This is a genomic window from Streptomyces caatingaensis, assembly GCF_001187435.1.
In the GTDB taxonomy this organism is placed as follows: Bacteria; Actinomycetota; Actinomycetes; order Streptomycetales; family Streptomycetaceae; genus Streptomyces; species Streptomyces caatingaensis.
In genome coordinates this window covers 57,089-114,069 of sequence record NZ_LFXA01000018.1, presented here as the reverse complement: position 1 = coordinate 114,069, position 56,981 = coordinate 57,089, and the positions used below count along the sequence as shown (strand labels likewise).

Here is a 56,981-nt window from a genome sequence, read left to right as displayed (position 1 = left end):
ACACCGACTTCGGCATCTCGGTGCTGGTCACCTCGCACCTGCTCGGCGAGCTGGAACGCACCTGCGACCACGTCGTGGTGATCGACGGCGGCAAGCTGCTGCGGTCCTCCGCCACCAGCGACTTCACCCGGGCCACCGGTTCCCTGGCCGTCGAGGTCACCGACACCGACGCCCACCCGGACGGGACGGCCGCGCTGCGGGCGGCGCTGTCCTCCGCCGGTCTCACGGTCCAGCCGGCCTCGGGCGACGGGCGGTTCGCCCCCGGCGGCGCCGGGCCGGTGCTCCTCGTCGACGTCGCCGGGGACGGGACGTACGACGTGGTGCGGGACGCGGTCGCCGGGCTGGGCCTGGGCCTGGTGCGCATGGAGCCGCGCCGCCACCGCATCGCCGAGGTCTTCCGCGCACCCGGCACCCCGGAGCACAACAGCGCGCAGAAATGGGGCAGTTCCGATGCCGACTGAGACGACCGCCGCGCCCGCGCAGGGCGTGATCCACAACATCGGCTACCGCGACTACGCGGGGCCCCGCCTGGGGCGGGGGTACGCCCGCCGCGCGCTGTACTCGCAGAGCCTGCGCGGCGCCTACGGACTGGGCCGCTCGGCCCGGTCCAAGGTGCTGCCGATGACGCTGTTCGCCGTGATGTGCGTGCCCGCCGCGATCGTCGTCGCCGTCGCCGTCACCACGAAGATGGACCGACTGCCCCTGGAGTACACGCGGTACGCGATCCTGCTCCAGGCCGTCATCGGCCTCTTCCTGGCCGCCCAGGCGCCTCAGTCGGTCTCCCGGGACCTGCGCTTCCGGACGGTTCCGCTCTACTTCTCGCGGCCGATCGAGCGGGTCGACTACGTGGTGGCCAAGTTCGCCGCGCTGGCCTCGGCGCTGTTCGTCCTCACGGCCGCACCCCTGCTGATCCTCTACGCCGGCGCCCTGCTGGCCAAGATGGGCTTCGCCGCCCAGACGAAAGCCTTCGCCCAAGGACTGATCTCCGTGGCTCTGCTGTCCCTCTTCTTCGCCGGCATCGGCCTGGTGGTCGCCGCCCTGACACCGCGCCGCGGGTTCGGGGTCGCCGCCGTCATCGCGGTGCTGACCATCTCCTACGGTGCCGTCAGTACGGTCCAGGGCATAGCCCTCGCCCGTGACAACACCGATGTCATCGCCTGGCTCGGCCTGTTCTCGCCGATCACCCTGATCGACGGGGTCCAGACGGCCTTCCTCTCCGCCACCTCCGCCTTCCCCGGCGGCCACGGGCCGGGCACGGGGGCCGGGGCGGTCTACCTCCTGGTCGTCCTCGGCGCCGTCGCCGCCTCCTACGGCCTGCTGATGGCGCGCTACCGAAAGGCCGGGCTGTGACCGAGATCCGTATCGACCGCGTCTCCCGCTGGTTCGGCAACGTCGTCGCCGTCAACGACGTCTCCATGGCCATCGGCCCCGGAGTCACCGGGCTGCTCGGCCCCAACGGCGCCGGGAAGTCCACCCTCATCAACATGATGGGCGGCTTCCTGGCCCCGTCCAGCGGCACGGTCACCCTCGACTCCACGACGATCTGGGGCAACCAGGAGATCTACCGGCACATCGGCATCGTCCCCGAGCGCGAGGCGATGTACGACTTCCTCACCGGCCTGGAGTTCGTGCGGGCCAACGCCGAGCTGCACGGGCTCCCCGCCTCCGCGGCCCGGCGCGCCCTGGCCACCGTCGAGATGGAGTACGCCCAGGACCGCCGGATCTCCACCTACAGCAAGGGCATGCGGCAGCGGGTCAAGATGGCCTCCGCCCTCGTGCACGACCCCTCGGTCCTCCTGCTCGACGAGCCGTTCAACGGGATGGACCCCCGCCAGCGCATGCAACTGATGGATCTTCTGCGGCAGATGGGATCCGAGGGCCGCACCGTGCTCTTCTCCTCCCACATCCTGGAGGAGGTGGAGCAGCTCGCCGCCCACATCGAGGTGGTGGTGGCCGGGCGGCACGCCGCCTCCGGCGACTTCCGCAGAATCCGCCGGCTGATGACCGACCGCCCGCACCGCTACCTGGTCCGCTCCAGCGACGACCGGGCCCTGGCCGCGGCCCTGATCGCCGACCCGTCGACGGCGGGCATCGAGGTGGACGTCGCAGAGGGCGCCCTGCGCGTCCAGGCGGTGGACTTCGGCCGTTTCACCGCCCTGTTGCCGGCCGTGGCGCGGGCCCACGGCATCCGGCTCCTGACGGTCTCGCCCTCCGACGAGTCCCTGGAATCGGTCTTCTCCTACCTCGTCGCGGCCTGAACGGAGGCGCCGGATCCCATGTCCCGCCAGCTCACGAAGCGCATCTACCACCCGACGGTCGCCCGGCTGACCCGCCGGGGGCTCCTCGGCCGCCGCCGCGCGGCCGTCCTCTTCGCGCTCCCGGCCCTGCTCCTGCTCATCGCGGCGGCCATCCGCCTGCTGACCGGCCCGGACGACGAGACGGCCACCAACGTCCTGGGCGGGTTCGCGCTCGCCACGATGGTCCCGCTGATCGGTGTCATCGCCGGAACGGGGGCGATGGGCCCCGAGATCGACGACGGCTCGGTCGTCTACCTGCTCGCCAAGCCGGTCCCCCGGCCGACGATCGTCCTCACCAAACTGATCGTCGCCACCGGCGTCACCGTCGCCTTCTCCGCCGTCCCCACCCTGCTGGCCGGGCTGCTGCTCAACGGCAACAGCCAGCGGATAGCCGTCGCCTACGCGGTCGCGGCGACGGCCGCCTCCGTCGCCTACAGCGCGCTCTTCCTGCTGCTCGGGACGGTCACCCGGCACGCGGTGGTCGCGGGTCTGGTCTACGCCCTGGTCTGGGAGTCCCTCTTCGGCAGCCTGATACCCGGGGCCCGGACGCTCAGCGTGCAGCAGTGGGCGCTGTCGCTCGCCGAGCGGATCGGGGCGCCCGGCGCGATCTCCTCGGACGTCGGACTGCCGCTGGGGGTGGGCCTGTTGGCGGCCGTCACGGTGGTGGCCGCCTGGTACGCCGGGGAGCGGCTGCGCAAGCTGACGCTCGCGGGGGAGGAGTGATCCGCGTCCGCGGGCCCGAACGGCCGGCGGCCTCCTCCCCCGTACGGCGGCGGGGCGGGCGGGCTCAGACCTTGCGGTCGCGGCCCGCGCCGAGCCCCAGGAACACCAGGGCCACACAGGCCACCAGGAGGATCCCGATCGGGAAGTGCCAGCCGTGGGTGGCCTGGTGGACGGCACCGACGGCGAACGGGCCGACCGAGGCCAGGAGGTAGCCCCAGGTCTGGGCCATACCGGAGAGACGGGCGGCCGTGTGCGCATCCCTGGTGCGCAGCACCATCAGGGTCAGCGCGAGCCCCAGCGTGCCGCCCTGGGCGACGCCCATCATGGTGGCCCACACCCAGGCCCCGGCGACGGGGGCGAGCAGCAGTCCGGTGGTGCCGGAGGCCAGGAGGGCGACGACCCCGACGGCCAGCAGCCGCTGGTCGCGCATGCGGCCCGCGAGCATCGGCACGACGAACGAACCGGCCATCTGCACCAGCGTGTAGAAGGCGTAGACGAGTCCCGCGGCGCCCTTGGCCATGCCGTTGTCCGTGAAGACCGTCGGCATCCAGGCGATGCACACATAGGCGACGAGCGACTGCGTGCCCATCAGCAGGGTGACCTGCCAGGCGAGCCCGGAGCGCAGGAGGTCGGGGCCGTCCGCCGCGGGCTGCCGGGGCGCCGGGGCCGCGGGATGGCGGCGTCCGCGCCGGGCGAGCAGCGCCTGCGGGATCCACACCACCACCGCCACGGCGGCGAGCAGCGACCAGGAGGCGAGCGAGCCCCGCCAGCCGCCGAGGGCCTTCTCCAGCGGCACGGCACAGGCGGCCGAGACGGTGGCGCCGAGGATCATGGCGGTCGAGTAGAGGGCCGTCATGCTCGCCGCCCGCTCCGGGAAGTCGCGCTTGATCAGCCCCGGCATCAGGACGTTGAGCAGGGCGATCGCGGTGCCGACCAGGGCGCCGCCGACGAAGAGCGTGACCACCGGCGGGGCGACGCGCAGCAGGATGCCGCCGCAGAGCAGGACGAGCGCGGAGCACAGCACGGTCTCGGTCCCCAGCCGGCGGGCGAGTCGCGGGGCGACGATCGAGCCGAGGCCCATGAAGACCAGCGGAATCGTGGTCACCAGGCTGCTCGCGGTCGAGTCGAGGCCGAAGTGGTCGTTGATCTCCCCGACGAGCGGGGAGACGCCGGAGAGCGCGGCCCGCATGTTGAGCGAGGCGAGGACGATGCCCGCGAGGACCAGCGCCGGGTGGGCGCGCAGGGCGCGGGCGGCCGCGGGGGCCGGTGCGGCCGAGGAGGGCTCCTCCGCGGCCGGGAGGGGAACATCGGTTATTTCGGATATGGGGGGTGTCTCGGGCCTCGTTTCCGACATGCGGGTGCCTTTCCGGTGGTGCGTTTCCCGTGGCGTGCGGGTGGGGCTGTACGGGGTCCGTGCGGGGTCCGTACGGGGGTGGTCAGTGCTCGGCGAGGAGCGACTCGACGGCCTGCTTGGGGCGTTCGAGGAGCGCCCGGGCGGCCCGGGCGGCCGCGTCGGGGTCGCCGGAGGCGATGGCCTCCATGACGGCGTGGTGGTCGCCGTGGATGATGCGCGGCATGTCCCGGTCACCGAGTGCGGTGAGCAGGGCCTCGCGCACGGAGCTGCTGAACCAGCCGTAGGTCGCGGTCAGGGCCGTGTTGTGGGCGGCCTCCACGACGGCCTTGTGGAACTCGATGTCGTGATCGGCGTACAGCTCCAGGTTCCCGGAGTCCGGCTGGCCCTCGGCGTCCTCCAGGGCGGTCTGCGCGTCGAGGGCGTCGCGCATCCGTCGCAGGTCGGCCGGTTCGTGGCGGGTGGCGGCGAGCCGGGCGGCCTCCGCCTCCAGCGCGATCCGCAGTTCCAGGACGTCGCGGACGCCGGCGCGCTGCACGCCGCGCATGATCTCGGCCGGGTCCGCGGTCGAGACGACGAAGGTGCCCTCGCCCTGGCGGGAGCGCAGCATGCCGGCGTGGACGAGGACGCGGACGGCCTCGCGGACGGTGTTGCGACCGACCTGGAGCTGTTCCGCGAGGGCGTGCTCGGTGGGGATGCGCTCGCCCACGGGCCACTCGCCCGCGGCGACCTGGGTGCGGAGCTGGTCGACGACGGTGTCCACGAGGGACTGGCGTCCTGCGGCTCGCAGTGCCATGGGCTGCGCCTCCTGCGGTCATGGGTGCCCGGTTGCCCAGTCATCCTACAACTGCGCGCCCGCGGTGCCGGGCGGGCCGGACCGGCCCACCCGGCCCGCGACCCTACAGACCGACCCCGCTCAGCTCCCGCCGCGACGTGATCCCCAGCTTGGGGTAGACGTTCGACAGGTGGTAGCCCGCCGTCCGCGGGCTGATGAACAGGCGCGCGCCGATGTCGCGGTTGCTGAGGCCCTGCGCGGCCAGCGTCGCGACCTGCAGTTCCTGCGGAGTGAGCTGGTCCAGAGGCCCGGCCGCCGCGCCGGAGGCGACCAGGCTCTCGCCGCCGGCGCGCAGCTCCGCGCGGGCCCGCTCGGCCCACGGCCCGGCCCCGAGCCGTTCGAAGGTCTCCAGCGCCGACCGCAGCCGGGCCCGCGCGTCCCCGGTGCGCCGCATCCGCCGCAGGTGCTCGCCGTGCAGCAGCTCGGTGCGGGCCCGCTCGAAGGCCGAGCCGGCGCCCTCGTGGTGGCGGCGGACCGCCCGGTCGTACAGGGCGTCCGCGGCCTCCGGGTCACGGGTGAGCAGGGCCCGGCAGCGCAGGGCGACGGCCTCGGCCCAGGGCCTGCGGCTGTGGGCCGAGATGTGCTGCTCGTACCAGTCCAGCGCGGAGTGCCCCGGCTCCGGCCGGCCGTGCCGGACGGCCGCCTCGACGAGGTCGGGGAGGGCGCCGATGACCCCCTGTCGGTCGGGTGCGGCGACGACGGCCGTGAGCCGGTCGAGCGCCGCCCCGTACCGCCCGAGCCCCAGGTCGAGGAGGCTGAGCGCCCCGGCGGCGTGCACGGTGCCGGGGGCGACGCCCCGCGCCAGCGCCTCGGCGGTCAGCTCGCGGCAGCCCTCCTCGTCGCCCCGGACCGCGGCCAGCTGGGCGAGCACGGTGGCCAGGTGGACGCGGACCCGCGCCTGGCCGGTGTCGTCGGCGGTGCGCATCCCGTCGGTCGCGGTGGCCAGGGCCTCGCGGTGCAGGCCGAGCAGCAGCTGGGTGCGGGCGAGCAGCATCTGGACCAGGCCCAGGACGCCGACGGCGCCCCGCTCCCGGCACCGGCGCTCCAGCGACGCGGCCAGATCCCGGGCGGCGGCCAGGTCGCCGTGGAAGAGGTGCCACCACCCCAGCTGCACGGCCTCGCGCACGTCGCCCGCCGACTCCCCGGCGGCGCCGATGAGTTCGCGGACGGCACGGGCCGCGTCGGCCGGGGCGGCCCCGTCGCACCGGTGCTGGCCGGCCGCGAGCCGGGCGAGCGCGGCGACGCGGTCCGCCTCGGGCAGCCCCGCCGCGGCGGCCCGGTCGGCCGTCGCGTCGAGCGCGTCCTGGTCCCCGGCGTGCCAGGCGGCGTGCGCGGCGCGCAGCAGCACCGGGCCCGCGGTGTGGGGGGCGGGCCCGGCGAGCAGCCGTCCGGCCGCCTCGGAGAGCAGGGCGTACGCGTCGCGCGAGCGCCCCTGATCGTCTGCGGCCTCGGCGCGGACCAGCACGGCCGCGGCGTGCGCGGCCGGGTCGGCCTGCCCGTCCACCAGGTCCGCGGCCCGCGCCGCCAGCTCCTCGGCGTGCTCCAGCCGCCCCGCGTCGGCGGCGGCGCGGGCGGCCGCGGTCAGCCGGCGGGCGCGTCCCGCGGCGTCGGGGGTCAGCGCGGCCGCGCGCTCGTACGCCACGGCGACGGCGCTCGAACTGCCGCGTGCGCGGGCGCGTTCGGCGCTCTCCTCCAGCAGCCGCGCGGCGGTGGCGTCGGGGCCGGTCGCGGCGGCGGTGAGGTGCCAGGCCCGCTGGTCGGCCCCGTCCGGCCGACCGTCGAGGGCCTGGGCCAGGGCGCGGTGCGCGGCGAGCCGACGGCTCACGGTCCCGTCCTGGTAGACGGCGGTCCGCACCAGGGGGTGCCGGAAGACGAGCCTTCCGTCGGAGAGGCGCAACAGCCGGGCCCGCTCGGCGGGTTCGAGGTCGTCGAGTCCCGCGCCGAAGCGTTCCGCCGCCTCCAGGACGGTGTCCAGCCCGGCGCACCCGGCCGCGGCGGCGACCAGCAGGAGGGCCCGGGTGGGCTCGGGCAGCGCGGCGACAGTGGCCGAGAAGGCCCGCAGCAGCCGGCTGTGCGGGGGCAGCGCGGCCATGCCGTACGGGGAGGCGTACCGTTCCTCCTCCCGCTGGACCGTGGGCAGTTCGCACAGGGCCAGGGGGTTGCCCGCGGCCTCGGCGAGGATCAGGTCGCGGGCGTGGCGGGGCAGATGGGCGGCCTGCTCGTCGAGGAGCGCGGTCGCGTCCGGCAAGTCCAGGCCCCGCAGGCGCAGTTCGGGGAGGCCGGGGGCGGGGAAGGGCGACGCGTGGTCGTCGCGGGCCGCGAAGACGACGGCGACCGGCTCGGCGTTCAGCCGCCGGGCGGCGAACAGCAGCGCCTCCGCCGACTCCCGGTCGAGCCAGTGGGCGTCGTCCACCAGGCACAACAGGGGCCGTTCCTCGGCGAGTCCGTCGAGGAGGGTGAGCACGGCGAGCCCGACGAGGAAGCGGTCGCCCCCGTTCGCGGCGGAGGCCAGGCCGAACGCCGAGCGCAGCGCGCCGGCCTGGGCCTCGGGCAGGCCGTCCACGCGGTCCAGGACTCCGGCGAGCATCAGATGCAGCCCGGCGAACGGAAGTTCACCCTCCGCTTCAATGCCCGTACCGCGCAGCACCCGCATGCCCGCCTCCTCGGCGGCGCGGGCGGCGTGGTCGAGCAGGACGGACTTGCCGATGCCGGCCTCGCCGCGGAGCACGAGCGTCCCGCTGCGGCCGTCGCGGGCGGCGGCGAGGAGCTGGTCGAGCGCGGCGAGTTCACGGGTGCGTCCATGGAGCATGGACACACGGTAACCGCTGGTCAGCCCGGGTGCCGCAGCGGGCGTCAGGCCGCGTACGGGATCTTCTCGCGGGCGTCGCGCAGCGCGTGGCCCCACCACATGAGCTGGTCGAGGAGGCGCTTGGCGGCCCCGTTGACCGTGGGCCCGTCGAGCGGCGCCCCGTCCTTGTCGAACTTCTCCCAGGCCATGTGGAAGCTGATCGTCTCCCGGACGGTGACGGTGTGCAGTTCGGCGAAGACCTGGCGCAGGTGCTCGACGGCGCGCAGCCCGCCGCTGAGCCCGCCGTACGAGACGAAGCCGACCGGCTTGCCCTGCCACTGCGTGAAGTGCCAGTCGATCGCGGCCTTCAGCGAGGCCGGGTACGAGTGGTTGTACTCGGGCGTGACCACCACGAACGCGTCGGCGGCCGCCAGGCGCGGCGTGATCGCGGCGACGCCCGCGTTCGGCTCGCCGGAGAGGACGAGCGGAATGTCCACCTCCGCAAGGTCGATGACATCGACGTCGAGACCGGAGTGGACCCGGGCGCGCTCGGCGAACCAGTCGGCCACGACCGGGCCGAAACGTCCCTCGCGGGTGGAACCGACGATGACGGCGAGGCGCAGGGGCTTGGTGTTCACGGTGAGTCCTTCGTGGGAGAAGCGGTCGTGCTTGATGACGACGACGCTACGGAGCCGGCCCCCATCGGCACATCTGTCGGACGACCGGGTTCGCCGGCCGGGACGACGGGGTCGTGACCAGGTCGTCCGACAGATGTGCCGGCGGGGCCCCGGTTCCTAGCGTCGTGGCCATGAACGAGACCGCCGCTCCCCGCTCCCGCCCGGCCGCCACGCTCGGGCTCGTCCTCCTCGGGATGCTCACCCTCGCGATGTCGATGTCCGGCACCACGGTGGCCCTCCCGGAGATCGGCGCCGACCTCGGCGCCTCGGGCGCGCCCCTCCAGTGGGTGATCACCGGGTACTTCCTGACGGCCTCCAGCTTCATGCTGGTCGCCGGTTCGCTCGCCGACGCCCTCGGCCGCCGCCGCGTCTACCGCGTCGGTGCGGCGCTCTTCACCGCCGGGCTGGCGCTCAGCGCGACGGCGGACGACGTGCTGCTGCTGGACGCCGCGCGCGTCCTGGCCGGCCTCGGGGCGGCCGGGGTGATGGCGGGCGGCGGCGCGCTGCTCGGCAGCACCTTCCAAGGGGCCGCCCGCACCCGGGCGTTCGGCGCCCTGGGCACGGTCGGCGGCGTCGGGCTCGCGGCCGGGCCGACGCTGTCCGGCGCGCTGGTGGGCACACTCGGCTGGCGGGCCGCCTTCCTGGTGTTCGCGGCGGTCGGGGCCGTGCTGCTGACCGGCACGCTGCTCGTCGCCGAGTCGCGGGCCGAGGCCCGGCCGCGCCTCGACGTCGCCGGAGCGGTCACCTTCATCGTCGCCCTGGGACTGCTGATGACCGGTGTGACGCAGGGTCCGCAGAACGGCTGGTCCCACCCGCTGGTGCTGGGCGCCTTCGGCGGCGGGGCCGCGCTCCTGGTGACGTTCGGCATCCTCCAGCGCCGCTCGGCGCACCCGGTGCTCGACCTGGCCCTCGTGCGCGACCGCCGTTACCTGGCCTGGACGCTGGCCGGCCTGACGGGGGCCGTCGGCTTCGCCGGGACGCTGACGTACCTGCCGACGTACTTCCAGGGCGTCGACGGCGCCTCGTCCGGCGAGGCCGGAACGACCATGCTGCTGCTGACCGCGCCCGTCCTCCTCCTGCCGCTCGTCGGCGCGCGCCTGGTGAACCGCGGCGTGCCCGCCCGTGTCCTGATCGCCCTGGCGATGGGCCTGGTGGCGGCGGGCAACGCCTGGCTGACCGTGCTGGAGCCGGGCGCGGGTGCGGGCCTGCTGGCCGGACCGCTGCTGACGATCGGCATCGGCACCGGGCTGGCCAACGGGCTCGTGGACGGCCAGGCGATGGGCGTCGTGGCGGCCGGGCGGGAGGGCACGGCGGCCGGGTTCCTCAACACGGTGCGCGGCGGGGGACAGGCGATGATGATCGCGGCGCTGGGGGCGGGGCTGCTGAGCCTGCTCCAGGGACGCCTGGGGTCCGGCGAGCTGGCCGGCCGGGTGGCGTCCGGGCACCTCGACGGCGCGGACCACGCGTACCTCGCCGGTGAGTTCACCGGCGCCTGGCACACCGTGTCGTGGACGATCGCCGGGGTCATGGCGGTGGTCGCGGTGACGGTCGTCGTCCTGCTGCGGGCCCCGCGGGGCGGAGAGACGCCCCGCCCCCGCACCGCTCCCACCGGCTCCGCCCGGACCCGCAGCGCGGCCGCGCCGCGCTAAGTCCCCAGGCGCCGGACGGGCCGACCGGCCCGTCCGGCGCCGTCGTGCGCCCTCGGTTACCGTCGAAGCGTGGAACGCCGGTACGGGCAGGGGATCGTGCTGGTCAGGGCGCGGATCCGGGCGTGGGTCCGCACGTCCCCCGGCACGCACATCTGGCTGCTCGTCATCGGCGTCACCAGCATGGTGATCGCCGCCGCCAGCGAGGGACTGGAGACCTTCCTCCTCCACCGCACCAGCAGCAACATCCACGAACTGGCCGAGCACCCGCTCCAGTCCCTGCTCATCAGCGGGTTCTGGATCGAGAGCCCGTCCTCGTTCCTGCTCTACGCCGTGCTCTTCGAGCTGGTCCACGCCAACGTGGAGCGCTGGGCCGGCACCCCGCGCTGGCTCTTCACGGTCGGCGTGGCGCACATCGCGGCGACGCTGATCAGCCAGGAGGTGCTGCTGCTGGCCATCGAGCACCACACGGCGCCGCGGGCCATGCGGCACGTCGTCGACATAGGGGTCTCGTACGGACTGGCCGCGGCCGCCGGGCTGCTGACCTACCGGGTGCCGCGGCCCTGGCGCTGGGGCTGGCTGGCCGGGCTCGCCGCCTTCTTCGCGACGCCGCTGCTGACCGGCGCCACGTTCACCGACGTCGGGCACGCCGTCGCGGTGCTCGTGGGCCTGGCCTGCCGGCCGCTGGTGCGCGGCCGGCGGCCCTGGGACGTCAGCGCGCGGTGGCGAAGAGCCGCTCGATGACGACGGCGATGCCGTCCTCGTCGTTCGCGGCGGTGATCTCGTCGGCGACGGCCTTGAGCTCCTCGTGGGCGTTGGCCATGGCGACGCCGTGGCCGGCCCAGGCGAACATCGGGACGTCGTTGGGCATGTCGCCGAAGGCGATCGTGTCGGCGGCCCGCACCCCGAGGCGGCGCGCGGCGAGCGAGAGGCCGGTGGCCTTGCTCAGCCCGAGCGGCAGCAGTTCGACGATGCCGGCGCCCGCCATCGTCACGTCGACGAGACCGCCCGCGGCCGCGCGTGCGGCGTCCGCGAGGGCGTCGTCGTCCAGTCCGGGATGCTGGAGGTAGAGCTTGTTGAGCGGTTCGGCCCACAGCTCGTCCCGGTCCGACACCGGCACGGGCGGACGGGGGCCCTCCATGGTCCGGTAGCCGGAGGTGACCAGCAGGTCGCCGTCGAGGCCGTCGCGGGAGGCGGCCAGGTGCAGCGGGCCCGTCTCCGCCTCGATCTTGGCGACGGCGAGGGCGGCCAGCTTCCGGTCGAGCGTCACGGACGTCAGCAGCCGGTGCTCGCCCGCGTGGTAGACCTGCGCGCCCTGCCCGCACACGGCGAGGCCCCGGTAGTCCAGCGCGTCCAGTATGTGCCGCGACCACGCCACCGGACGCCCGGTGACGACGATGTGCGCGGCCCCCGCCGCCCCGGCGAGGGCCAGGGCGGCGCGGGTGCGGTCGGAGACGGTCTCGTCGGAGCGCAGCAGCGTCCCGTCGAGGTCCGTCGCGATCAGGCGGTACGGCGGCGGGGTGGCGGTCACTTGGCGGCCGGCTCCAGGACCTCGCGGCCGCCCAGGTAGGGCCGGAGCGCCTCGGGGACCCGGACGGAGCCGTCGGCCTGCTGGTGGTTCTCCAGCAGCGCGACGATGGTGCGCGGCACCGCGCACAGCGTGCCGTTGAGCGTGGCCAGCGGACGGACGTTCTTGCCGTCGCGCATGCGCACGGACAGGCGGCGGGCCTGGAACTCGTCGCAGTTGGAGGTCGAGGTCAGCTCGCGGTACTTGCCCTGGGTGGGGATCCACGCCTCGCAGTCGAACTTGCGGGAGGCGGAGGCGCCCAGGTCACCGGTGGCGGTGTCGATCACCTGGAAGGGCAGCTCCAGGCTGGTCAGCCACTGCTTCTCCCACTCCAGGAGGCGCTTGTGCTCGGCCTCGGCGTCCTCCGGCGCGACGTACGAGAACATCTCGACCTTGTCGAACTGGTGGACGCGGAAGATGCCGCGGGTGTCCTTGCCGTAGGTGCCGGCCTCGCGGCGGAAGCACGGGGAGAAACCGGCGTACCGCAGCGGGAGCTTCTCCGCGTCGATGATCTCGTCCATGTGGTACGCCGCGAGGGGCACCTCGGACGTGCCGACCAGGTAGAAGTCGTCCTTCTCCAGGTGGTAGACGTCCTGCGCGGCCTGGCCGAGGAAGCCGGTGCCCTCCATGGCGCGCGGCTTGACCAGCGCGGGGGTGAGCATCGGGGTGAAGCCGGCGGCGGTGGCCTGCGCGATGGCGGCGTTGACGAGGGCGAGCTCCAGGAGCGCGCCGACGCCCGTCAGGTAGTAGAAGCGCGAGCCGGAGACCTTGGCGCCGCGCTCGACGTCGATGGCGCCGAGCGCCTGGCCGAGCTCCAGGTGGTCCTTGGGCTCGAAGCCCTCGGCGGCGAAGTCGCGCGGGGTGCCGACGGTCTCCAGGACGACGAAGTCGTCCTCGCCGCCGCGGGGGACGTCGGGGTGGACGAGGTTGCCGATGCTCAGCAGGAGGCGCTGGGCCTCGGCGGCCGCCTCGTCCTGCTCGGCGTCGGCGGCCTTGACGGCGGCGGACAGCTCGCCCGCCTTCCTCAGCAGCTCGGCCTTCTCGTCGCCGGTGGCCTTGGGGATGAGCTTGCCGAGCGCCTTCTGCTCGGCGCGGAGCTCGTCGAAGCGGACGCCGGACGACCTGCGCCGCTCGTCGGCGGAGAGCAGCGCGTCGACCAGGTCGACGTCCTCTCCACGGGCGCGCTGGGAGGCGCGCACACGGTCGGGGTCCTCACGAAGCAGGCGAAGGTCAATCACCCCACCAGGCTACCGTTGTGTGCTGCGATCACTCGACGCGATATTCCTGTTCGGAATGGTTTGTCCCGTTCTGTAATGATCTTTTGGGTTCCCGGCGGGCCCCGGGCGGTCCTTTTCCGGGGCGGTGGAAAAACCCCGGCGGGGTCACCGCGAAGGGTGTCGCCGGAAAATGACGAACAGGGGCGAAACGGCGTTGTCCGGGCGGGATTCCGGCCTGCCGGCGGGGGATCCGTTGTCCACAGGAACGAATGCTTCCGTTTCTCTGTCCACAGGGTGTGCGGGAAATCTGTGGATGTCGGAACCGGATCTTCCGCTTGTTTTCGTTATCGATCACGCTTTGACGGGCCGCTGAGGGATAAACCTTGCGAAGGCACTCTTTCGGGTGGAGATCGCCTTCACTAAAGGGTTGTTCGAGGCATTCCGGGTGACGGCCGGGCGGTGGGCGGCCGCCGGTCCCGGCCCGGTGGGCTGTGGACGAACCGGTGGATTGCTAGAGAGATTTGTCGATGTTGACCGATTCGTAACCCATTCAGACGCCTCGTTCTATCGACTTATCCCCAGAATGTCGATGGCTGTGGATAACCCTGTGGAGAACCCTCCGCGGCCCCTCGGACCCTCGGACCCTCGGACCCACGGGCCCTCGACTCCTCAGTCCCTCAGGCCCGGCCGTCCTGGCAGCGCGCCAGCCACTCCGCCGCCGCCACGTAGTCGGCGTCCGCCGTCCCCGGCCGCGGCGCCGCCTCGGGCGCCCCCTGCTCGGCGCCCGCGCGCGGATACGAGCCCAGGAACCGGACGTTCGGGCAGATCCGCTTGAGCCCCATCAGCGTCTCGGCCACCCGCCGGTCGGTGATGTGCCCCTCGCAGTCGATCGAGAAGCAGTAGCGCCCCATGCCCTCGCCGGTGGGCCGCGACTCGATCCACGTCAGGTTGACGCCGCGCGCGGAGAACTCCTGGAGCAGCTCCATCAGCGCACCCGGGTGGTCGTCGCGGAGCCAGACCACCAGGGACGTCCGGTCCGCGCCGGTCCGCGCCGCCGGGCGCGCGGGCCGGCCCGCCAGGACGAAGCGGGTCTCCGCGTTCCGCGCGTCGTGGATGTCGGTGACCAACGGCTCCAGCCCGTAGGTCGGGGCCGCGAACTCCCCGGCGAACGCGGCGTCGTACCGGCCGTCGCGCACCAGCCGCGCCCCGTCCGCGTTGGACGCCGCCGACTCCCACTGTGCGTCCGGGAGATGGGCCGCCAGCCACTTGCGCACCTGCGGCTGCGCCACGGGGTGCCCGGTCACCGTCCTGATCTCGGACAGCCGCGTGCCCGGCCGGACGAGCAGCGCGAAGGCGATCCTCAGCAGCACCTCGCGGTAGATCATCAGCGGTGCGCCGGTGGCGAGTTCGTCGAGGGTCGCGGTGACGCCGCCCTCCACCGAGTTCTCGATGGGGACCAGCGCGGCCGCCGCCTCCCCGCCACGCACGGCGTCGAGCGCGGCGGGGACGGAGACCATCGGCACGAGCTCGCGGGTGGCCGCCTCGGGGAGGGTCCGCAGGGCGGCCTCGGTGAAGGTGCCCTCGGGGCCGAGATAGGCATAGCTGCTGGCCGACATCACGAGGATTCCTCCGGATCGATCACCTGGTGGCGCTGCCACGATACTTGCGCGGACCGGCACCGGGGCCGGGCCGGGGTCAGCTCACCCCTCCAGCAACCGCTGTCCCACGTACTCACCCTCCTCGCACCCGCCCGGCACCGCGAACAGCCCGCTCGCCTCGTGCCGCAGGAAGCGCGAGAGCCCGTCCCCCCGGTCCAGCTTCCGCTGCACCGGCACGAACCCCTTCATCGGATCCGCCTGCCAGGCCACGAACAGCAGCCCCGCGTCCGGGGCGCCGTCGTCGCGGAAGCCGTCGTGGTACGAGTAGGCGCGCCGCAGCATGGCCGCGCCCCGGTTGGACGCGGGCGCCGCGACGCGGATGTGGGCGTCGCCCGCGATCGCCAGCGTGCCGTCCGGGTTGACCTTGTCGAGGTCGACGGGCGTGGTCTCCGTCCCGCCGGACAGCGGCGCGCCGTCCGACTTGCGGCGGCCTATCACCCGCTCCTGGCGCTCCTGCGACAGGTTGTCCCAGCTGTCGAGCAGCATCCGGATGCGGCGGACGACGGCGTACGAGCCGCCGGCCATCCAGGCGTCCGCGCCCTCGTGGTCCCGGGGGACGAAGACGCGTGCGTCGAAGTCCCGGTCCGAGGGCTTGGGGTTGTTGGTGCCGTCGATCTGGCCCATCAGGTTGCGGCCGGTCAGCGGCCGTTCGGTGGCGCCGGGCGCGCGGTTGAAGCCGGTCATCTGCCAGCGCAGGCGCGCCGTGCCGGCGGCCTGCTTCTGGAGCAGGCGCAGCGCGTGGAAGGCGACCAGGGCGTCGTCGGCGCCGATCTGCACCCACAGGTCGCCGTCGCTGCGCTTGGGGTCGAGGGCGTCCTGGGTGAAGGCGGGCAGCGGTTCGAGGGCGGCGGGGCGCCGGGCGGTCAGGCCCGTCCGGTCGAAGAAGGTGCGGCCGAAGCCGAAGGTGACGGTCAGCGAGGACGGTCCGGCGTCCAGCGCGATCCCGGTGCCGTCACCCTTGGGCGCCTTCCCCGCCGTCAGCTCGGCGGCCGTCGCCGACCAGCGGCGCAGCAGCGCGGCGGCGGCCTTGCGGTCGGCGCCGGGGGCGAGGTCGAAGGCCAGCAGGTGGCCGTGGGCCTGGGCGGGGTCGGCGATGCCCGCCTGGTGCGGGCCGTGGAAGGGGAGCGCGGCGGAGCCGACGCCGGACAGGGGCGCCACGTCGTCGCGGGCCGCGGTGGCGCCGGCCGCCCCGGCCAGGCCGCCCGCGAGGAGGCCGCCGGCGCCCACGGCACCCGCGGTGCCGAGCAGACGGCGTCTGGAGAGGACGGATTCCGGTTCCGTCGCGGTGGTCTTCTTCGCCTTGCCGGTCGTGTCAGCCATTGATCTCTACGTTTTCGATCTCGGTGACCTGGTCGAGGTCGGAGGTCCGTACGGTCAGGGAGAGCTGCCACCGCCCCGCCATGGGCAGCTGGAAGCCGGAGGCGCGCAGCCGGCCGGCGGACACGCGCTCCAGGGGGACGCGCAGCGGGCCGACGTTCTTCTCCCGCTCGGTGAACGACAGCGTCAGCTCGGGGACGTCGACGGGCCGCCCGGCGGGGTCCGTGAGCGCGACCTCGACGGTGTTGGCGCCGGAGCGGCCCGGGTCGAGGGCGATGCGGGCGGTGCCGCGGCCGCCCTTGCCCCCGGTGTCGTAGGCGACGCGCACGTCGGTGCGGCCCGCGCCGGGGGTCGTGGTGCCCTCCGTCCGTTCCGCGCGGGCCTGTTCGGTCTCGGCGCGGCCGGGCTGGGTGGTGGTGAGGACGGTGGTGACGGCGAGCACGGCGACGGCCACCGCCGCCTCGGCGAGGACCGAGCGGCGCAGGCCGGAGCGGCCCGGGTCCGCGTCCCGCCGCCGCTGGCCGGCCGCCTTGGCGACGGCGGCCCGCTGCCGGGCCAGCTGCGCGGCGCGCTCGGGGGAGTCGGCGGTGCCGGCGGAGGTCCGCACCGCGGCCTTCGCGACGGGGGCCACGGGACGGACGTCGTCGGCGAGCCGCGCCGTCCACCGGCGCGAGGAGGCGGCGAGGGCGACCAGCACGGCCACCAGGCAGACCTTGACGAGCAGCCGCCGGCCGTAGTCCGTGCCGGTGAGCGCGGACCAGGTGCCGACCTGCCGCCAGGCCTGGTAGAGCCCGGTGACCACCAGGACGCACACGGCCGCGAACGCCAGCCGGGAGAACCGGCGCACCGCCTCCCGCGGCAGCGCGTCGTCGGCGCGCAGCGCGGCGAGCAGGGCGGCGAGGCCGCCCAGCCACACCCCGGCGGCCAGCAGGTGCGCCACGTCGACGGGCATGGCGAGCCACGGCTGGAGGCCCTGGCTCGCGTGCTCGGCCGCCGCCCAGGTGGCCGCGAGCCCCGCGGCGACGACGGTGCCGCCGGCGGCCGGTCCCCAGACGGCCGGGCGGCCGCGCCGCGGGGCGCCCTCGCGGCCGTACGGGCCGAAGAGCAGCGCCAGGAAGACCGCCGCCGCGCTCAGCAGGAGCAGCCGCGTCAGCAGGGCCGCGCCCGGTTTGGTGGACAGCGCGTCGCCGAGCAGCGCGAGGTCGAGGACGGAGCCCGGCCCCTTGCCGGCCGTGTAGGCGCCGCGCAGCAGCAACAGCGCGGCCGTGGACAGGAACAGCGCGATCCAGCCGCCGGCCGCGAGCTTCTGCACGGCCCGCGGGGCGCGGCACACGCCGGCGAAGACGCAGCCGCCGACGAGCACGGCGAAACCGGCGTACGCGGCGTACCGCGCCACGTCGTAGAGCGTCCCGACCACCGGGTCCGTCCCGGCGACCGCCGCCTCGACGGTGGTCTTCGACGGTGCGCCGACGGAGAAGGTGAAGGCCCCGGCCACCGGGTGGCTGTCCGCGGAGACCGCCTGCCAGGCGACCGTGTACGTCCCGTCGGCGATCCCGGGGCGCAGCGCGACGGAGGCCGTCTCGGAGCGGCCGTCCGCGTGGCCGGGGCTGCCGGTGTCGACGCGGGTGCCGCGCGGGTCGAGGACGCGGACCGAGTCGGCGCTCAGCAGCACCCCCTCCGAGAAGGTCAGCTGGACGCGGGCGGGCGCGGTGGGCACCACCGACCCCTGGCGGGGGTCGGTGGCGGTGAGCGCGGCGTGGGCCGAGGCGGTGCCGGCACCGGCCGTGAGCAGGCACAGCAGCGCGGCGGCCAGCGTGCCCAGCAGGGCCGCGAGCCGCCCGGCGGTCGGGGTCCTCATCGCCGCGTCAGTCCTTGGGGCGGAAGGACGCGCTCTCCACCGGCACCTGGATCTTCACCGGCGCGGAGGTGGCGAAGTGCAGGGTGAACTCGATCTTCTCGCCCACCTTGGGGCGGTGGTCGAGCTTGCCGAGCATGAGGTGGCTGCCGCCCCGGGAGAGGGAGAGCGTGCCGTGCGCCGGGACGTCCAGGCCGGCGGCGTGCTTCATCCGCGAGCCCTCGGTGGTGTGCAGCGTGACGTCGCCGGAGAGCGGGGTGGTGACCTTGGTGAGCCGGTCCGCCTTGCCGCCGTCGTTCTTGACGGTGAAGTAGGCGGCGGCCATGTCCGCCATGGCGGGCTGCGGCAGGTAGGCGCCGCTGACCGACAGCTCCGGCTTGTCCTTGGAGCCGGAGTCGCAGCCGGTCACGAGCACGAGGGAGCCGGCGAGCAGCAGCGGCAGGGCGGCGGCGCCGGCGGCGGTCGACTTGCGCATCACGGGTTCTCCCCCTTGACGATCTTCGGGAGACCCTTGGTGTACTGGTCGGCGGTGGCACCGGCGGTGAAGAGCCAGTGGCCCTTGTCGTCCTTGGGCGAGAACGCGACGACCTGGGCGCCGTGGCTGACCGTGACGGAGCCGTCCTTCTCCTTCTTGGGCTTCTCCACCAGGATCCCCAGCGGCTTGGCCGCCGCCTGGATGGTGTCGAAGGAGCCGGTCAGACCGACGATGTCCTGACCGCCCTGGGCGTCGAGCCACTTGCGCATCCGCTCGGGGGTGTCCCGGTCGGGGTCCGTGGTGACGAAGACGATCTGCAGCTTCTCCTGTTCGGCCTTGGGCAGCTTCTTCTCGGCCGCGGCCATGTCGGAGACCACCGTGGAGCAGACGTCGGGGCAATAGGTGTAGCCGAAGTAGAGCAGGACGGGGCGGCCCTTGGTCTCCTTGACCAGCTCGTACGTCTTTCCGCCGGTGTCCTTGAGGACCAGGTCCGGCTTGGGCTTGGGGTCGTCGAGGGGGAGGGCGGCCTTCTGGGGCTCGGCGGAGACGTCGGCGGCGGGCTTGTCCTCCGCCTTGTCGCCGGATCCGCCGCAGGCCGTCAGGGTGAGCGCGGCGGCGAGGGCCAGCACCGCGCTCGCGGTCTTGGTGCGCATGGAGTGCTTCTCCAAAGGGGTGGGGTCGGTGGTGCGGGGCCGGAGGGACGCCGTGGGACGGGCTCCGGCCGGCGGGCCGTGCGTCAGGCCGCGGTGCGGCGGCGCCCGGCGAGGACGCCAAAGGCGATGCCGGCCGCGCCGACGACGATGCCCACGACGCCGAGGACGCGGGCGGTGGTGTCGGAGCCGCCCGAGCCGTCGGAGGAGCCGCCGTCCGCGGCCGCCGGGGCCTGCGCCTTGGCGTCGTTCGCGGTGTCCGCCTTGGCGACGAGCTTGAGCGTGGGCGCCGGGTGCTCGGGCTCCTTGCCGCCCGGCTCCGAGGTGTCGATCCAGCGCACGACGTCGTCGTCCGAGTACGTCTGGAGGGCCTTGAAGACCAGCTTGTCCGTGTCGGTGGGCAACTGGCCGACGGAGAGCGGGAACTGCTGGAACTGGCCCGGCTCGATCTTCCCGCCGCTCCAGGTCACCTTGCTGACGGCCTCGTCGATGGTCTTGCCGTGCATCTGGACGGGCTTGTCGAGCTTGGTCTTCTCGACCTTCACGTCCCAGCCCGGGACCGCCTGCGGCATCACGGAGACGAGCGGGTGCCGGGGGTCGAGGGCGAGCTCCAGCTTGACCGTCGAGGCGTTGTCCTTCTCGTTCGGCACCTTGATGGAGACGGTGCTGTAGCCGCCCTTCTCGGCGGTGCCCGGCTGGACGCTCACGTGCGCGGCGGCGGGGCCGGCGAGCAGCAGGACGCCGCTCGCGGCGGCGGCGCCGACGGCGGCCAGACGGAGGGGACGGCGGACGCGGGTGCGCGGGGTGGTGTGGATGGTCATGCGAAAACACTCCCTGGGCGGAAAGAGGCGGAAGAGGTGGCGCGCGTGCGGCGGTGCCGCGACCGCCCTCCCGCCGTAGCTCAGAGGGGTGTCGCGTGGTCAGGCCGCGAGGGCGAGGCGCGGCGGACCCCGCCTGACCACACAGTGCCGCAGCTCGGCCTCGTGAACCGGCCGTTCGTCGTCCCGGCGGGTACGGCGCGCGGGCGCGTCCGGACCGTCCTCCGTGCCCGCGAGGACGACGCGGACGAACGCCAGCGCGGCGCGCAGCGCCCGGACGAACGCGGCCTCACCGAGGGCACGGGCAGACTCGGCCGACAGCCGCACCACCCGCCACAGCGCGGCCTCGCCGCGCCGCAGCAGCCAGCCCAGCACCACGGCCGCCAGCAGGTGGCCGAGCAGCATCGGCACCGAGGGGACGAGGGCGTGCGCGAAGCCCTCCACGGGCACGGGCCCGGCGGCCGCCGGGTGCGCGGCCGCCGGGTCGAGCCCGGCGTCCGCGATGATCCGGCGCGCCTCGGCCGGGGAGGCCGGGGGCCGCCGGTTGCACAGCAGCCGGCCGGCGAAGGTGACCAGCGGGCCGTCGTGCCCTGAACGGGGTGCCGCCTCCGGCCCGCTCTGCCCCAGGGCGAACAGGGCGTGCAACGCCGTCTGCCCCACGGCCAGGCAGGCCGCTATCCCCGGCAGTGAGCGCTCCCGCCCGGCCAGCGGGGCGACCAGCGCGAACACCGCCGCGAAGCCCGCCGCCAGCGTCCACGGCGGCACCGCCGCGCAGGAGGCCAGCGCGTGCCCGCCCGCGGACAGCAGAACACAGACCGCGGTGAACACCGCGGCCCGGATCAGTCGCAGATCGGCGCCGGCGCGCGCGACGGGGTGAGGCATGGCTGCGTCATCATCCCACCGGACTTACTCCTTCCCTACGGCAGGGGTGCTCCGCATACCCCAATGCGCCCTCCCGTCGCGTCCGCCGAATGAGCGGACTCACACGCCCGGCAGGCTTACCACCTGTCGCGCGCGGCTATAGGTATCGATATGTCGAGCCGCGGCCAGGAGGCTGAGCATGAGCATTTGGTGGTCACTCCACTTGCGGCGCGAGGCCGCGAGCGTTCCGCTCGCCCGGCGGCTGCTGGTCGGCGCGATGGAGACGGCCGGGGTCGATCCCGAGACGGCCTACGACCTGGCCGTCGCCCTCAGCGAGGCGTGTGCGAACGCCGTGGAGCACGGCGGTGACTCCTCGAGCGGCTATCGGGTGACCGCCCGGATCGACGGTGACACCTGTCGCATCGAGGTCACCGATTCCGGGCCGGGATTCACCGGCCACGCGCCATTGCGCGAACGCCGCCGCACCGCCCGCCGCCTGGAGACCCGGACCCCGGCCCCCGCCCATGACGAACACGGGCGGGGCCTCTTTCTGATCGAGTCCCTCACGGACAACGTCCACGTCCGCAACCGCCCGGGGCGGCAGGGCGCCGTGGTCACCTTCGACAAGATCCTCAAGTGGAGGGACGACGCCGCGCTGCTGAGGGCCGCGTCCTGAAGCGCCGGCCGGGGGCCTACGCGACGTCCGCCCGACGGGCCGCCCGCGCCGCCACCCGCTCGATCTCGTCGGGGCCGCCCGCCATGATCGTGCGCACGTGCTCCGTGACCAGCTCCACGGGCCAGTTCCACCAGGCCGCTCGCAGCAGCTTCGCCACATCGGCGTCGTCGAAGCGGCGGCGTATCGGCCGGGCCGGGTTGCCGCCGACGATCGTGTAGGGCTCGACGTCGCCGGTGACCACCGAGCCCGCCGCGATCACGGCCCCGTCGCCGATGCGGACCCCGGGCATGATCAGCGCCCCGTGGCCGATCCATACGTCGTTGCCTATGACGGTGTCCCCGCGGCTGGGCAGGTCGGTGACGAGATCGAGGGTCCGCTCGGCCCAGGAGCCGCCGAACATGGTGAACGGGAAGGTGGACACGCCCGCCATGAGGTGCGCGGCGCCCGCCATCAGGAAGCGCGTACCGGTGGCGATGGCGCAGTACTTGCCGATCACGAGCCGCTCCGGCCCGTAGGCGTAGAGGACGTTGCGGCGCTCGAACTCCTCGGCGCCGTCCGGGTCGTCGTAGTACGTGTACTCACCGACCTCGATGCGCGGATCCGTGACCAGGGGGCGCAGCAGCACGACGCGCTCATGGCCGGCGAGCGGGTGGAGGACGGTGGGGTCGGGGATCGTCGTGGCGGCCATGGGAACTCCCTGGGGGCGGACGGGCGAGAGGTAACGCAACCTGAGTGGCGTTAGGAAGAGCATGGCATGCGGCGGCCCGCTCCGCAAGAGTTAACGCGACACGTGTTGCCTTTGTCTGCTGCGGCTGACGGCTCTCCAGGGGGTGCGACAAAACAGGGGCGTTGAAACGGTTGAAACAAAAGGGGCCGCGGGGACCGGTCAGGTCCCCGCGGCCCCGCGCCGCATACGCGGAATCAGCTCTTGAGGCCCCCGCCCTTGAGGTCCGCCATCCACGCCTCGACAGCGGCGGACGTCCGCGGCAGGGCCGCGGAGAGGTTCCGGTTGCCGTCCTCGGTGACGAGGATGTCGTCCTCGATGCGGACGCCGATGCCCCGGTACTCCTCGGGCACGGTCAGGTCGTCGGCCTGGAAGTAGAGGCCGGGCTCCACGGTCAGCACCATGCCGGGCTCCAGGACGCCGTCGACGTACGCCTCGGTGCGGGCGACCGCGCAGTCGTGCACGTCCATGCCGAGCATGTGGCCCGTGCCGTGCAGGGTCCAGCGGCGCTGGAGGCCGAGCTCGACCACGCGCTCGACCGGGCCCTCCAGCAGGCCCCACTCGACCAGCCTCTCCGCCAGGACGCGCTGCGCGGCGTCGTGGAAGTCGCGGAACGCGGCACCCGGCTTCACGGCGGCGATGCCCGCCTCCTGGGCCTCGTACACGGCGTCGTAGATCTTGCGCTGGAGCTCGGTGTACCGGCCGTTGACCGGGAGGGTGCGCGTGACGTCGGCCGTGTAGAGGGTGTGGGTCTCCACACCGGCGTCCAGCAGCAGCAGTTCGCCGGAGCGGACGGGGCCGTCGTTGCGCACCCAGTGCAGGGTGGTGGCGTGCGGGCCCGCGGCGCAGATCGAGCCGTAACCGATGTCGTTGCCCTCGACCCGGGCGCGGAGGAAGAACGTGCCCTCGATGTAGCGCTCCGAGGTGGCCTCGGCCTTGTCGAGCACCTTCACGACGTCCTCGAAGCCGCGGACGGTGGAGTCCACGGCCTTCTGGAGTTCGCCGATCTCGAACGCGTCCTTCACCAGGCGCTGCTCGCTGATGAAGATCCGCAGCTCCTCGTCGCGCTCGGCCGTGACCTTGTCGGTGAGGGCGGCCTCGACGCCCGCGTCGTGGCCGCGCACGACCCGGACCGGGCCGGTGGCCCCGGCCAGGGCGGCGGCCAGCTCGCGGACGTCGCGGCAGGGCATCCCGTAGAGCCGCTCGGCCTCGGCGAGGCTGTGGCGGCGGCCCACCCAGAGCTCGCCCATGCCGTCGAGCCAGAACTCGCCGTTCTCCCGGTTGGACCGGGGCAGCAGGTGGAGCGTGGCCTCGTGGCCGTCACCGGCGGGCTCCAGGACGAGGACGCCGTCCTGCGTCTGGTCGCCGGTGAGGTACGCGTACTCGGTGGAGGCGCGGAAGCTGTACTCGGTGTCGTTCGAGCGGGTCCTGAGGTTGCCCGCGGGGATCACCAGCCGCTCGCCGGGGAAGCGGGCGGAGAGCTCGGCGCGGCGGCGCGCCGTCTCCTGGGCCTGGGGTATGGGCCGCAGGTCGCGCAGTTCGGTGTCGGCCCAGCCGCTCCTCATGTTCTCCGCGAGCTCGTCGGAGACGGTGGGGTAGAGACCGTTCTTCCGCTGCTTGATCGGCTCGTCACCTTCGGGGTTCCCGGGTGCCGGCTGGTCGGTCATGCTCTCCTCCTCGAACGGGGCCGTCCCCATCGTAGGTGGGGCGCGACGCGGCCGAGAAGGGTCGTAGGGCCGGGACCGCGGGGGTCACTCGAAGTGCGCGACCAGCAGCACGACGTCCTCGCCGGGCCCGTCCGGGGCCTCCGTCCCGTCCCCGTCCTCCGGGAGCAGGGCCCGCAGGACGTGGTCGGCCACGGCCTCCGGGTCGCGCCGGGCCTCCCGGGGCACCGTGGCCGCCGCCGTGTGCAGCCGGGCGAAGGCCCGGTCCATCGCGTCGCCGGTGCGGTGCAGCAGGCCGTCGCTGTAGAGCAGGAGCGTTTCCCCCGGAGCCGGTTCGATCTCCACGCTGGGCGCCTCCCAGCAGGTGAGCATGTTGAGCGGGGCCGACAGCGAGGTGTCGACGTACTCGGTGCGGCGGTCGCCGATGATCAGCGGCGAGCAGTAGCCGGCCGCCGCGAGGACGACCTTCCGGGCGGCCGGCTCGCAGTAGGCGAAGAGCGCGGTGGCGGAACGGGTGGGCTCGGTGAGCCGCAGGAGAAGTTCGAGGTCGGAGAGGACGGCGACCGGATCCTCGCCCTCCATCACCGCGTAGGCCCGCAGCGAGGCCCGCAGCCGGCCCGTCGCGGCGACGGCGCCCGGGCCGGAGCCGGTGATTCCGCCGACGGCCAGGCCCAGCGCGCCCTCGGGCAGCGGCAGCGCGTCGTACCAGTCGCCGCCGCCGCGCGGCCCGGTGCGGTGGCGGACCGCGAGGCGCACGCCCGGGACCCGGGGCAGCCGGGTGGGCAGCAGCTCCTCGTGGAGGGCGGCGAGGTCCTCCCGGGCGCGCGCCAGCTCCAGCAGCCGGGCCAGGTGCTCGGCGGCGTGGGCGGCGTAGCGGCAGGCGAGGTGGCGCCGGCGTTCGTCGGGCTCGGCCGGTTCGTCGTAGAGCCAGACGGCCGCGCCGATCCGCCGCGCCTCGGCGCCGGCCGAGGCCGCGGTGTCGAGCGGGACGGCGTAGCTGGCGGCGTAGCCGAGGCGGGCGGCGACCTCGCGGTGGCGGGGGTCGAGGTCCTGCTCGGCGGGGATGTCGGGACGGGCCGTTCCGGAACGGGCGCCGACGGGCGGCAGGTCCTCCAGGAGCCCGATGCAGGGCCGGGCCGGGGCGGCGGACGCCGACGTGCGCGGAATCGTTTCGAGGTGGCCGAGGTCGGCGCGGCCGAGCCCCAGGGTGACGGTCAGCGCGCGGTCCGGCGCGCCCACCGGGTGCAGGGTGACGAGGCCCCGGTCGGCGCCGACGAGTGTGGCTCCGGCGTGCAGGAGTTCATGGAGGGCGTCGTCGAGGTCCTGGGTGCGGGAGAGCCGCTCGGTGAGCTCCTGGAGCGAGGTGAGATCGGAGACCCAGCGGGCGAGACGGTCCTGGACGAGAAGGTGGGGAGCCTGGATGCCGGAGGGGGCCGCGGGGGCGGAGGGGGAGCCCGTGCCCGAGGGGCCTGTGGTGCCCGAAGTGCCCATGGCGTGAAGGGAATCGGGGGTTCCGGAAACGGCGGCAGAAGCAGAAGACAGGGTCGGGGCAGGAACAGGAGGATCGATTCCGGCCACTTTCGGGAGGTGAGGGGCGTTCATGGTCGGCCGCTCCGGGGGAGCGGGGCGGAGACGGCCCGGCGGGCCGCGCCCCGGGGGCCGCGGAGGGCTTCGGCGGGCCCGTCCGACCAGCCCATCGGCCGTGGTGCGGGAGGGAATAGCACGGCGAACCCCCTGTCGTGGTGCGTGCTATGGGGGCCTCCACATGTACACGCCCCGGTGAGGCAATGTCCAGCATTGGACCAGTGGGAATGATGGTGTCTGAGGGGTTTTGAAGTTGGCCGGAAAATAGTGCCGTGCCCCCCTCCTTGCGGTCGACTGGCGTTGCTCGACAGCGCGTCACCGCCACCGCGGTGGGTACGTACTCGGGGAAGGACAGGGGCAGTTGGGGGCGCCCCGGAACCCGGCAGCGGGGCCGGGCGTCTTATCCGGCAACGGCCGTGTCCGTCCCCGAGCGGCGTGGGGGAACCCATGCCGTGGGCGAGGGGCATACCGGCCCCAGCACCAAGCGCCATGCGTGCGCCACCCTCCGCCATGTTTCACGCTAAGCCCCAGGCGTGATGCGCTGCGTTGTACGCGCAGTGACCTGTGATCCATGTGGTGCGCCGACCATGAAGGCGGCGGCGCGTTGAGTGCCGCGCCACGCGGTGCCCGTAGTGCCATGTAGTGCGACATCGCGGTGCTGTCACCATCGGCTCCGCGACCTGCAACGAAGTGCAGTGCCCTCACGGCCCCCGGCTCCGCCGGGGCCACCCTCGGCGTTCACGGAAAGGAACGAGCGCTCATGCGCGAGATCCTCGGAAGGCGACGCAAGCTCTCGCTCCGGCGGTCCGGCCGGGCCGCGGTGGTCACCGCGGCCCTGACCTACGCGACGGAGTGGAAGTGGCCCGTGCTCCCCGGTGTCGGCCTGCGGCCCGGCATCGGCCGCGTGCGCGAGTGCGGCTGCGCCCACCCCGACTGCGCGGTCCCCGGGGCCCACCCCTTCGACCCCGGCCTGCTGGCGGCCACCACGGACGCCCGGATGGTCCGCTGGTGGTGGACGAACCGGCCCGAGGCCCCCGTCGTCCTGGCCACCGGCGGGCGCGCGGTCTGCGCCGTGAGCCTGCCCGCCGTCGCGGGGGCGCGCGCGCTGGCCGCCCTGGACCGGGCGGGCGTGCGCCTCGGCCCCGTCGTCGCGACCCCGGCCCGCTGGACGCTCCTGGTCGCGCCGTACTCGCTGGAGGTCCTCGGCGAGCTGCTGCACCGCCAGGAGTGGGTGCCGGGCTCGCTCCGCTTCCACGGCGACGGCGGTTACGTCGTCCTCCCGCCGTCGGCCACGGGCCCCGGGCGGGCCCGCTGGGAGCGGGCGCCGCAGCCCGCGACTCCGGCGCCCGGGCGGCCGCGGGCCCGCTCCGCCGCCGGGCTGCCGGACACCCGCCCCTGGCTCCCGGACGTCGCCTCGGTCGTCGACGTCCTGGTCGAACAGAGCGCGGCCACCGGCACGCAGGGCGGCGGAAGCCGGCTCGCCCACTGACCCCCGGTCCGCAGGAGCTCCGGGCGCGGGCGCCCGGTGGGAGCGCGTACGGACGGGAGACGCACGCGCTCTCACTCTTACGGGTGTAAGCCGCGCCGAGAACTGCGGAGATCGGGTGTGGAGGGGCCGGGAGGACGGGGTGCCGGCCGCTATGTTCGGGGGCGGGCCCGCGCCGGATGCCGCGCCGGTCGAACGCCGGGCTCTCCGGTGGGATTCGACCGGGCGCCTGTGGCCGCCGTCGGTCCGGTGGGGCGGGTCCAGCGCCGTCCCGCGAAACATCCAGTGTCCGCGGCGAGTCGCAGGTGGTCCCATGGAGCGTGCGTCCGGTGTGCCCGGCGTGTCCCAGCAACGTGCAGCCAGTCTCCGGATGGCGGTGCTCGCCGGTGTGGTGGCGCTCGCCGTCGTCCTGCCCCTGGCGGCCGCGACGGCCGGTCCGGCGGCGGTGGCCGGCCGGCCCGAGACCTCGCCGGACGGCGGGGAACGGAAGGCGGGGGCCCGGGGCGGTGCGGTGCCCGCCGCCGTCCCCTCCCTCGCCTCCTCGCCCTCGACGGACGAGCCGGCCGGCCTCCTCGGCGGGCGCGCGTCCGCGTCCCCCGCGTCCGGCGCTCCGGAGGAGCTCCGCGACGCCGCCCGGTGCGGACCCGAACTCGACGCCGCCGAGGGCCTGGAGGCCCAGACCTGCGTCCTGACGGAGGCGGAGGAGACCTGGGCCCGGACGTACTACCGCAACGGCACCGGCGGTCCGTTGACGGGCGTGCTGACCCTGATGTCGCCGGACGGGCGGTCGCTCCAGGTGCGGTGTCCGATGGCGGCGTCCGGCACCCCGGAGGCCTGCGAGACACCCCGGCGGCGGACGCTGCGCGGACATGGCGCGTATACGGCGGTCGCGGAGATCGCCTCGGCCGAGGGGAATCTTCTCCTCCGCTCCGGGAGCAACTCGCCCGACCCGACGGAGGATTAGCGTCTGCGCCCTCGGACCGGTGCGGCCGGCGGCCCGCGGCCGCGGCCGGTCGCGGGGCGGAGAAACGTCGTGGCCTCGGCCTGTGCGGAGCGGGGAGGCGGCGGCGGGAGGGCCGTGGGGGGCCGTCCGGCGGGCCGGAGGGGATCCGCGGGCGCCGTCCGGCGTCCGGGCATGGAAACGCCCGATCGCTGGCGACGGGGGATGCACCAGCGACCGGGCTCCTAGAACGGTAACAAGAGATCGGCGGTTCGCAAATTCGATCGTGGATTTCCGGACGCCGATTTCCGGGCCGGCAGCGGGAGTTGTGACAGGAGTCACGCCGAGTGGGCCGTTCCGGAGCCCCGGAACGAGATCCTCCGCCGCCGCCCCGGAGAGGGGCCGCCCCGCTCAGTTCAGCGTCACCTGACGGCTGGTGAGACCGTTGCGCGCCCGCCGCTCGTCGGCCGTCAGGGGCGTCCCCGCGGCGAGCGCGCCGGCGAGCCGCTCCGCGAAGGCCGCGGCCGGCTTCTCGACGTCCGCCGCACCCACGGAACCTGGCAGGTCCCACACCGGCACGGTCAGCCCGTGCGCCCGGAACGACCCGACGAGGCGCGTGCCCTCGCCGAGCGAGGACGTGCCCGCCGCGTGCAGCCGGGCGAGCGCGTCGAGCAGCTCCTCCTCGGGGTGGGTCATCACCCAGCGCAGGTGGTTCTTGCCGGGCACCTCGCACCAGTACGCGCCCTCCACGGAGGAGAGGCGGGCGGTCGGGATCGCGGCGGCGTTGGCGCGCTCCAGGGAGGCCGCCACCTCGCCGCCGGCGTTCTCCGCGTTCTCGATCCAGAACTCGAAGCCGGTGTGCACGACCGGCTCGAACGGAGCGGCCGGGTCCAGCAGGTCCTGGAGCCGCGGGCCGTCGGCGGTGGTGCGCTCGGCCGCGACCGGCGTGCCCGGCTCGGCGACCAGGGCCCGCCGCAGGGTGTCGGCCAGGTCGCGGCTGATGTCGCCGGTCGCCGTGTCGTTCTGCAGGCCCAGCAGGACCGCGCCGTTGTCGCGGCGCAGGGCGGGCCAGGCCATGGGCAGCACGGTCGCCAGCGTCACCGACGGCACGCCCTCCGGGAGGCCGCCCTTGAGGTGGAGCTCCGCGGTCGCGGCCGGGACGAGCTCGCGCAGCGCGACCCAGTCGGCCTCGCCCGGCAGCCCCTCGAACGGCCGCTGCGCCAGCTCGGTCGCGGCGTGCGTGGCCGCGTGGCCGTGGCACGCCTTGTAGCGCCGGCCGGAGCCGCAGGGGCAGGGCTGGCGCGCGCCGACGACGGGGATGGGGCCGTCGCCGGGCCGCGGTGCGGCGGCCTTCGTCTGGGGGCGGCGCTTCTTGGCCATGGCGTGAATGTCTCCCGTGTCGGTGCGTCCGGCTTGGTACGGGCGCGAGCCTAGCGCCCGGCCGGGCGCCGTCCGCGGCAGCGCCCGCCGGGTCGCCGGCGGGCCCGCTTCCGGACGTGCCGGGGCGCGGCGGGGGCGTACGCACCGGGGTCCACGGGAGTCGTCGTACGGCCCGGCGGTGTCACACCGGGTGTGCCGCGGGCGTCACACCAGGCCGTCCAGATCGGAGAAGTCGAGCTCGGGAGTCAGGTCGACGCGCGTAGCGAAACCGGAGCGCGCGGAGAGCGCCGCCCATACGGTCACCTCTCCCGAGGCGTCCCGGACGCCCCACTCCTGGGACAGCGCGCTGATGATGTTGAGGCCGCGGCCGCCGCGGGCCGTGACCGAGGGAGTGGCCGGAAAGGGACGGGTGGGACCGCCGCCGTCCGTGACCTCCACGGTGAGCCGGCCGCGCTCGTCGACGCGCCAGGCGGCCCGGATCCCGCCGTCGCCCTCGCCCGCACCGCCGTTCCGGCTCAGCGGACGCCCATGGCGGTACGCGTTGCTGAGCAGCTCGGAAAGGATCAGTACGGCGTCGTCGATGACCGGATCCGATACCCCGCTGGCGCGCAGGTCCTCGCGCATCCGGTGTCTCGCCTCGCCCACACCGGCTGGACCATGGGGCACGGCCATGACCGACGACGTGGGCACCTCCTGCGCCACCACCAACGCCACCCCCGAGACCTCCTTTGCCCCACGTCAGGGGATGAATGCCCCAATGGACTGGACCGGAAACCGGCCACCCCGTGCCCGGTGGGGCACTCGGCCCGGCCGGACACGTACCGAACGCGCCGGTGCACTCCCGGTGACGGGCGCGGGAGCGTGCGGGCGCGTCCGAGGCGCACCGGTGCGTCCGGAGGGCGCACCGGCGCACGGCGGAGGCGTACACCGGGCCCGCCGGCCGGCGATCGGGCCCGGCGGCCGGCGTGGAGGCGGCGGACGGCGCTCCTAGTGCCGCCGGGGCCGTCCGAGCTGGGTGAGCACCGCCCTGGGGCGGTTGGTGATGATCGCGTCCACGCCGAGCCGCAGGCACAGCTCGACGTCCTCGGGCGCGTCGACGGTCCACACATGCACCCGGTGTCCCGCGCGGTGGAGCCGGGCCACGTACCCGGGATGGTTCCTGACGATCCGGATGCTGGGGCCGGCGATGCGGACGCCGGGCGGCAGCCGTCCGTCGCGCAGCCGCGGCGAGACGAACTGCATCAGGTAGACCACCGGGATCTCCGGCGCCCCGGCCCGGATCCGGTGCAGGGACCGGGCGGAGAAGCTCATGACGCGGACGGACGGGGGCTCGCCGGGCGGCGGCTTGTCCAGGCCGAAGCGGCCGAGCAGGTCGAGCAGCCGCGCCTCCACCTGGCCGGCCCAGCGGGTGGGGTGCTTGGTCTCGATCGCCAGCTCGACGCGGCGTCCCGCGTCGGCGACCAGCTCCAGGAGCCGCTCCAGGGTGAGGACGGCGGTGCGGTCGGGGCCGGACGCCTCCGTGTCGGGGGCCTCGGCGTCGGCCGTCCGGCCCTTCCACGAGCCGAAGTCGAGCGCCGCCAGGTCGGCCAGCTCCAGCGCGGAGACCGCGCCGCGGCCGTTGGAGGTGCGGTTGACCCGGCGGTCGTGCACGCACACCAGGTGTCCGTCGGCCGTCAGCCGGACGTCGCACTCCAGCGCGTCCGCGCCGTCCTCGATCGCCTTGCGGTAGGCGGCGAGGGTGTGTTCCGGGGCGTCCTCGGAGGCTCCGCGGTGGGCGACGACGGCCGGGGCGGGGCGTCCCGGGCGCGCGTCCGGGGCCGGGTGGGCGAAGGTCACCGCGTTATCGTGCCACCGCCTGGCACAATCGCGCATGGGGCGTTTGTCCGGTTGTTCGCTCAACGCCCCGCAGGCCCCCTCGGGCACCCCTCGCACAGCCTCCGTTTACCGCGTTCTGACGGGCCATGGTGAAGGCTGGCCGGGGTAGGTGTTCCGGCGCGGCCCGCCTCGCCCGCGTACGACCAGATGTGCACCTGATGAGGAGACCACCGTGAGCACCGAGAACGAGGACGCCGCCGTTCCGTCCGCGGCCGGGGCACAGGGCTCTCCGGCGCCGCGGGAGGCGGAGCGCCCCGCCCCGGCGACTCCTCCCGGGGCGCCCGCGGAGGCACCCGCTCCGGCGGCTCCGCCCGCGTCGCCGGCTCCCTCCGCCGGGACGGACGCGTCGGCCGGGTCCGCCGAGTCCAACGCATCCCCTGCTTCCGCCGCCGCCGACGACGGACGGACCGCGCCGATGCCGGCCGTCCCGCCGGTGCCGCCCGCCGGGCCGGGCGCTCCGCAGGGCCCCCCGGCCGGGGGCCCGTGGTTCAACGCCGCCGGTGCTCCCCATCAGCCCTACGGCGCGCCCGCCTACGGCGACGGCTCGGGCGGCCCGCTGGTCCCCCGGCCCCCTGGGGAGCTCCCGAGCCGCCCCGGCGCCGGCGCGGCGGCCTCGTGGCCGCCGTCCTGGCGGCCGCCCTCGTCGCGGGCGCGGCGGGCGGCGGCATCGGCTACTGGGCGGCGGACCGCGGTGACACCGCCTCCACCACCGTCTCCGCCGCCGGAGACCCGAAGACCGCCAGCCGGACGCCGGGGTCCGTCGCGGACATCGCGGGCAAGGCCCTGCCCAGCGTCGTCACCATCGAGGCCCAGAGCACCGGCGGGGAGGGCGGCACGGGCACGGGCTTCGTCTACGACACCCAGGGCCACATCCTCACCAACAACCACGTGGTGGCCTCGGCCGCCGACGGCGGCAAGCTCTCGGTGACCTTCTCGGACGGCAAGCAGTACGACGCCGAGGTCATCGGCCGTGCCCAGGGCTACGACGTCGCGGTCATCAAGCTGAAGAACCCCTCCGGCGCGAAGCTCAACCCGCTGCCGCTGGGCGACTCGGACAAGACCGCGGTGGGCGACGCCACGGTCGCGATCGGCGCCCCCTTCGGCCTCTCCGGCACCGTCACCACGGGCATCGTGAGCGCCAAGAAGCGCCCGGTCGCCTCCAGCGACGGCGGCGGCAGCAACCCGTCGTACATGAGCGCCCTCCAGACGGACGCCTCGATCAACCCGGGCAACTCGGGCGGCCCGCTGCTCAACGCGCAGGGAGCCGTCATCGGCATCAACTCGGCCATCCAGTCCGCCAACAACGGCGGCGGCCTCCCCGGCGCCCAGGGCCAGTCCGGCAGCATCGGCCTCGGCTTCGCCATCCCGATCAACCAGGCGAAGAACGTCGCCGAGCAGTTGATCAAGACCGGCAAGCCGGTCTACCCGGTCATCGAGGCCACGGTGAACATGAGCGCCGGCGGTGGCGCCCGCATCGTCCCCAACGGCTCGGGCGGCGCCCCCTCCGTGACCCCGGGCGGCCCGGCCGACAAGGCGGGCCTCAAGCCCGGCGACGTCATCGTCAAGCTCGGCGACACCAAGATCGACAGTGGTCCCACGCTGATCAGCGAGATCTGGACCCACAGGCCAGGCACCAAGGTCACCGTCACCTACGTCCGCGACGGCAAGCAGAAGACCACCGAGATCACCCTCGGCGCACGCACCGGCGACAAGTGACGCCCGCCCACGGCCCCGTCCTCCCCCCGGGGCCATCCGGCCGGGGCTCCACTTCCCCGATCGGCACCCGGTAGGCTGTCCCCGCGTCGCGGCAGGCCGCGGCGTGGGGAGGCTTGCCCGAGCGGCCTAAGGGAACGGTCTTGAAAACCGTCGTGGCAGCGATGTCACCGAGGGTTCAAATCCCTCAGCCTCCGCCATGTGGCCATCAGGCCGGATGAGGAGGGGTGCCCCTCGGCTCCTCGGACGGGGCAGCCCTCCTCCTTCCGCTTCTCCCTTCCGCCGGGGATCAAGGGCGTGGACGAAGAGCCGATATGCCCTCCACTTCCACGCCGAGCGCCGTCACGAGGACGGCGGCCTGGGAGAGGTCGACCAGGACGCCCGAGAGGTCCACCGTGCGCGGGTCCAGGGAGCCGAGGTCGCTGCCGCGCAGATCGGCGCCTGTGAGGCGGGAGTTGTGCAGGGTGGCGGCGGAGAGGTCGGTGTTGGTGAGGGTGGCGCCGTCCAGGCGGGCGGCCGTCAGGTCGGCCTCGCGCATCCGTACCCGGTCGAAGACGGCCCCGCGGAGGTCCGCGCCGGCCAGGTCGGTGAACGACCAGTCTCCGCCGGAGACTTCGAGCAGGGTGAAGGGCTTCCCCCGGAAACCGCTCCCGACGAACTTGCAGTCGGTGAACTTGGTGTCGAAGAACACACAGTTGCGGAAGGTGCAGTTGACGAAGGCCGCGCCGGTGTGACGGGACGCGTTGAAGCGCACGCCCGCGAAGGTGCACTCCTCGAAGACCGCTCCCTCGTTCTCCACCTCCGTCCAGTCGGTGTCCAGGAATGTGTGGCGTACATGGTGGTCGTCGGAGGTGAGGCGGCGGCCGTACCAGTCCTCGTCGCGGACGAGGTGGTCGGCCGGGGGTGGGGGCGAGGGCGGTGTCGCCGGGGTGGAAGGCGGGTGCGGGGGGCGAAGGCTCATGCCCCGATTGAACAGGGAGCCACTGACAATCGTGCTGACCTGCGCGGACGTTGAGGTCGCCCGCCGGGTGGTGCGGGGGACGCCGCCCGGCGGGGGCGGTCGGAGCGCGGGTTACGCCCGGAGCGGTTCGGAGCGCGTTTTACGACGCCGCACGGCGCCGGGCCGGGGGCAGCAGGATCAGATGGGTTCCCGGCCGGCCGGCGCGGCGGCCGGCCACGGTGGGGTACGCGTCGGCGGGGCCGGCGGTCCGCCAGTGGTCGCCGAGGCGCTTGGCGGTGTACATGGCCTCGTCGGCGCCGCGCAGGAGTTCGGAGAGCGCCGCGCCGGGCCGGTCCGCGGTGTGGCAGAGGCCGATGGAGGCGCGGGGGGCCAGAGTGACGCCGCCGGTGTCGAGGGGCGCGGAGATGCGGGCCGAGAGCCCGTAGGTCAGTTCGGCGTCGAGGTCCGCGTCCGGGGCGAGCCGCACCAGCGCGGTGAACTCGTCGCCGCCCAGCCGGGCCGCGAAGCCCCCGCGGCTGGCGCACCAGGCCGCGAGCCGCCGCCCGACCGCGGCGATGACCTGGTCGCCCACCGCGTGCCCATGGGTGTCGTTGATCTGCTTGAAGCCGTTGAGGTCGAGCAGCAGGACGGCGGTGTGCGGGCGGCGGATCGCGCGCAGGGCACGGGAGGTGAACTCGTCACGGCGCATCAGGCCGGTCAGCGGGTCGGTGCGCGCGGTGCGGAGACGACGGGCGAGGACGAGGGCGTGGACCGCCCATCCCACGGTCGGGGCGGCGACGGGCAGGGCCTGGAGTATGAGGTTCATCGGGCACCTTCCTGTGCGGACTGCGGACGTCGGCGTCCGCGGACTGCTTCGGGAACCGGCGCGGCCCGGATTCCCGGGGGCCTCGGGGCCGGTGCGGACGCCGTCGCAGGCCGCGGAATCGTTCCGGCCGGGTCCGGTCCGGGAGGGCCGGTCATGCTGGACGTCCCCGTTTCGGACCGGGGCGGAGACGTGACCCGTCCTCAAATCCCTTGCGCCGCAGGGGTGATGAGGAGAGGTGGAAAGGAAGTTGGCCGAATGTGTGCCGAAACGATTCGGTGCTTGGGGCCTTTGGGGATTGGGGGCGTCGAGCGTGGAGTGTGGTGAGCGGCGTGGGTACTTGGGGATGTGGTGAAGGTTTATTCCGGGACGGTCATGCTTGCGAGGGAATGGGGAGCGGCGAGGGGTTCGGTGGAGATTCGGTGGGCAAACCTGGTGTCGCGACGTCGATCCACCGCTGGGGCGGCCGGCCAACCACCCCGCAAGATCCAGCAGTTCCGTTCTGGAGGCATGACATGGCAAGCACCCGCACTGCAGCCCGTATCCTCGCCGCCGTAGCCGCGCTCCCGATGGCCGCGCTCCTCTTCACGGGGATGGCCCAGGCCGACGACGGGCACCACGGCCAGCTCGCCAACCGGGGCTCCAACGCGGCGATCGCCGGCGTCGTGGGCAGTGGGGTCGGGGGAAGCAACCACGGCAACTCCACGACCACCCAGCAGGTCGCCACGGGCACAGGGGCGACTAATCAGGACAATACGGCCAGCGTGGTGGGCTCGGGTCACACGCACATCCAGCAGGAGAACGTGCGGATCGTCTTCACCAGCATCCACGGCCACTGAGGTGGCGCGGTGACCCCGACCGCCTCGGGGTGACCGTGGATGTGGTGATCGCGGACAGGGTCTGAACGACCGCGCGGCGGGGCCTCGGCCCCCTCGCGCGGTCGTTCCTTTGTGCGTGCGACCGACGGCCGTACGGGGGCCCGCAGTTGGCCGCCGCCAGAAGCATCGTCCGTGCTCACAAACGGAGTTGGATCCATCGGGTCGCCGCGGCCGTCCGCTCCGCCTGCCCTCCGTCCCCCTCCCGGGGTATCACCCGAACCGGAATTCAGGGGATGTGTCATCACAGAACGGACAGTTCCCACGTCCGGGCTGCTTCTCGGCGCAGACGGATGAATCGAGGGCGTGTCACCGAGGGCGCATGGGATCGTGGACCTTGACTTCGCCGTATGCATCGACGAAGGAAGATCATCGGATATCTTGTCGCCCTGATGGCGGGCGTGGCCCAGCTCCCGGCGGGTGACGTGTCCGCCACGGCGGCCGACGCGGTCAAGCCGCCGATGGTCAAGGCCCGCGCCGTCTTCCGGGGCCGGGCGTTCGACACCTGCGAGGCCCCCTCGCTCGTCACCCTCCGGGCGTGGAAGACCTCCCAGTACCGCGCCGTCGGCATCTACTTCGCCGGGGCCGGACGGGCCTGTCCCCGGCAGCGCTGGCTCAGCGCCGCCTGGCTCACCGGGGCCCGCGACATGGGCTGGCGCGTGCTCCCCCTCTACGTCGGCTCGCAGTCGCCCTGCGTCCGCGCCACGTCCAAACGGGGTGTCCCCATCGGCGACGCCCCGGAGGACGAGGGGGTGGACGAGGCCGTCGAGGCGGTGAACCGGGCCGCCCAGCTGGGCATCCTCCCCGGCAGTCCGATCTACCTCGACATGGAGGCGTACGACGACAAGGACGACGACTGCGCGTCCACCACGCTCGCCTTCATCCGCTCCTGGACCGCCACGGTCAGCCACCGCGGCTATGTGCCGGGCTTCTACAGCAGCGCCGAGTCCGGCATCCGCCACATGGAACGCGCCCGCCGGGCGGGCACGGACTCGCTGCCGTCGGTGATGTGGTTCGCCCGCTGGCGCGTCGCCGCCTCCACGGACAAGGAGCGCAGCCTGGCGAAGTCCGCCTGGCAGCCCCACCGGCGCATCCACCAGTACGCCGGGGAGGTGGTGGAGACCCACGGCGGCCGGAAGCTGACCATCGACCGCGACCTGGTCGACGCCCCGGTGGCCGTCATCGGGTGACGCGCGCCGGCGGCGCCGGGAGGGCCGATACGGACGTCGATCCCGTCTACCCCTCCAGGAGGTGGGGGCAGCCCGACCAGTACGACTTGAGGCGGATCGTCCTTCGGCACCTGCGGCCGATCCGCCGGGTACCGGGCCGCTCCTAGCGTTGAGGCATGACCACGACCGTGTGCCCCCGCGCATCCACTGCCGTGTACCCGTCCTTCTCCTCGTACGTGCGGGCACGCGGTCCGGTGCTGCAGCGCACCGCCCGCTCGCTGACCTCGAACCCGAACGACGCGGAGGACCTGCTGCAGACCGCGCTCACCAAGACCTACCTCGCCTGGGAGCGGATAGAGGACCACCGGGCGCTCGACGGGTACGTCCGGCGCGCACTGGTCAACACGCGCACCTCGCAGTGGCGCAAGCGCAGGGTCGAGGAGTACCCCTGCGACGAGCTCCCGGAGCGCGAGGCGCTTCCCGCCCCCGACCCGGCCGAGGCGCAGGCGCTGCGCGACGCGATGTGGCGCGCCGTCCGCCGGCTGCCCGACCGGCAGCGGGCCATGGTCGTCCTCAGGTATTACGAGGACCTGACCGAGGCGCAGACCGCCGAGCTGCTCGGGGTGTCGGTCGGCACCGTCAAGAGCGCCGTCTCGCGTGCCCTGGGCAAGCTGCGCGAGGACCCGGACCTGGCACGGGCTGCGTAGCCGGCCGAGGGGCGGGGCGGCGGGGGCGGAACAACCGGTTCCAGCAGCGGTTTCACCGCTGCCGAGGTAGTGACGTACCACCGGAAACGCCAGCAGAATCACCCGGGAACGACCCTCGCGTAACAAGTGCCGAATGGGGAGGCCCCTGGTGCAGAGCACGATGCAGGACGTACCGCTGACCGTGACCCGGATCCTGGAGCACGGTTCCGTGGTCCACGGACAGTCCCGGATCACGACCTGGACCGGGGACGGCGCGCCGCTGCGCCGCACCTTCGCCGAGACCGGGACGCGTGCGGCGCGCCTCGCCCACGGGCTGCGGGGGCTCGGTGTGGGCCCGGGGGACGCCGTCGGCACCCTCATGTGGAACAACTCCGCCCATGTCGAGGCCTACTTCGCCATCCCGGCCATGGGCGCCGTCCTGCACACGCTCAACCTCCGGCTCGCCCCCGAGCAGCTCGCCTGGATCGTCCGGCACGCGGCGGACCGGGTCGTGATCGTCGGCGGTTCGCTGCTGCCGCTGCTCGCCCCGCTGCTGCCGCACCTCGACTCGGTCGGGCACGTGATCGTCTCCGGCGCGGGGGACCGGTCCGTCCTCGACGGCTGCCGCGCCCAGGTGCACGACTACGAGGAGCTGCTGGCGGCCCAGCCGGACCGCCGCTACGAGTGGCCGGAGCTGGACGAGCGGGCGGCGGCCGCCCTCTGCTACACCTCGGGGACGACCGGCGACCCCAAGGGCGTGGTCTACAGCCACCGTTCGGTGTACCTGCACTCCATGGAGGTCAACTCCGCCAGCTCCTTCGGGCTCAAGGCGGGCGAGACCTGTCTGCCCGTCGTGCCGATGTTTCACGTGAACGCGTGGGGCCTGCCGCACGCGGCGTTCATGTCGGGCGCCTCGCTGCTGCTCCCCGACCGCTTCCTCCAGCCCGCGCCGCTGGCCGAGATGATCGAGTCGGAGCGGCCGTCGATGGCCGCCGGAGTGCCGACGATCTGGCAGGGGCTGCTGGCCGAACTCGACGCGCGGCCCCGCGACACGTCCTCGTTGAAGGCCGTGGTCAGCGGTGGCGCGCCCTGCCCGCCCTCCCTGATGAAGGCGTTCGAGGAGCGGCACGGGCTGCGCATCGTCCAGGCGTGGGGGATGACGGAGACGTCCCCGCTGGGCTCCATGGCCTACCCGCCGCCCGGCCTGACGCCCGAGGAGGAGTGGCCCTACCGGGTCACCCAGGGCCGCGTCCCCGCCTCGGTCGAGGCGCGGCTGGCCGGGCCCGACGGCACGTTCCTGCCGTGGGACGGGCGGTCCGCCGGCGAGCTGGAGGTCCGGGGGCCGTGGATCGCGGGCGCGTACCACGGGGGCGCGGACGGCGAACCCTTCCGCCCCGACGACAAGTTCAGCCCCGACGGCTGGCTGCGCACCGGTGACGTCGGGACGATCACGCCCGACGGCTACCTGACGCTCACGGACCGCGCCAAGGACGTGATCAAGTCCGGTGGCGAGTGGATCTCCTCCGTCGAGCTGGAGAACCACCTCATGGCGCACCCCGGGGTCGCGGAGGCGGCCGTGGTCGCCGTCCCGGACGAGAAGTGGGGCGAACGGCCGCTGGCGGCGGTGGTCCTGCGGGACGGCGCGGCCGTGGAGTACGAGGTGCTGCGCTCGTTCCTCGCGGACCGCGTCGCGCGGTGGCAGCTCCCGGAGCGCTGGGTGCGGGTGCCGGCGGTGCCGAAGACGTCGGTGGGCAAGTTCGACAAGAAGGCGCTCCGGCGGCAGTACGCGGAGGGGGAGTTGGAGGTGGTCGTGCTGCCGCGCGTGCCGTAGCGGGGCGGGTCCGGTCGAGGTCGCGGGGGCCTGGGGGGCTGAGTGATGGCCGTATCCCTCTGCCCCCAGGCCCCGCCCCGCCGGCCCCGCGCCCCGCGGTCACCGCTCCCGCGCCGCCAGTGCGCCGCCCGCCCAGCCCAGGGCCGCGCAGCCGATGGCGATGGCGCAGACGCCGTTCCAGCCCCAGTGGGCGAACGCCGGGCCGGCCAGGGCGGAGGTGATCGCTCCGCCGGCGAAGCAGGAGACGACGTAGGCGGTGTTGGCCGCGGCGGGGGAGGACGAGGAGCCCAGGGCCCGGGTCTGGTTGGCGACCTGGCCGGCGGTGAAACCGGCGTGCAGGGTCACGGCTCCCGCGCACAGCGCCCACAACCGGTGCCCGCCGAGCCAGAAGAGCGGCAGGGAGACGGCCGTCAGGGCGTAGCCGGTGACCATGACGCGGTGGGCGCCGAAGCGGTCGATGAGGCTGCCCGCGGCCGGGGAGACCAGGGCCGAGGTGAGGCCGAAGAGGCCGAAGAGCCCGGCCGTGGCGGTGGCCATGCCGTACGTCCCGTCCGAGGTGAGCAGCAGGACGAGCGTCGTCCACAGCGCGCTCCAGGTGCCGAACAGGCCCGCCTGGCGGACGCACGCGGCCCGCAGCCCGGGCGAGGAGGCGACGAGGCGGGGCAGTCCCGCGATGGCCCGCAGCGGGTGCGACCGGCGGACGGGACGGGTCTCGGGCGGCAGGACGGCGGCCGTCAGCAGTCCGATGGCCAGGGTGAGGACGGCCGCGCCGAGGAAGACCGGACGCCAGCCGTACGCCTGGCCGGCGAGCCCGCCGAGCACCCGGGCCGCGACGCTGCCCGCGAACATCCCGGTCACGACGACGCCGACGTGCCGGCCCCGCCGGTCGGCCGGGGCGCGTTCGGCGACGAGCGGGATGAGCAGTTGGGGGACGACCGTCGCCGCGCAGGAGACGAACACGGCCGCCGCCAGTGCGGCCGAGCCGGGCGCGCAGGCCGCGACGGCCAGCGCCACGGCGGCGAGGGCGGAGAGCATCCACACCAGGCGCCGCCGGTCGGCGGTGTCGCCCAGCGGTGCGAAGAACAACAGGCCGACGGCGTAGCCGAGTTGGGCGAGGGAGGCGATCCAGCCCACGGCCGAGGGCGCGACGCCGAAGCCGTCGGCGATGAGGCCGAGGAGCGGGGTCGCCAGGTAGATGTTGGCGGCCGTGACGCCCGTGCAGACGGACAGGACGGTCAGCAGGACCCCGGTGCGTGGCCCCCTGCGGGCGTCCGCCGGGGTGGGGGCGGTGGCCGCGCGGGGAGCGGTGGCCGCGCTGGAGGCGGCGGGCGCGCCGGGGGTGGGGGTCGTGCGGGGGGACGCTCGCAACGCTTCTCCCGAAGTAGTAACCAACTGGTTGGTTGTAGATTTCCGGATCCCGCCCCCGGCTGTCAACCAATTAGTTGGTTACCCTGGGTGCATGCCAGCAGCCAGGGACCCCGAGGCCACCAAGGCCCGCATCTTCGCGGCGGCCACCGCCGAGTTCGCCGCCCACGGCATCGCCGGTGCGCGGGTCGACCGCATCGCGCGCGAGGCCAGGGCCAACAAGCAGCTGCTCTACGCCTACTTCGGCAACAAGGCGGAGCTGTTCTCACAGGTGCTGGAGTCCTGCCTGACCCGGCTCGCCGCCGAGGTCCCGGTGGACGCCGAGGACATCGACGGCTGGGTCGAACGCCTCATGGACTACCACGCGGCCCACCCCGAACTCATCCGGCTCATCTACTGGGAGGGGCTGGAGTACGGCACGGAGCGGTTTCCCCACGAGGAGGAGCGCAAGCGCCACTACGACCGCAAGGTGGCCGTCTTCGCCGAGGCCCAGGAGAAGGGCCTCATCAGCTCCCGCATCCCCCCGGCCGACCTGCTGTTCATCATGATCTCGATGGTGTCCTGGTCCACCGTCCAGCCCCAGATGCGCCGGGTCCTCACCGGCGACACCGACGAGGACCGGGCCCGCCTGCGGGCCTCCGTGCAGGAGGCCGCGCGGCGCATCGTGGGCTGACGCGGCGGCACGGCCCGGCCGCCGCCGACCGGGACGCCACGCCAGCCCGGGACGCCACGCCAGCCGGGCCGCAACACCGGCCCGGGCCCCGACCCAGCCCGGCCCAAGGGCCTCAGGCAGGGCTCGTGCCGATCTTCGAGAGCAGGTCGACGATCCGGCCCTGCACCTCGGGGCTCGTGGACCGCTCCGCGAGGAAGAGCACCGTCTCGCCCGACGCGAGCCGGGGGAGCTGGGCCGGGTCGATGCCGGCCGAGGTGTAGACGACCAGCGGCGTCCGCTCCAACAGCCCCTGGGCGCGCAGCCAGTCGAGGATCCCGGCCCGCCGGCGGCGCACCTGCATCAGGTCCATCACCACCAGATTGGGACGGGCCCGCTCGGCCAGCGCCACCGCCTCCGAGTCCGTCGCCGCGCACGCGACCTGCACCCCGCGCCGCTCCAGCGTCGCCGTCAGCGCGTCGGCGATCGGCGCGTGCTCCTCGATCAGCAGCACCCGGGGCGGGTGCATCTCGCTGTCGCGCGGGGCGAGCGCCTTGAGCAGGACGGCCGGGTCGGCACCGTACGCCGCCTCCCGCGTCGCCTGCCCCAGACCGGCCGTCACCAGCACCGGAACCCCGGACTCCACCGCCGCCTGGCGCAGCGCCTGGAGGGCGGTACGGGTGATCGGACCGGTGAGCGGGTCGACGAACAGGGCCGCCGGGTAGGCCGCCATCTGCGCGTCGACCTCCTCGCGCGAGTGCACGATCACCGGCCGGTAGCCGCGCTCGGTCAGCGCCTGCCGGGTGGACGCGTCCGGCGCGGGCCAGACCAGCAGCCGGCGCGGGTTGTCGAGCGGCTCGGGCGGCAACTCGTCGTCGACGGGCGGCGGTACGGGCTCGCCGGTGCCGACGATCTCCACGGCCCCGTTCGGCCCGTCCAGCGGCTCGGGGCCCTCGGCCCCCTCGTCGGGCGCCCCTATGGCGAAGGCGCGCCCCTGCTGCGGGGCGGCCGGCGGACGCGGGCCGACCGGTCCGGGCCGCGGCGCGGCGGCGGCCGCCTGGGCCTGCGCCTCGCGCTCGCCCTCGGTGGGATTGCCGAGCTTGCGCCGCCGTCCGGAACCGACGCCCGTGCCACCGGGCGGCGTCTCGCCGCCGCCGTGGGCGAACGGCGCGCCCTGCCCCAGCGTCCGCACGCTGATGGGCTGCGCCGTGCCCTCGGCTCCGCCGCCGCCCTGCTGCGCCGCGGCGCCCGGCTCCTCGGCGAGCGCGCGCCGGGCGCGCCGACGGCCGGTCGGCGCGGCGGGGGCCGCCGGGCCGGTGTGGTCGGAGGGACCGCCGGGGTGCCGCGGGACGGCGGGCTCTTCGTGCCCGGCGGGGCCTGCGGGTCCGGAGTGGCCCGAGGTGCCGGTGGGCGCGGCGGGGCCCACGGGGCCGACCGGCCCGCCGTGACCGGGCCACCCGCCCGCCGGCGCGCCGGTCCGCGCGGGCCCGGTACCGGGCGCGCCCGCCGTCGCCTCCGCGGCGCCGGGCGCGGGCTCAACGGGGCGTCCGTGCGGGGACGTTGCGGAGGCGGGCCCGCCGCCGGGACCGGAAGGACCGGCTCCCCGGTCCGCACCCGAGGGCCCGGCCGGCACCCCCGGCGCGGGGATCGCGAGGCGTCCGTCGTGCCCGCCCGTCGCGCCCGTCGCGGACGGTGCACCAGGCCCGGCCGGGCCTCCCGCCGCGCCCGGCGCGGCAGCCCCCAGGGCCCCAACCGGCCCGCCAGGACGAGCCGTTGCGCCCGGCGCGGGGGCACCGGCAGCCCCGTGCGGCCCGCCGCTACCGGTGCCACCTTCACGTCCATCGGCCGCCTGCGCGCCAACAGGCCCGTACTGCCCGGCGTTTCCGGCCAGCCCCGCCATGTCCAGGGGACCGTCCCCGGCCGCACCCGGCGCCAGGGGACCTGCGATACCACCCATGACGGTGCCGGGAGCAACACCCTCCGGCCCGTCCTGCCCATGGGACGCGCCAGGCCCGCCAGGCCCACCGCTACGACCGGCACCACCAGACGCAGCAACACCACCAGCCGCGCCGTCGCCACCAGCCGCACCATCCGCACCGGAACCCGCATGCCCATCAGGCCCACCAACCCCCGCAGCCCCAACAGACCCACGCCGTCCGCCAATTCCGAGCAGACCGGCGACGTCCAGCGGCGCCCCACCGGCCGCACCGGCCGCTTCCGGCGCCTTGGGGGCGGCCATGTCCGCCGGTCCGGGCTGCGCCGGGACCGGGCGGACGCCCGGGGCACCCGCGTCCCCCGGCCCGGCCTCCGGCTTGCGGTCGGCGTCCGCCGGGGGCAGCGCGAAGGCCGTCCGCGGAGCGGCATGCCCCGCGCCCTCCGGCGCCGCGTCCGGGGAACGCCGCGCCCGCCGCCCGGTCGGGGCGGACGGCGCGGTCGGGGCGGGAGCGACGGCCTCGGCCTCCGCCGGGGACGGCCGGTCGGCCCCGGCCGGGGGCAGGGCGAACGCCGTGCGCGGAGCGCCGTGCCCCGCGCCCTCCGGTGCCGCGTCCGGGGAACGCCGGGCCCGCCGCCCGGTCGGCGCGGGCACCGGGCCCGCCTCGCCGTTGCGGCCGTGCCGGCTGGCGCGCGCGGCCGGCGAGCCCCCGGGGCCTCCTCCTCGTCCGCGCGGGCGGGACCGCGCCGGCGGCCCGTCGGCTGGGCGGGAACGGAAGGAGCCGCGGCCGCGCCCGTTCCCTTGCCGTCGGTGCCGCCGGAAGTGCCCTCCGCCGGGACGGCGGCGGACGCCGTCCGCTGGCCGGGCATCGGCATGATCGTCGTCCCGCTGCCGATGCTCGGCGGCGAGTCCGGCCGGTCGGCGGGCGCCACCGGGCCGGCCGCCGCCGAGAGCGGCACCTCCAGGACGTACGCCTTGCCGCCCGCCGCGCCCGGCACGTCATGGGTCTGGAGCACGCCGCCGTGCCGCTGGACGATGCCCCGCACGACCGGCCCGTGAACCGGGTCGCCGCCCGGGTACGGCCCGCGCACCTCGATGCGGACGGCCGTGTCGCGCTTGGCCGCCGCGACGACGATCGTGGAGTCGCCGGACGGCGTGCCCCCGGCCGGCGCGTCACCGGTGGAGTCCACGCCCGCGACGTCCGCGATCAGATGCGCCAGCGCGCGGGCGAACCACTCGGCGTCGACCTCGGCCTCTATGGCGGGGGCGTGCACCGCGAACTGGGCGCGTCCGGGCCCGATCAGCTCGACGGCCTCCTCGACACCGGCCGCCACGACCTCGTCCAGCTTCGCCTTCGTCCGTACGATCTTGCTCTCGCCGGCCTCCAGCCGCTGGTACTCCAGCACGTTGTCCACCAGCCGCGCCATCCGCCCGTAACCGGCGGCGAGATGGTGCAGGATCTGGTTGGCCTCCGGCCACAACTGCCCGGCCGGGTCGGCGGCGAGCGCCCCCAGCTCCCCGCGGAGCCGGTCCAGCGGCCCGCGCAGCGAGCTGTCGAGCACCGCCGTCAACTGCGCGTGCCGCGCGGCGAGCGCGTCGTAGGGACGGCGGTCGGTGAAGGTCATCACCGCGCCGACGAGCTGGTCGCCGTCGCGCACCGGCGCCGTGGTCAGGTCGACCGGCACCGCGCGGCCGTCCTTGGCCCACAGCACCTGGCCGCGCACCCGGTGCTTGCGCCCCGAGCGCAGGGTGTCGGCGATGGGCGACTCCTCGTACGGGAACGGCGAACCGTCCGCCCGCGAGTGGTGGATCAGCGGGTGCAACTCCCGCCCGCCCAGGTCGCTGGCGCGGTAGCCGAGGATCTGCGCGGCGGAGGGGTTGACCAGGACGACCTTGCCCGCGGTGTCGACGCCGACCACGCCCTCGGCCGCCGCGCGCAGGATCATCTCCGTCTGGCGCTGCTGGCGGGCGAGTTCGGCCTCGGTGTCGAGCGTGCCGGTCAGGTCGCGGACGACGAGCATCAGCAGCTCGTCACCGGTGTACGGGCCCTGCTCGGCGTACGGGGTGCGCCCGTCCGTGAGGTTGGCGCTGCTGACCTCGACGGGGAACTGCGTGCCGTCCGTGCGCCGGGCGATCATGCGGGTGGGCTTGGTGCGCCCGCCGTCGGCGTGGTCGGGCAGCCGCATCGAGCCGGGGATGCGGCGCGAGTCGAACGAGGGGAGCAGGTCGAGGAGTCCGCGCCCGACGAGGCCGGTGCCCGGCACCTCGAACGTCTCCAGCGCGATGTGATTGGCGTTGACGACCGTGCCGTTGCAGTTGACGAGCAACAGCGCGTCGGGAAGGGCGTCGAGTATGGCTGCGAGGCGAGCAGCGCCTCGGGATGGCCTGCTGCTCACTGCGACGCTTCCTCCCTGGTTACCGCACCGTGCGGCCGCGGGACCGGGGGCACCGCCGGCGCGGTGGCCGGTGGAGCGCCGCCGCCCCTGCGGCGTGTTGCCGTGGGGAAGTCTACGGGCTGCGGCGTCCGGCGCGACGGCGGATGAGGGGTGCGCCGCCGCTTGTCGCGCGGCATTCGGGGTGCACCGGGGGCGCGGGGAAGATCACTTGCCGGACGGGCGGGCCGGATCCCCCAGCAGGCGGGAGAACTTGTTCCAGCGGGCGATCTCACAGCCGTTGGCCCGGCTGAAGACGGTGTCGACCGGGCGGCCGGCCCAGGTGCCGGAGACGTGCGCGCGCTCGGGACCGCCGTAGAGCATCGTGCAGTTGGAGCCCGGCGGGACGGGGGCGAACAGGTCCCGGTCCCAGCGCGTCTGTTCGTCGAGCTGGGCGCAGGCGCCCTTCGGGTCGCGGACGGTGCCGCGGGCCGGGTGGCAGTACAGCTCGTGCCGGCCGTCGAGCCGGCCGCCGTCGGTGACCGTGACCGTCAGGTGGTCACCGGCTTCCGGCCCCGGCGGGAGGGGGAGCGGGGCGGCGGCCGCGGGCGCGGCGAGCAGCAGGGCCGGCGCGGCGGCGAGGGCGAGACGGCGGAGCGGCATGCGGGAACTCCAGGGGGTGCGAGTGGTGCGGGGCGGGCGGCACGGCCGGGCCCCACCCCTCTAACGCGCGGGTGCGCCGCGCGTTGCGCACCGGAACTGCTTTGCCCGCGGGGCGCGGAGACCGGTACCGTTGGAGTGCGGTTGGTGGCGAGGCCCTGAGCTGTGTCATCATCTGCATGCAGCATTCGCCTACGCGCGGGTGCGGCTGGAGGCGTCGCCTAGTCCGGTCTATGGCGCCGCACTGCTAATGCGGTTTGGGTCTTAAAGCCCATCGAGGGTTCAAATCCCTCCGCCTCCGCAGCCGGGAGCCCCGGTCGTCGGTCACGACGGCCGGGGCTCCGTGTTTCCGGTGGCCGGTTTCCGGACGGCCCGCCCGCGATGATCTCGACGCTGCCCCTCCTGAGGTGTTTGCCCAGGTCAGAGGGGGTGAAGGGAATGGATTTCGCCTGGCGGCGAGGTTCATGTAATGTTGTTCCCGCAACGCCGACCGGCAAGGGAAACCGCCGGGAAGCCGAGCGCTCGTAGCTTAACGGATAGAGCACTTGACTACGGATCAAGAGGTTGCAGGTTCGAATCCTGCCGAGCGCGCAGCCGAGGGACCGGTTCCCAGTCATGGGTTCCGGTCGCTCGACCGTCGCGGGGTGGAGCAGCTCGGTAGCTCGCTGGGCTCATAACCCAGAGGTCGCAGGTTCAAATCCTGTCCCCGCTACTGTGACCACAGGCCCGGTACGTCATGTACCGGGCCTGTGGCGTTTCCCGCGGCGTTTTCCCGGAGGGGGTCCGGTGCGCGACGAGGAGATATCCGGTTTCCGGCGGAGCCTGGGGCTGCCGGGGCTGATCGACGTCCATACGCATTTCATGCCCGAGCGGGTCATGACCAAGGTCTGGGCCCGTTTCGACGCGGCGGGTCCGGAGCTCGGCGTGCCCTGGCCGATCACCTACCGGCGGGCGGAGGACGAGCGGCTGGCCGTGCTGCGCGGCTTCGGGGTCCGTGCCTTCACCTCGATGATCTATCCGCACAAGCCGGACATGGCGCGGTGGCTCAACGCCTGGGCGGCGGACTTCGCGGCCCGGACGCCCGACTGCCTGCACACCGCCACCTTCTTCCCCGAGCCGGACGCCGTCCGCTACGTCCACGAGGCGCTCGAGGCCGGGGCGCGGATCTTCAAGGCGCACCTCCAGGTGGGCGGTTACGACCCGCGCGACCCGCTGCTGGACGGTGTGTGGGGGCTGCTGGCCGAGGCCGGGACGCCGGTGGTGACGCACTGCGGTTCGGGCCCGGTGCCGGGCGCCTTCACCGGGCCGGGGCCGGTGGCGGGGGTGCTGGCCCGGCATCCGTCCCTGCGGCTGGTGGTCGCGCACATGGGGGCGCCCGAGTACGGGGCCTTCCTCGGCCTGGCCGAGCGGTACGCCGGGGTCCATCTCGACACGACGATGGCCTTCACCGACTTCATCGAGGCCCTGGCGCCCTTCCCCGGCGCGGAGCGGCCCCGCCTGGCGGCGCTCGGCGACCGGATCCTCTTCGGCAGTGACTTCCCCAACATCCCCTACGGTTACGGGCACGCGCTGGCCGCCCTCACCCGGCTCGGCCAGGACGACGCCTGGCTGCGCGGGGTCTGCCACGACAACGCGGCACGGCTGTTCGGGCTGCCGGGGGATTCTCAGACGATTCCCAGGTGAGGGCAAGGCGGTTCTCACCGGCCCTGCCGAGGATCGGCGTATGACCACCGCATCCTCCGAAACACGCACCCGTCCCGCCCCGGGCGCCCCAACTGCCCGGCGCCCGCTGGCCGTAGGGGACCTGGTCCTCGACGTGGCGAACCGGGTGGCGCACCGCGGCGGTACGGAGATCCGGCTGACCGCGACCGAATGCGCCCTGCTGCGCCAGCTGATGAGCAATCCGGGCCGGGTACGAGTGTTATCTGGGGCTATTCGCGAAGTTCGCAGGTCATCGACTTGCCTTGAGTTGAGGCATGTTAGGCAAGTTAGGGATTGGCGCTCGTGCTGCTAACAGCCTTCGGTGTCGCCCGGCCGGCGGACCGGGCCGGGTACGGTACGGGGACGGCCTCCTCACTTCGTCTGAGGAGGCCGTCCCCGTGGTGATGGCGGGTCAGGCCAACGGTGTGGCCGCGAGGGCTTCTCGCAGTTCGCGTGCGGCGGGTAGTTGCCGGGCTCCGCGGGGGAGGGTGCTGGCGAGTTCCTGGCCCCGGCGGGCGATCAGGCCGGTGCGGTAGGCGGGCGGGAGGGCGGTGATGATGTGGACTGCCTGGGTGCATGCGCTGTCGTGGTCGCCACCCGCGGCCGTGCACAGGGCTTCGTCGAGGTGGATCAGTGCGGGGGACATCACCGAGGTGGGGCTGATGAGCCGGAGGGCTTCGGCTTGCATGTCGGCGGCGGGGCCGGTGTCGCTGATGCCGGTGTAGGTGCGGCTGGCGTGCACCAAGTGCTGCTGGAGGGGATAGCCGTACCAGGTGCCCGAGGCGTCGGTCTCGCGCAGGCGGTCACGCACGCGCTCGGCGTCGGTTATGGCCTGGCGGGCTTCGGCGTGGTGGCCGAGGGCTGCGTGGGCTCGGGCCTGGGCGGCGGCAGCGAGCGCGTGGGCGGCTGAGTTGCCGTCGCCGGCCAGGGTGCGGGCGCGGTCGGCGAGGCGGAGGGCGGCGGCGGGCTGGCCCCAGTTGAGGGGCACCATCGCCTCCCGTGCGGTCACCCAGGCGTGCACCGTGGTGTCGCCGCTGGCCTGGGCAGCGGCGGAGGCGTTGGCATACCAGCGGTGGGCATCGCGGGGGTGGCCCATGTCGCCCAGGACCAGGGCGACGATGCCGGACAACTGCGCGCAGACCCGCAGGACCCGCTGGCGTTCGCCGGTGTCGAGTTGCTGCACGAGGAGCCGGCCCACGTCTTCGACGTCGAGGAGGGCGTCGTGCAGGACGGTGATGGGGGCGCGTCCGCCGTAGCCGCAGCCGTAGCGCCAGGCGGTCTCCTCCCACTGGCCGATCACGGCATCTCGTCCGGCTGCCGTGGTGAGGGCGGATTCGGCCCGGGCCTGCTGGCCGGCGAGGAGTTCGAGGACCGGCGGGGACAAGGCGGCGCTCGCCCCGAGGGCGGCCCGGATGATGGTGCGTCGTTTCATGTCGTCTTCTCCCTCCTCTCCCGCCGAGGGGGATGCCGAAGCGCCATCGCCGAGAGAGCGTGTGGTGGTGGGTTGGGGAGGGCATTGGCCGGGCGAGAGTGCTCCACCGGCCCTCAAGGCGGTGTCGCACGCTGCCGTCGGGTCCTTCGACAGCAGGTACTTACCCGGTGGGGCGTGAAAGACCAGCGGTCGGTCGCCGTGGACGCGGCCGACGGAGACCGATGCCGCGTTATCGGTGGCCTTGGCCCCGGACCCGGCGGTGCACGTCTTGCCGGAGGTCTCTAAGTCCAGGTTGAGGACCTGCGCGACGTACGGGAGCCAGTGCCTCGGTGCGCGCTCGCCGTTGAGCCACCGGCGGGCGTACTGGCGCTCAAGGGTGCCCGGGGGCCGCCCGGCGGCGATGCTGACTTCCCGGGCGAGCTTGGTGGGGCCCCAGCCGCGTTCCTCGCACGCGTGTCGGATGAGTTCGGAGAGTTCTTGTCTGCTCGGCACGATGCCGTCGCCTCCTGGCCTACGCGGGCCTACAGCTGCCCTACATCCTGGCCCCTCCTCGCCTTGTCCGTACGGCCGTTGACTGAAGCACACCGCCCGGGACGCGTGGGCGGATGAAGCGGCAGCGGGCCACCGGCGTCCCATCACTGTCTCCTCGCCACGTCGGCGGCCCGCTGCCTCCAACCCCTGGGACGAGAAGGAGACGACGGTGACGTACACGTGCCGTACGACCGGCGGCAGGAGGACCTGCGGTGACTGGGTGGAGCCCATGCTCGGCTGGATCTGGGCCCTGGGCACCCTCGCCGCGGCCGGCAGTCTGGCCGCCGTCGTCCACCACGACCTCGACCGCCCCGGGCAGGCCCCGGCCGCCCTGTCCCTGCCGGACGCGGCGGCCACGGCGACGGGAGGCTGGCGATGACCGCCGGTTCGAGCGCCATCGCCGCCGCCGAGGTCTTCGCCTACGCGGACGAGAAGATCAAGCAGGCCGCCGCCGATCTGTGGCCGGGCGGCACCGTGCGGCTGGGCCAGCACACGCCGAGCGTCACCGCCTACGTCCGCCGGCTGACGGTGGACGGGCGCCCGCTGTACGCGAAGGTGTCGCTGCTGGGAATGTCGCTGGTCTCGGTGCTGCGGGGCACGGCCGGGGACTGGGCCCAGGTCAGGGCGGCACAGGCCGCCTACCAGGGCTCGCCGGGCGCCCTGCTGGAGCGGGAGGCCAGGGGCCTGGCCATCGTGCAGGAGGCCGGAGCGCGGGCCTGCCGGGTCGCCGGACACCAGGACGGGGTGCTGTTCACCGAGCCGGTAGCCGGGCCGACGCTCGCCGACCTGCTGGCCAAGGACCCGCACCAAAGCGGCGAGCTGATGACCCGCGCGGTGGTCGAGCTGGCGGGGCTCCAGCGACCCGCCATCGCCCGTGCCGTCGATGAGGTGGCCATCACCGAGCGGGGCATCGGGGCGACCTTCGACCGGAAGTTCAACGGCATCAGCGGCCCCGTCTACCTGCGCAAAGCAGGCCAGGCCGGGGAGGTGCTGGGCGCGGTGGTCCTGCGGCTGAGGCGGCTGCGGCCCGCTCCGGCGGTCGGGCACCGGCCGGTGGTCTACGGTGACCTCAAGCCGGACCACGTCGTCTTCCCCGACGGCGCCGACGGGCGGCCGGTCTTCCTCGACCCCGGCCTGGGCCGGGGACGCCCGCAGACGGACCCGGCCAAGCTGATCTCCCGTGCCGTGCTCAGCCTGATCGCTTCCTCCCCGGACCTGGTCACGGCCGACGCCGTCGCGACCGGGATCGAGGAGTTCGCCGACGCCCTCACGGCCGACCTCGCCCCGGACGAGCGGGCCGAGTGGCTGCGGCACCTGGTGGTGCTCTGGCTGATGGACACCACCAACATCCTCAGCACCTACTTGACCTGCCCGCCCGACCTGCCCCTGCCCGAGCACGCCGGAAAGCTCACCGCCCGGGCGGAGACGGTGTGCGGCCTGCTTCAGGCCACGACCGCCGGCCTGGTCGCCGGGACGGATCCGCGGGCGGTGTGGCGGCTCGCGCTGGCCGACGTGGTGAAGGCAGCGAACCGGTGACCGCCGTCCGGGCCGGGGCGGTCGGGGTGATCGGCGCCGGTGCCGTCGGCCAGAGCGTCGCCATGCTGCTGGCCGCGGGAGGCTGGTGCGAGTCCGTCTGGGTCGTGTCCCGAACGGGCCTGTCGGCCCGGGCCCTGGTGACCGACCTGGAAGACATGTGCCAGATCACCGGCTCCCCCGTCCGGGCGGTTCACGCCGCCGACCCGGGCCAGCTTGTGTCCTGTGAGGCGGTGGTGGTCTGCCCGCGGGCCGAGTTCACCAACACCAGCCGTACCAACGTGCGGATGGCCGGGCTGAACGCGAACGCCCCCGTCATCGCCTCGCTGGCCCGGCAACTGGCCCGCTACCAGGGGCTGGTGGTCATGGTGACCAACCCCGTGGACATCATGGCCCGCCTGTTCGCCGAGGTCTCCGGCTGCCCGCGCGTCTACGGGGTGGGCTCGAACACCGACACCGCCCGCTACCGCCTCACCCTCGCCCACCTCCTGGGTGTGCCTGTTGAGGAGGTGGAGGGGCATGTGATCGGCGAGCACGGCGACCAGGCGGTGGTGTGCGCGTCGGCCACCCGGGTGAACGACCGCCCCGTCGAGGTGCCGGTCGGACAGGTCCGCCGCGAGCTGGCCGATCGTCCGGCCAGGATCAACGCCGGTCTCGGCCGCACCCGTTGCGGCCCGGCCGGCGCCGTCATCGCTGCCCTCCGCGCGGGCCTGGGCCTGGAGGACCGGGTGGTGGAACTGTCCGTCAACCACGAATGGCGGTGGATGGGAATCCCGTTGTGCTTCACCGCCGGAACCCCCAGCGTGTGCCTCCCCCCGCTCGATCCCGGCGAGGCCCGCCAGCTGGTGGCCGCCGACGTCAAGCTCCGCGACGCCTACGAGCCGCTGGCCCGCCTGCACGTTCCCGTACGTACCTCATGGAAGGAGAAGACCGCAGTGACCAGGACCGCTACCCGTATCGCCACGGCCAGTAAGGCGGTGGCCGTCACCAGCAACAGCACGGTGGTCACCGACTGGGCCATCCGTTACTTCGGCCCCTGGTGGAACGCCGCCAGCACCACTGTCGATGACGGCTCGCAGGTGATCGCCGACGTCGCCCCGGACAGGGTGACGGAGATCGCCCAGCGTGTGGCCGACCACGCGCACGAGGAGACCGTCTACGCCAACTCGGCCATGGTCTTCGACCGGGACGACGACGGCACCGTCCTCGCCTCCCAGCCTGACGACAAGCTCGCCTACCGGGCCGAGCCCGGCGGACCCCTGTACATCTACGGCTGCGAGGACGTCCCCGTCGCCCTGGCCGCCGCCCGCCTCGCCCGCGAGGCCGTCCGCGGGCAGCTGGTGGCCGACGGCTGGTCGATCCTGCACGCCTCCGCCGTCGTCCGCGACGGGCAGACCGTGCTGACCCTTGGCGGCAAGGGTGCCGGGAAGACCACTACCGCCCTGCTGCTGGCCCGTGCCGGCTGGCAGCTGCTGGCCAACGACCGCGTCTTCATCCGCCGCGAGGACGACCGGCTGCGGGTCCTGCCCTGGCCCTCGGCCGCCGCCATCGGCCTGGGGCTGCTGGACGCTCTCGACTGGTACGAGGCCGTCCGCGAACGCCTCCGCAGCGGCGAACAGCTCCACCCCACCCAGCACCAGAAGGTCACCGACGCCCTCCTCTCCGGCAGCCGCACCCCCCTGTGGAAGGAGTCCGGCAAGGAACTCAAGCCCCAGTTCTTCCCCGACCAGCTCGCGAGCTGGCTCGGCCTGACCCTGGCCACCGAAGGACACGCCGCCCGCATCCTGTTCCCCACCATCACCCCGGGCGCCGAACCCGCCGTGGTGGACAAGGACCGCACCGTGGCACCCGGCGACTTCTTCACCCCTGGCACCGAAGACCGCTACCCCGACGTCTTCGGCCTCCTGCCAACCGAATCCACCGGAAACGAGCCTCTGCTGGACCTCCTGGGCACACTGCCACGGGCGTCCCTGGCCCTCGGCCACGACGTGAAGGCCAACACCGACCTCCTCAAGCGGATCGCTGCCTGAACGGGCTGGAGCCGGGCGCCCCACGCGGGGCGCCCGGCTCGCGCTTGCTGCCGCGGCAACTCCACCCGCAGCCCGGCCCGTTGTCACACCCCGCCGCCATCATGAAGCGCATGGACGACACCCGCGGCCGTTTTGCCGCCTGTGACCGGCAGATTCCCGCCTGGACCGGCACCGTCGGACCCGGCTGGGCATCCCTGCTCGACAAGCTCCACCGCGATCTGCTCGCCCTGGACCCCGGCTACCGCATCGAGTCCTTCGCCGTGAAGTTCGGCGGCCTGCGGATCACCGTCGCCGACCGCTTCGAGAACGGCGAGTTTGACGGGGAGTTCGCCGACCGGGCCACCGCCCTGACCGACGCCGCCGAGACCGCCTCGGAAAACACCTGCGACGAATGCGGTGCCCCCGGCCGCATCCGCCTGCGGGGCGACGGACAGCACGTGTGGATGCAGGCCCGCTGCGAGCCATGCCGCACCACCGTCCCCAGCAGCCCGGCCCCGGTCAGCACCGGCACGGACCCGGCATAACCGAAAGCCCCCACATGCTGGATCTGCGGCCCCTTCTACCCCTGCGGTCGCCCTCCGGCCCTTCACTCACAGAGGTGATCCGGCCCGCCCCGCCCGGGAGCCGGGCCGCCGTCCGGCACGGCGTGCGGGCCGTCAACGAGCCTGCTGGCCACCGAAGTTCATTGATCACCCGGGTGTTGTCATCTGATTACACTGCGCGGCCCCAGTGAGCTGACTTCGGATGGGGAATCTGCATGAGCTACACAGATCAGGACGTGCGCGAGGGCCGCACCCTGATGATCCAGGGCCGCGAGAAACCGGCTGGCGCTCGGTGACAAGCTGCTGGCCATCACGGCCGTGGGCGGCGAGGCTGCCTTTGAGCGGTACTGCGATGAGATCGGTCTTCCGCTCCGGACCGGGCGCGAGTACCGGCACACCGCCCGCCTGTGCACGCCGGCGGTGCGGCAGTTCGTGGCGGACAGCGGCGTGCACCTGTCCTACACCGTCCTGCGCGAAGGTGCCCGGATCGGGTCCGGCGGGCGGCCGCACGACGAGGAGTACGGCACCTTGCGGTCACTGCTGGACGAAGCCCGCACCTCGGGCGCCGGCCGCCTGCTGTGCTCCCAGTACCAGCAGGCCCTGGGCACTGGCCCGGCCCTGCAAGAGCTGCTGGACCCCGCCAGCGGTACCTCCGTCGCCCGTTACCTCGGGCCCCTGCTGCAAGGCGACCCGGCCGAGCGCGACAAGTTCCTGCGTGACCTGGTGGAGGAGTACGACGGCGTTCACGATGCGATGAAGCGGGTCATGGACGACAAGCGCCGCCGGGACCGAGAAGGGCAGACCGGTTGCTCCGGCGGGCAGCGCGACAAGGCCCACGACCTGGCCCGGGACCTGATCCGGCTGAACGACCAGGCGGTTGCGCTGATGAACCGCTACCCGCGCAAGCCGTCCTTCACCGACGACCAGCGCTCCGCCTGCGAGGAGGCGCTCGGCACGCTGGAAGTCCTCGCCGCGTGGATCAGGGTGCGGCTGGAGGCCCCGAAGGCCGCCGCCGGCGCGGACCGCACCGCCGAGCGGGACCTGGTGAACGCGTGAGGGGGGAGATCGGCGTCGACAGCGAGGAGGCCCTGGAGGCCGACCTCGCCGAGTTCGCCCGGCATGAGCGCAAAGGCGGCTGGGCCCTGGCTCTGCTGATCGCCAAGCGTGTCGAGCCGGGTACCGATAACGGAGTAGGGCTCGAACAGCTATCCACGAACTGGTTCAGCCGCACCGTTTTCCGGCGGATCAGCGCACGCGAGTTCGCCCGCCGGACCCACTCCAGCCACCGGCGGGTCATGGCGTACTGGAAGGCGTGGGAGCGGGCGGCCGCCGACGGCATCGTGGATCCCGCCTTCACCCTGGAGCCCGGCAGGCACGTCGAGCTGCCGGACGAGGACACGGTGCCGTTCTTCGGGGAGAAGGGCTACTACCGCAGTTACGAGGCCCGGGAGGTCTCCTCCGAGCGGGTACGGGCGATCGAGGAGGAGGCCGAGCGGGCCGGGATCAAGGCGACCGCACCGGTGTCGATTGCCACCCAGCCCAAGGCCCTCACCGCGGCGGTGGTGGCCGACGCCACCGCCCGGGGGGCGGCCCAGGAAGGACTCGACGAGTTCCACCGCCGCCAGGCCGAGCAGGACCAAGCCGACCGGGACGCGGCCCGGCGCACGGCCCAGGACCGCCGGCGCGGGTATGACAGGGACGAGGAAGCCGAGGTCGTGCAGGCTGTGCGGCAGTCGGCTCAGGCGGCGTCCGAGGCCGATGCGGCCCTGGATGTGTTCAACGAGATCACCGCGATCCGGCTGGGCACCTTGCGGACCCTGGGCCTGCTCCAGCGGCACCAGATCGCCTTCACCCACGAGCGCAGTCAGTCACTGGCCGGCCTGTGCGACGCCGCCACCGCGGCGATCGGATTCATCCGGGACCTGGTCACCAGCAACTCCACCGCGCTCAACGACGCGGCCCTGCAAGCCTTCCTCGACGAGAGCGAGAAGAAGCTGGGATGAGCCCCAAGCGCGACACCCCCACCCGGGCCGAGCAGGACGCCATCGACGTGCTGCTGTGGCTCAGGCACAACGCGGGCCGTGAAGTCTCCTACGCGGACATCGCCCGCGGCACCAGCATTCCCGACGGAAGCCGTCTGCGTCGCGCGGTCCCCCGGGCCCGCATCGTCGCTCATGAGCTCGGCCACCGTCTGGAACAGTTCCTGCCCAGCCGCGACCCGCTGCGGCGCGGAGCACGGGTGACCCGCTTCCACCTCTCCGGCCAGGGCGACGAGTTCGGTGCCCGCGACGCCTTGCTCGCCTGCCGCAGGGCCGTGGCCTACATGGGTGACATGCACCGGGCCTGCACGTTCGAGGCCAACAACCCCCACAGCATCGAACCCGAAGCGTTCGGGCAGATGGCCGAGGCCGCGGAGGGCTGCATGAAGACCGTCAGCGGTGTCGAGGGCCTGGGCAGCAAGGTCCTCCACGCCCAGGGCACCATGCGGCGCCAGGCCCAGCGGATCGCCGACCTGGAAGCCCAGATCGCCGAGCTGACCGCACACCAGTCCGCCGCCTCGGCGTGAGCAGGTGGCGGGTGCCCGGACCCGGGCACCCGCCACCGGTCAGGTGGACCGGTTGACGGTCTTGAACAGCTCCCGTCCGGCATCGCGGACGGCGATCACCTCATCCTGGGCGTCCGCGAGCTGCCGCTTCAGCTCGGCGTTCTCCGCACGGACGGCAGCGAGTTCATCCTTGACCTTGTGGAGTTCGGCCTGCAGGTCGCCGATCTGCTGGGTAGCGCTTTTGATGCCTTCGCGCTCCAAGCGGGCGCCCAAGTCCCGCTGGACGGCCCGCTTGAGGCCGTCCCTCTCCTGACGCAGGGCCTTGTTCTCCGCCCGCAGCAATTCCAGGTCGGTGGCCAGGCTCGCCGCCGAGGCCCCCGTGCCGCTCTCGCGGCGGCGCCGGGCGGCCTTGGCCTGGCCCTTCATGGCGGCCTCGATGTGCTCGCGCACCCCGTCGCGGTAGACCAGCCAGGTGGACACCCCGGCCGCGCGGGCCACCGAGGCGAAGGTGATCGCGGTACCGCTGTCCTTCATCTCGTCCAGTGCCGCCAGCACCTTGCCGCGTTTGGTCTGGCTGTCGCGCCGCC

46 protein-coding genes, 4 tRNA genes and 3 pseudogenes (2 of these 53 running past the window's edge) are annotated in these 56,981 nt (G+C 74.1%); 27 read left to right on the top strand and 26 right to left on the bottom strand.

Going from position 1 to position 56,981, the window contains the following annotated elements; genetic code table 11:
• The 4 genes in view from AC230_RS27185 to AC230_RS27170 are tightly spaced (at most 42 nt apart) and all read left to right on the top strand, a layout consistent with a single transcriptional unit that may run on beyond the window.
• Positions 1-461: the 3' portion of an ABC transporter ATP-binding protein gene (locus AC230_RS27185; RefSeq protein WP_049719009.1), read on the top strand. Its footprint begins 532 nt before the window's first position; the window shows 461 of its 993 coding nt (coding positions 533-993); its start codon lies off the left edge, out of view; the stop codon is at positions 459-461.
• Positions 451-1,350: an ABC transporter permease gene (locus AC230_RS27180; protein ID WP_049719008.1), complete on the top strand. Its 900-nt coding sequence runs from the start codon at positions 451-453 to the stop codon at positions 1,348-1,350. The genes AC230_RS27185 and AC230_RS27180 overlap by 11 nt, the downstream gene beginning before the upstream one ends.
• The gene (locus AC230_RS27175; RefSeq protein WP_049719007.1) at positions 1,347-2,258 is read left to right on the top strand and encodes an ABC transporter ATP-binding protein; all 912 of its coding nucleotides are present in this window, start codon (positions 1,347-1,349) and stop codon (positions 2,256-2,258) included. The genes AC230_RS27180 and AC230_RS27175 overlap by 4 nt, the downstream gene beginning before the upstream one ends.
• Before the next feature lie 42 nt (positions 2,259-2,300).
• Entirely contained in the window at positions 2,301-3,020 is a 720-nt protein-coding gene (locus AC230_RS27170) for an ABC transporter permease subunit (protein WP_049719501.1), read from the top strand.
• A gap of 64 nt (positions 3,021-3,084) precedes the next feature.
• Here the strand turns inward: AC230_RS27170 and AC230_RS27165 are convergent, their stop codons facing one another.
• The 4 genes from AC230_RS27165 to AC230_RS27150 form a co-directional block, all read right to left on the bottom strand.
• Complete coding sequence (locus AC230_RS27165) at positions 3,085-4,374, bottom strand: CynX/NimT family MFS transporter (RefSeq protein ID WP_049719006.1); 1,290 nt, start codon at positions 4,372-4,374, stop codon at positions 3,085-3,087.
• A gap of 82 nt (positions 4,375-4,456) precedes the next feature.
• A complete protein-coding gene (locus AC230_RS27160; RefSeq protein ID WP_049719005.1) occupies positions 4,457-5,167 on the bottom strand; it encodes a FadR/GntR family transcriptional regulator in 711 nt (236 codons plus the stop codon).
• Between the two features lie 103 nt (positions 5,168-5,270).
• A complete protein-coding gene (locus AC230_RS27155; RefSeq protein WP_049719500.1) occupies positions 5,271-8,015 on the bottom strand; it encodes a helix-turn-helix transcriptional regulator in 2,745 nt (914 codons plus the stop codon).
• Positions 8,016-8,059: 44 nt separating this feature from the next.
• Positions 8,060-8,632 (bottom strand): NADPH-dependent FMN reductase, encoded by a 573-nt coding sequence (locus AC230_RS27150; protein WP_049719004.1) that lies wholly within the window; start codon positions 8,630-8,632, stop codon positions 8,060-8,062.
• A 170-nt stretch (positions 8,633-8,802) separates the two neighbouring features.
• Between AC230_RS27150 and AC230_RS27145 the strand changes: the two genes are divergently transcribed.
• Positions 8,803-10,320, top strand: a complete 1,518-nt coding sequence (locus tag AC230_RS27145; RefSeq protein ID WP_049719003.1) for an MFS transporter — start codon at positions 8,803-8,805, stop codon at positions 10,318-10,320.
• Between the two features lie 69 nt (positions 10,321-10,389).
• Positions 10,390-11,061 carry a rhomboid-like protein gene (locus tag AC230_RS27140; protein ID WP_049719002.1) on the top strand — a complete coding sequence of 224 codons (672 nt, stop codon included), beginning with the start codon at positions 10,390-10,392 and terminating at the stop codon, positions 11,059-11,061.
• Here AC230_RS27140 and AC230_RS27135 read toward each other — a convergent pair.
• The 9 genes from AC230_RS27135 to AC230_RS27095 all read right to left on the bottom strand — a co-directional run bounded on the left by AC230_RS27135 (position 11,030) and on the right by AC230_RS27095 (position 20,756).
• Complete coding sequence (locus AC230_RS27135) at positions 11,030-11,848, bottom strand: HAD family hydrolase (RefSeq protein WP_049719001.1); 819 nt, start codon at positions 11,846-11,848, stop codon at positions 11,030-11,032. The two genes, AC230_RS27140 and AC230_RS27135, sit on opposite strands and share 32 nt — an antisense overlap.
• Positions 11,845-13,122 (bottom strand): serine--tRNA ligase, encoded by a 1,278-nt coding sequence (serS, locus tag AC230_RS27130; RefSeq protein WP_078871612.1) that lies wholly within the window; start codon positions 13,120-13,122, stop codon positions 11,845-11,847. Before serS ends, AC230_RS27135 begins: the two co-directional genes overlap by 4 nt.
• 656 nt (positions 13,123-13,778) lie before the next feature.
• Entirely contained in the window at positions 13,779-14,717 is a 939-nt protein-coding gene (gene pheA / locus AC230_RS27125; RefSeq protein WP_049718999.1) for a prephenate dehydratase, read from the bottom strand.
• An 84-nt stretch (positions 14,718-14,801) separates the two neighbouring features.
• A complete protein-coding gene (efeB, locus tag AC230_RS27120) occupies positions 14,802-16,079 on the bottom strand; it encodes an iron uptake transporter deferrochelatase/peroxidase subunit (RefSeq protein WP_049718998.1) in 1,278 nt (425 codons plus the stop codon).
• Positions 16,072-17,934 (bottom strand): copper resistance CopC/CopD family protein, encoded by a 1,863-nt coding sequence (locus tag AC230_RS27115; protein WP_049718997.1) that lies wholly within the window; start codon positions 17,932-17,934, stop codon positions 16,072-16,074. Before AC230_RS27115 ends, efeB begins: the two co-directional genes overlap by 8 nt.
• Before the next feature lie 7 nt (positions 17,935-17,941).
• Positions 17,942-18,406, bottom strand: a complete 465-nt coding sequence (locus AC230_RS27110; protein WP_049718996.1) for a copper chaperone PCu(A)C — start codon at positions 18,404-18,406, stop codon at positions 17,942-17,944.
• Positions 18,406-19,059 carry an SCO family protein gene (locus AC230_RS27105; protein WP_049719499.1) on the bottom strand — a complete coding sequence of 218 codons (654 nt, stop codon included), beginning with the start codon at positions 19,057-19,059 and terminating at the stop codon, positions 18,406-18,408. The genes AC230_RS27110 and AC230_RS27105 overlap by 1 nt, the downstream gene beginning before the upstream one ends.
• Positions 19,060-19,142: 83 nt before the next feature.
• Positions 19,143-19,877: a YcnI family copper-binding membrane protein gene (locus tag AC230_RS27100; protein ID WP_049718995.1), complete on the bottom strand. Its 735-nt coding sequence runs from the start codon at positions 19,875-19,877 to the stop codon at positions 19,143-19,145.
• A gap of 99 nt (positions 19,878-19,976) precedes the next feature.
• Positions 19,977-20,756, bottom strand: coding sequence for a hypothetical protein (locus tag AC230_RS27095; RefSeq protein ID WP_049718994.1), 780 nt, complete (start codon positions 20,754-20,756; stop codon positions 19,977-19,979).
• Positions 20,757-20,934: 178 nt separating this feature from the next.
• On the opposite strand from AC230_RS27095, the gene AC230_RS27090 reads away from it, so the two are divergent.
• Positions 20,935-21,411 carry an ATP-binding protein gene (locus AC230_RS27090; RefSeq protein WP_049718993.1) on the top strand — a complete coding sequence of 159 codons (477 nt, stop codon included), beginning with the start codon at positions 20,935-20,937 and terminating at the stop codon, positions 21,409-21,411.
• 16 nt (positions 21,412-21,427) lie between these two features.
• On the opposite strand, the gene AC230_RS27085 is transcribed toward AC230_RS27090, so the two are convergent.
• The 3 genes from AC230_RS27085 to AC230_RS27075 form a co-directional block, all read right to left on the bottom strand.
• Positions 21,428-22,099 carry a CatB-related O-acetyltransferase gene (locus AC230_RS27085; RefSeq protein ID WP_049718992.1) on the bottom strand — a complete coding sequence of 224 codons (672 nt, stop codon included), beginning with the start codon at positions 22,097-22,099 and terminating at the stop codon, positions 21,428-21,430.
• 233 nt (positions 22,100-22,332) lie between these two features.
• Complete coding sequence (locus tag AC230_RS27080) at positions 22,333-23,802, bottom strand: aminopeptidase P family protein (RefSeq protein WP_049718991.1); 1,470 nt, start codon at positions 23,800-23,802, stop codon at positions 22,333-22,335.
• An 84-nt stretch (positions 23,803-23,886) separates the two neighbouring features.
• Positions 23,887-25,401 (bottom strand): PP2C family protein-serine/threonine phosphatase, encoded by a 1,515-nt coding sequence (locus AC230_RS27075; protein ID WP_049718990.1) that lies wholly within the window; start codon positions 25,399-25,401, stop codon positions 23,887-23,889.
• Between the two features lie 742 nt (positions 25,402-26,143).
• Here AC230_RS27075 and AC230_RS27070 point away from each other — a divergent pair.
• Together AC230_RS27070 and AC230_RS27065 are read left to right on the top strand one after the other, a co-directional pair.
• Positions 26,144-26,872, top strand: a complete 729-nt coding sequence (locus tag AC230_RS27070; protein WP_049718989.1) for a bifunctional DNA primase/polymerase — start codon at positions 26,144-26,146, stop codon at positions 26,870-26,872.
• Between the two features lie 310 nt (positions 26,873-27,182).
• A complete protein-coding gene (locus AC230_RS27065) occupies positions 27,183-27,833 on the top strand; it encodes a hypothetical protein (protein WP_049718988.1) in 651 nt (216 codons plus the stop codon).
• A gap of 387 nt (positions 27,834-28,220) precedes the next feature.
• Here AC230_RS27065 and AC230_RS27060 read toward each other — a convergent pair whose 3' ends face one another.
• The 3 genes and pseudogenes from AC230_RS27060 to AC230_RS27050 form a co-directional block, all read right to left on the bottom strand.
• On the bottom strand, positions 28,221-29,189 hold the full coding sequence (locus AC230_RS27060) for a DUF5926 family protein (RefSeq protein ID WP_049718987.1): 969 nt from the start codon (positions 29,187-29,189) through the stop codon (positions 28,221-28,223).
• Between the two features lie 204 nt (positions 29,190-29,393).
• Positions 29,394-29,990: pseudogene (locus AC230_RS27055) on the bottom strand (ATP-binding protein).
• A 186-nt stretch (positions 29,991-30,176) separates the two neighbouring features.
• Complete coding sequence (locus AC230_RS27050; RefSeq protein WP_049718985.1) at positions 30,177-31,025, bottom strand: glycerophosphodiester phosphodiesterase; 849 nt, start codon at positions 31,023-31,025, stop codon at positions 30,177-30,179.
• A 211-nt stretch (positions 31,026-31,236) separates the two neighbouring features.
• Between AC230_RS27050 and AC230_RS27045 the strand changes: the two are divergent.
• Together AC230_RS27045 and AC230_RS27040 are read left to right on the top strand one after the other, a co-directional pair.
• Positions 31,237-32,780 (top strand): annotated as a pseudogene (locus tag AC230_RS27045) (S1C family serine protease).
• Positions 32,781-32,887: 107 nt separating this feature from the next.
• Positions 32,888-32,977 (top strand) — tRNA-Ser (locus tag AC230_RS27040).
• A gap of 89 nt (positions 32,978-33,066) precedes the next feature.
• On the opposite strand, the gene AC230_RS27035 is transcribed toward AC230_RS27040, so the two are convergent.
• Positions 33,067-33,738, bottom strand: a complete 672-nt coding sequence (locus tag AC230_RS27035; protein WP_049718984.1) for a pentapeptide repeat-containing protein — start codon at positions 33,736-33,738, stop codon at positions 33,067-33,069.
• Between the two features lie 139 nt (positions 33,739-33,877).
• A complete protein-coding gene (locus AC230_RS27030) occupies positions 33,878-34,543 on the bottom strand; it encodes a GGDEF domain-containing protein (RefSeq protein WP_049718983.1) in 666 nt (221 codons plus the stop codon).
• A gap of 512 nt (positions 34,544-35,055) precedes the next feature.
• Between AC230_RS27030 and AC230_RS27025 the strand changes: the two genes are divergently transcribed.
• From AC230_RS27025 to AC230_RS27010, 4 genes are all read left to right on the top strand, one after another.
• Complete coding sequence (locus tag AC230_RS27025) at positions 35,056-35,379, top strand: hypothetical protein (protein ID WP_049718982.1); 324 nt, start codon at positions 35,056-35,058, stop codon at positions 35,377-35,379.
• 386 nt (positions 35,380-35,765) lie between these two features.
• Positions 35,766-36,605, top strand: coding sequence for a DUF1906 domain-containing protein (locus AC230_RS27020; RefSeq protein WP_049718981.1), 840 nt, complete (start codon positions 35,766-35,768; stop codon positions 36,603-36,605).
• 155 nt (positions 36,606-36,760) lie between these two features.
• Entirely contained in the window at positions 36,761-37,291 is a 531-nt protein-coding gene (locus AC230_RS27015; protein WP_049718980.1) for a SigE family RNA polymerase sigma factor, read from the top strand.
• A 148-nt stretch (positions 37,292-37,439) separates the two neighbouring features.
• Positions 37,440-39,101: a long-chain fatty acid--CoA ligase gene (locus tag AC230_RS27010; RefSeq protein WP_049718979.1), complete on the top strand. Its 1,662-nt coding sequence runs from the start codon at positions 37,440-37,442 to the stop codon at positions 39,099-39,101.
• Positions 39,102-39,200: 99 nt separating this feature from the next.
• Here the strand turns inward: AC230_RS27010 and AC230_RS27005 are convergent, their stop codons facing one another.
• Positions 39,201-40,469 carry an MFS transporter gene (locus tag AC230_RS27005; RefSeq protein ID WP_049718978.1) on the bottom strand — a complete coding sequence of 423 codons (1,269 nt, stop codon included), beginning with the start codon at positions 40,467-40,469 and terminating at the stop codon, positions 39,201-39,203.
• A 91-nt stretch (positions 40,470-40,560) separates the two neighbouring features.
• Here AC230_RS27005 and AC230_RS27000 point away from each other — a divergent pair, with 91 nt between their 5' ends.
• Positions 40,561-41,139: a TetR/AcrR family transcriptional regulator gene (locus tag AC230_RS27000; protein ID WP_049718977.1), complete on the top strand. Its 579-nt coding sequence runs from the start codon at positions 40,561-40,563 to the stop codon at positions 41,137-41,139.
• Positions 41,140-41,251: 112 nt separating this feature from the next.
• On the opposite strand, the pseudogene AC230_RS34830 reads toward AC230_RS27000, so the two are convergent.
• Together AC230_RS34830 and AC230_RS26985 are read right to left on the bottom strand one after the other, a co-directional pair.
• Positions 41,252-45,444, bottom strand: a pseudogene (locus AC230_RS34830) (PAS domain-containing protein).
• 204 nt (positions 45,445-45,648) lie between these two features.
• Complete coding sequence (locus AC230_RS26985) at positions 45,649-46,083, bottom strand: SSI family serine proteinase inhibitor (RefSeq protein WP_049718976.1); 435 nt, start codon at positions 46,081-46,083, stop codon at positions 45,649-45,651.
• Between the two features lie 207 nt (positions 46,084-46,290).
• On the opposite strand from AC230_RS26985, the gene AC230_RS26980 reads away from it, so the two are divergent.
• The 4 genes from AC230_RS26980 (at position 46,291) to AC230_RS26965 (ending at position 47,763) form a co-directional block, all read left to right on the top strand.
• Positions 46,291-46,381, top strand: a tRNA-Ser gene (locus AC230_RS26980).
• A 217-nt stretch (positions 46,382-46,598) separates the two neighbouring features.
• Positions 46,599-46,671, top strand: a tRNA-Arg gene (locus tag AC230_RS26975).
• A gap of 47 nt (positions 46,672-46,718) precedes the next feature.
• Positions 46,719-46,792: transfer RNA gene (locus tag AC230_RS26970), tRNA-Met, on the top strand.
• Between the two features lie 74 nt (positions 46,793-46,866).
• A complete protein-coding gene (locus AC230_RS26965) occupies positions 46,867-47,763 on the top strand; it encodes an amidohydrolase family protein (RefSeq protein WP_049718975.1) in 897 nt (298 codons plus the stop codon).
• 430 nt (positions 47,764-48,193) lie between these two features.
• Here AC230_RS26965 and AC230_RS34415 read toward each other — a convergent pair whose 3' ends face one another.
• Complete coding sequence (locus tag AC230_RS34415) at positions 48,194-49,213, bottom strand: NsdA family TPR-like regulatory protein (RefSeq protein ID WP_049716380.1); 1,020 nt, start codon at positions 49,211-49,213, stop codon at positions 48,194-48,196.
• 700 nt (positions 49,214-49,913) lie between these two features.
• On the opposite strand from AC230_RS34415, the gene AC230_RS32815 reads away from it, so the two are divergent.
• The 7 genes from AC230_RS32815 (at position 49,914) to AC230_RS26925 (ending at position 56,415) form a co-directional block, all read left to right on the top strand.
• On the top strand, positions 49,914-50,123 hold the full coding sequence (locus AC230_RS32815; protein ID WP_157868547.1) for a hypothetical protein: 210 nt from the start codon (positions 49,914-49,916) through the stop codon (positions 50,121-50,123).
• A complete protein-coding gene (locus tag AC230_RS32810; RefSeq protein WP_049716381.1) occupies positions 50,120-51,280 on the top strand; it encodes a hypothetical protein in 1,161 nt (386 codons plus the stop codon). The genes AC230_RS32815 and AC230_RS32810 overlap by 4 nt, the downstream gene beginning before the upstream one ends.
• Positions 51,277-53,307: a lactate/malate family dehydrogenase gene (locus AC230_RS34590; protein WP_338399829.1), complete on the top strand. Its 2,031-nt coding sequence runs from the start codon at positions 51,277-51,279 to the stop codon at positions 53,305-53,307. The genes AC230_RS32810 and AC230_RS34590 overlap by 4 nt, the downstream gene beginning before the upstream one ends.
• A 110-nt stretch (positions 53,308-53,417) precedes the next feature.
• Entirely contained in the window at positions 53,418-53,831 is a 414-nt protein-coding gene (locus AC230_RS26940) for a hypothetical protein (protein ID WP_049715901.1), read from the top strand.
• A gap of 336 nt (positions 53,832-54,167) precedes the next feature.
• Positions 54,168-54,905, top strand: coding sequence for a hypothetical protein (locus tag AC230_RS26935; RefSeq protein ID WP_241833179.1), 738 nt, complete (start codon positions 54,168-54,170; stop codon positions 54,903-54,905).
• Positions 54,902-55,852, top strand: a complete 951-nt coding sequence (locus tag AC230_RS26930) for a hypothetical protein (protein WP_241833180.1) — start codon at positions 54,902-54,904, stop codon at positions 55,850-55,852. Before AC230_RS26935 ends, AC230_RS26930 begins: the two co-directional genes overlap by 4 nt.
• Positions 55,849-56,415 (top strand): hypothetical protein, encoded by a 567-nt coding sequence (locus tag AC230_RS26925; RefSeq protein ID WP_049715902.1) that lies wholly within the window; start codon positions 55,849-55,851, stop codon positions 56,413-56,415. The genes AC230_RS26930 and AC230_RS26925 overlap by 4 nt, the downstream gene beginning before the upstream one ends.
• A 39-nt stretch (positions 56,416-56,454) precedes the next feature.
• Here the strand turns inward: AC230_RS26925 and AC230_RS26920 are convergent, their stop codons facing one another.
• On the bottom strand, positions 56,455-56,981 hold the 3' portion of the coding sequence (locus AC230_RS26920) for a DUF6262 family protein (RefSeq protein ID WP_049718974.1). The gene runs 46 nt beyond the window's last position; 527 of the gene's 573 nt are visible here — the last part of the coding sequence; the start codon falls outside the window, past its right edge; it ends in the stop codon at positions 56,455-56,457.

Coding starts and splice junctions, on each gene's coding strand:
- AC230_RS27115 (WP_049718997.1), bottom strand. CDS start 17,934: ATGAGGACCCCGACCGCCGGGCGGCTCGCGGCCCTGCTGGGCACGCTG.
- AC230_RS27070 (WP_049718989.1), top strand. CDS start 26,144: ATGCGCGAGATCCTCGGAAGGCGACGCAAGCTCTCGCTCCGGCGGTCC.
- AC230_RS27025 (WP_049718982.1), top strand. CDS start 35,056: ATGGCAAGCACCCGCACTGCAGCCCGTATCCTCGCCGCCGTAGCCGCG.
- AC230_RS27180 (WP_049719008.1), top strand. CDS start 451: ATGCCGACTGAGACGACCGCCGCGCCCGCGCAGGGCGTGATCCACAAC.
- AC230_RS27035 (WP_049718984.1), bottom strand. CDS start 33,738: ATGAGCCTTCGCCCCCCGCACCCGCCTTCCACCCCGGCGACACCGCCC.
- AC230_RS27075 (WP_049718990.1), bottom strand. CDS start 25,401: ATGAACGCCCCTCACCTCCCGAAAGTGGCCGGAATCGATCCTCCTGTT.
- AC230_RS26940 (WP_049715901.1), top strand. CDS start 53,418: ATGGACGACACCCGCGGCCGTTTTGCCGCCTGTGACCGGCAGATTCCC.
- AC230_RS27000 (WP_049718977.1), top strand. CDS start 40,561: ATGCCAGCAGCCAGGGACCCCGAGGCCACCAAGGCCCGCATCTTCGCG.
- pheA (WP_049718999.1), bottom strand. CDS start 14,717: ATGTCGGCCAGCAGCTATGCCTATCTCGGCCCCGAGGGCACCTTCACC.
- AC230_RS27090 (WP_049718993.1), top strand. CDS start 20,935: ATGAGCATTTGGTGGTCACTCCACTTGCGGCGCGAGGCCGCGAGCGTT.
- AC230_RS27155 (WP_049719500.1), bottom strand. CDS start 8,015: ATGCTCCATGGACGCACCCGTGAACTCGCCGCGCTCGACCAGCTCCTC.
- AC230_RS27085 (WP_049718992.1), bottom strand. CDS start 22,099: ATGGCCGCCACGACGATCCCCGACCCCACCGTCCTCCACCCGCTCGCC.
- AC230_RS27165 (WP_049719006.1), bottom strand. CDS start 4,374: ATGTCGGAAACGAGGCCCGAGACACCCCCCATATCCGAAATAACCGAT.
- efeB (WP_049718998.1), bottom strand. CDS start 16,079: ATGGCTGACACGACCGGCAAGGCGAAGAAGACCACCGCGACGGAACCG.
- AC230_RS27145 (WP_049719003.1), top strand. CDS start 8,803: ATGAACGAGACCGCCGCTCCCCGCTCCCGCCCGGCCGCCACGCTCGGG.
- AC230_RS27015 (WP_049718980.1), top strand. CDS start 36,761: ATGACCACGACCGTGTGCCCCCGCGCATCCACTGCCGTGTACCCGTCC.
- AC230_RS27030 (WP_049718983.1), bottom strand. CDS start 34,543: ATGAACCTCATACTCCAGGCCCTGCCCGTCGCCGCCCCGACCGTGGGA.
- AC230_RS27020 (WP_049718981.1), top strand. CDS start 35,766: ATGCATCGACGAAGGAAGATCATCGGATATCTTGTCGCCCTGATGGCG.
- AC230_RS27160 (WP_049719005.1), bottom strand. CDS start 5,167: ATGGCACTGCGAGCCGCAGGACGCCAGTCCCTCGTGGACACCGTCGTC.
- AC230_RS27105 (WP_049719499.1), bottom strand. CDS start 19,059: ATGCGCACCAAGACCGCGAGCGCGGTGCTGGCCCTCGCCGCCGCGCTC.
- AC230_RS32810 (WP_049716381.1), top strand. CDS start 50,120: ATGACCGCCGGTTCGAGCGCCATCGCCGCCGCCGAGGTCTTCGCCTAC.
- AC230_RS26985 (WP_049718976.1), bottom strand. CDS start 46,083: ATGCCGCTCCGCCGTCTCGCCCTCGCCGCCGCGCCGGCCCTGCTGCTC.
- AC230_RS26925 (WP_049715902.1), top strand. CDS start 55,849: ATGAGCCCCAAGCGCGACACCCCCACCCGGGCCGAGCAGGACGCCATC.
- AC230_RS27080 (WP_049718991.1), bottom strand. CDS start 23,802: ATGACCGACCAGCCGGCACCCGGGAACCCCGAAGGTGACGAGCCGATC.
- AC230_RS27095 (WP_049718994.1), bottom strand. CDS start 20,756: ATGCCTCACCCCGTCGCGCGCGCCGGCGCCGATCTGCGACTGATCCGG.
- AC230_RS27065 (WP_049718988.1), top strand. CDS start 27,183: ATGGAGCGTGCGTCCGGTGTGCCCGGCGTGTCCCAGCAACGTGCAGCC.
- AC230_RS34415 (WP_049716380.1), bottom strand. CDS start 49,213: ATGAAACGACGCACCATCATCCGGGCCGCCCTCGGGGCGAGCGCCGCC.
- AC230_RS27060 (WP_049718987.1), bottom strand. CDS start 29,189: ATGGCCAAGAAGCGCCGCCCCCAGACGAAGGCCGCCGCACCGCGGCCC.
- AC230_RS27100 (WP_049718995.1), bottom strand. CDS start 19,877: ATGACCATCCACACCACCCCGCGCACCCGCGTCCGCCGTCCCCTCCGT.
- AC230_RS27110 (WP_049718996.1), bottom strand. CDS start 18,406: ATGCGCAAGTCGACCGCCGCCGGCGCCGCCGCCCTGCCGCTGCTGCTC.